Origin of the sequence: Streptococcus sobrinus DSM 20742 = ATCC 33478 (genome assembly GCF_000686605.1) — a bacterium.
Lineage (GTDB): Bacteria > Bacillota > Bacilli > Lactobacillales > Streptococcaceae > Streptococcus > Streptococcus sobrinus.
Window position 1 is genome coordinate 1 of sequence record NZ_JMLC01000009.1, and the last position, 57,671, is coordinate 57,671.

The window sequence follows — 57,671 nt, forward strand, 5'->3', positions numbered from 1 at the left end:
TTTGGTGTCAAACGAGACTTCCGACCTTTTTGCTTAGCCCTGTGGTCGTACTGTTCCTGTGCTAAAGCTGCGGAATAACCATTTTGGCATCGTCTTAACTCTCTTGAAATAGTAGACTTATGGACGCCAAGTTTATTTGCAATTTGGCAAGGTTTCAAACCTAATTCTAAGTAGGTTTCTATCTTTATTCGGTCGGTTATGGTAAGATGGGAGTAGCTCATAGTTTTTCCTCGGGTTCTGTTTGTGTGGTTACTTACAGTTTACACCAATGAAACGCTATGAGTTTTTTTGTTGCACTATATTTTACAATTTATCATATTAATAACAAGTCGGGGAGAGGTCTGGAGGTTAATTTTCTCTGAGCATGAGATAGAGAAAATAAGGGGCACCCAGCAGGGAGACAATGATGCCTGTCGGAATACCCGTTCCCACTAAGAGTAGGCGTCCGACGGTATCAGAGCTGGTGAGGAGAATCATGCCAATCAAGAGCGAGGCAGGCAGGCTGGCCTGGTGCTGGCTGCCTAAGAGGCGACGGCTAATATGGCCGGCAACCAGGCCCAGAAAGGTGATATTCCCAACCAGAACGACACTGAGGGAAGCTAGGGCTGTCGCAAAGCCCAGGGTGATGAGGCGTTCCCTCTGGAGACGAAGCCCAAGAGCCAGGGCTGTTTGCTCATTGAGAGCCATAATATTAAGGGACCTGCTGCGGCTAAGGGTGAGCAGCCAGAGTAGGATGAGGAAGGGAGAGAAAATGGCCAGACTAGTCCAATCATTGCCGGTAATTTTCCCGCTGAGCCAGGAAATAATGCTGGTCATTTTATTATCATCGGTCAGGCTGAGAATGGCGACCATTATCCCTGAAAGCATGCTGGAGATCCCGACACCTGTGATAATCAGGCGGTTGGGATTGATGCTGCGGTTTTTCTGCAGGGACATGAGATAGACTAGGAGGATAGCTCCGGCTCCTCCCAGCATGGCAAAGATGGGCAGGGAACTGGTTGTTTCGATACTACTGTCTGTTGCCAGACCAATCATGATGGTCATGACTAACCCTGCCCCAGCATTGATGCCCAAGATTCCCGAATCAGCCAAGGGATTTCGAGTCAATGTTTGCAGGAGAGAACCGGCTAGGGCTAAGGATCCTCCACCGATGAGGCAGGCCAGAACCCTTGGCAGGCGAATACTCGTGATAATAAAATTTTGAGCCTGGTCACCTTGACCAACTAGGAGCTGGGCTAGGTCCGTCAAGGATGAGCGACTGTAGCCAACTGAGAGCGAGAGATAGATAACCACGGCAAGTAGTAAGAGGAGCGAGAAGGCCTTGAAAGAAGATTTTTTTAGCATCAGAGGTCACCTCCTCTTCTAATCAACCATAGGAAACAAGGGAGTCCCAGAATGCTGATGATGGCACTGATGGGGACTTCGCTAGGTGGATTGACAATCCGACTGAGCAAATCGACATAGACCAAAAAAGTGGCTCCGGCAAAACCAGTTAAGGGAAGTAAATAGCGATAGTCACGAACAATAAAAAACCGGAGGAAATGGGGGATAATCAGCCCAATAAAGGCAATGCTACCGACTAGGGCGACAGAGCCAGCTGACAGGAAAAGGACAATTCCCAGTAGCAGGAAAGAGACTAGTTTGGTCCTTTGGCCCAGGGACTTAGCGACTGTTTCATTGAGGCTGAGAATGGTCAGTTGGTGGGAAAAAAGCTGGGCCAGGACGAGACCGCCAATAATCAGGGGACTAACGATGGCCAGCATTTTCCAGTTGAGTTGTGAGAAACCGCCAGCCTGCCAACCAATGACATTGGTTTCTAGATTGAAATAGAGGGTGACGGCCTGACCCAGAGCAGAGCAAAGGGTGGCAACCATGGCACCAGCTAAAATCAAACGAATAGGGTGGTAGCCCTGCCTTGGCCGATAAGACAAGCCCAGAACTAGGAGGGCAGCCAGGAGGGAACCCAGCAGGCAGAGGACCAGGATGAGGCTATAATGGAGACTGCCCAGGAAGGCATAGCTCAGAATCAGGGCCAGCCCAGCTCCTGCATTGATGCCCAGTAGGCCTGGGTCGGCAATGGGATTTCGGGTCACTCCTTGCATGATGGCCCCAGCCTGAGCCATGGCAGCCCCCACCAGAATGGCTGCTAGGAGTCGGGGTAAACGCAAGTCAATGATAATATCCTGCTTGGCAGAATTTTTAAAAGGATTGGAGAGGACCTGCCAGAGCTGGTCCTGACTATAGTTGACGGCACCGAAGCGTAGGGAAAGGTAGCAGGCCAGGATAAATAAAATAAGAATAATGAAAAAAACAAGCCAAGTAAGATTTGGCTTATTCTTTTGTCTGAGAAGAGTTGAGGGCTTCTTCATGCTTGTTTCCAATCTAATTGGCTGCTTTGACAGCCTTAACAAAGGCAGGAAGCTGTTTGTCTAAGGACATAGGGTCTGAGAAGTAGAAGAGTTCTTCATCAACTTCTAGGACATGCTTGTTTTGAACGGTTGAAATATTCTTCCAGACGTCGCTTTCCTTGAGAGAAGCTGCGGAGTTCTTGGTTGCCTTGCTGACATTGAGTAGGGCATAGTCTCCCATATAGTCGCCTAGGACTTCTTGAGAAACGCCGAAATATCCTGTCTTGAAGACATCATCTTGGACCTTTTTCGGTGCTGAATAGCCGAGGGCATCGTAGATGAGCTCACCACCACGGCCCCAGTTTTTACCGTAGAGGTAGATATCCTTGTCGTAGAAATCCATGACGGTAAATGTAGCATTTTCAGGGAGATAGTCCTTCAATTCTTGCTTGGCCTGGGCAGTTTTCTTCTTCCAGTTGGCCAACCAGGTCTTGGCCTTATCTTCCTTGTCGAAGACCTTACCAAGGTCGGTGAGCATTTGCAGGTAGTCACGCTTGCCATATTCAATGACCAGAACCGGAGCGATTTTCTTGAGCTGTTTGATATTTTTGTCAGTTGAAAAGGCGATAATCAAATCTGGCTTTTGAGCCGCGATAGCTTCGGTGTCTTCCGAAGTCAGTTTTTTAGCATTTTTCAGCTTGTCACCAAAGGCTGGGCTGTTCTTTTCGTTATCCAGAGAATAGCTAGAGACATCAACTCCCAACTCGAGCAGGTAGCCTGTGTAGGAATAGGCAAAGTTGACGACCTTTTTGGGATTCTTTGGAACCTTGCCATAGTAGGTGAAGCCAGAAATTTTTGGCATGGAGGAGACGGCTTCCTTCTTGGTATCCTTGGAATTGTTGCAGGCAACGAGGACGAGAGTAGCTAGCAGGGCCACGAGGGCTGTCATTAGTTTTTTCATAGAATTTCTCCTGTGAATGATCTATTTTATCAGCTGATAGGTCAGCAGTATGGGGCGTTTGCTAAGGGGATCTTGGCTGAGTTGAGCCTCAATCTTGAAAATCTCCTTGAGAATGTCAGCCGTCATAATCTCTTGGACAGAGCCTTGATGAAGGATTTGTCCATCCTTCATGGCAATCAAGACATCAGAGAAACGAGCGGCTAGGTTAAGGTCGTGCAGGACCATGATAATGGTCTTACCAGTTGTTTGATTGAGTTCTTGGAGCAATTCCAGAACCTCCAGCTGGTGATTCATGTCCAGATAGGTTGTTGGCTCATCCAAGAAAATGGTATCGGTATCCTGAGCTAGAGCCATGGCAATCCAAACCCGCTGGCGTTGGCCACCAGACAAGCTATCAACATCCAGCTTAGCAAAGTCAGTGACCTTAGTGACCTCCATGGCCCAGTGGATGGTCGAGCGGTCATCCTGAGTTAGACTGCCCAGATATTTCTGATGGGGAAAGCGACCATAGGAAATCAAGTCATAGACAGAAATGCCCTTGCTGGCTTGTGTTTGTTGAGGCAGGAGGGCCAATTTCTTGGCGACTTCCTTGGTCGGCAGGCTAGCGATAGCTTGACCGTCTAGGTATATCTGCCCTTTTTTTAGCGGTTGAATCCGGATCAGAGCCTTGAGTAGGGTTGATTTGCCACAACCATTGGCACCAATGATGGTCGTTATCTTTCCTTGAGGAATCTCTAGCGATAAGTTGTCAATAATAGTGCGATCATCATAGGCCACCTGAATCTGGTCTGCACGAATCTGTGTCATCAGAGCCTCCTTTCAATAAGATAAGTAAATGGGTCATTGAAATGACTCCATTTACTACGGCAACCACTATGGTGGTTTGCCTAACCTTCTCACTAAGTCAGCTAATCGGGCATTATCGGCCCTCTTAACTGACTGATGCTACAGAATATATGAACAAGCCTCAATCCTGCTAAGAGGAAGTCTGCCTTTCCCAGGTTGGATAGGCTTAAGGTCTTGCTGGTCTGGCTTTTGCTCCGATGAAGAAAATTTAGAGCTAAGCAAGTGGCAAGAATGGTGTGAAGACGGACTGCCTAGCCAAACTCTACCAAAGCCAATCTATAAAGTAAAAAATAGGACGACATTTGAATTTCATAACTTGTACCGACGGGAGGACCTTGCATGGCTCAAATTATCCGAAAACGAGTTTTGAAATTCCTTCACATTATAGCATAGGATTTTTGAATTTGGAATCGTTTTTAGCCATATTTTGAATAAAGTAAAAGCCAAGTCCCCCAAGGGATTTGGCTCTTTGTAATGGTTCTTATTTTGGCCTCTAAATTAAAATTGTTTCTAATCATTAAGATACTTTTGAGCGATAGCAATATCGCCCTCATAGGCTGCTCGTTTACCGTCCACGATTTGGAAGGCATCAGCTCCCTTACCAGCAATAATCACGGCATCTGTGGCCTGTTGGGTTTCCTGCAGGGCCTTTTTAATAGCTGTTTCCCGGTCCACAATAATCTCAACGGGACGATTGATGTGGCTGGCAATTTCCTGACAGATAGCTTGGGGATCTTCCTTATTAGGGTCGTCAGCAGTCAGGATGACTTGCAGGTCGGGGTGTTGATTGATAACAGTCCCAAAGTCTGCCCGGCGACTTTCCCCCTTGTTGCCTGGGGCTCCTAAGATGAGAATATTTTTCCCAGTCTGGTGCAGGGTGACTACGGACAGCAGCTTTTGCAGGCTGTCGCCGTTGTGGGCATAGTCAACAAAGACCTTGGCACCATTGGCTTGAGTCAGAACTTCCATACGGCCAGGCACCCTAGTTTCAGCGATACCTTTTTGGATATCGTCTAGACTAGCTCCTAGTCGCAGGCTGGCAAGTCCAGCAGCCAGGGCATTTTCCTGATTGAAATCACCGATAAGTTGGATATCATAGTGGCCAGCCAATTTACCAGTCAAGTCAAAATCGAAGGCTCGACCATTTTTTATCTGGTTGTCAGAATCTTGACCGTAAAAATCGTGGGGTCTTGTGGCAACTTGGTCACGGACGATGGCAAAATGGTCCATGCCACTATTAACCACAACAGCTCGGCTATTATCCATAAGCAGACGCTTGTGGTAGAAGTAGTCCTCAAAGGTCGGATGTTCAATTGGCCCGATGTGGTCGGGGCTGATGTTGAGAAAGACACCGACATCAAAGGTCAAACCATAGACCCGCTTAACCAGGAAGGCCTGACTAGATACTTCCATAATCAGGTGGCTACGGCCATTTTCAACCGCCTGAGCCATCATTTTAAAGAGATCCAAACTTTCGGGCGTGGTCAACTGAGATTTAAAAAAGATCACGCCATCCAGAGTGGTATTCATGGTCGAAAGCATGGCAGGCTTGTGGCTCAATTTGAGAATATTGTAGGCGAAGTAGGCCGCCGTTGTCTTACCCTTGGTACCGGTGAAGGCCAAAATCTTCAACTGGTCTTGGGGATTCCCGTAGAAGGCCATGGCAATCAGACTCATAGCCTGCTTGATATCATTGACTAGGATGGCTGGGATTCCAACTTGGTAATCCTTTTCCGCCACATAGAAGCCTAGACCTTGGTCGACAGCTCTTTGCAAAAATTCCTTTTTAAAGGCTGCCCCCTTAACAAAAAAGAGGGTAGAAGGAGTGACTTGACGGCTGTCATAGCTGAGCTGGTCAAAGGTGACTCCTTCCCAATCATAGGCGAAATCAGCTCGGTAGGAAATGTCGCGAAAATTTTTATCTTGCTTGAGGATGTCAAGCACTTGCTCAATCTTTATCATGACTACTATTTTAGACGGAATGTTGCCGTTTTACAAGTCACAGGCAAAAGTTTATAATAACAAAGATACAAAGTCGTTAAGCGACTCAAGGGAAAATAGGGAAGGAGACGTAGATGCACAGAGGCATCTAGGAGCCTTCATCTTTTTCCCCAGAGTCGTAGACGTGTTCAATTGAATAGTCGACACGCACAAAGTCACTCTAGCAGAGATTAGTAATTAGAGTGACTACGAAAACTACTATTGTAGTTTTCTATGCTCAAACCTCGCCCGGGCAATTGATAATGTTGCTTGGACTGTGTGTCGCTAATACAATCAAGAGAAGAAAGAGACCTATGGCAGAAAAACAATTAACACAGAATGAGAAGATGGCCCGTGGGACCTTCTGGGCAACAACCGGTAATACGCTGAGTCGCCTCATGGGTGCCCTCTACATTATCCCATGGTATGCCTGGATGGGGAAGTATGGCAACCAAGCCAATGCCCTCTACGGTATGGGCTACAATATCTATGCCTACTTCCTCTTGCTGTCAACCACAGGTATTAATGTTGCCGTGGCCAAGCAAATTGCCAAGTACAATGCCATGGATAAGGAAGACCATTCCATTCACCTGATTAAGAGCTTCCTCAAGCTCATGGGCGTGGTCGGTCTGGTCTTCGCCATTATCATGTATCTGGCCTCACCACTTTTTGCCATTGTGTCGGGGACTGGGCCAGAGCTGATTCCGGTTATCCATAGCCTGTCCCTAGCCGTGCTGGTCTTCCCCGCCATGAGTGTTATTCGGGGGATTTTCCAAGGGTACAGTGACTTTAAGCCCTATGCCATGAGTCAGATTTTCGAGCAGCTGATTCGGGTTATCTGGATGCTCTTGACCGCTTACTTCATCATGCAACTGGGCTCGGCTGATTATGTTAAGGCCGTCAGCCAGTCGACCCTGGCCGCCTTTATCGGTATGATTGCCAGCATGACGGTTTTGGTTTTCTACCTCAATAAGGCAGGTCTACTCAAGAAAATTTTTGCCAAGGAAGCCAAAAATATTAAGATTGATACCTTGGGTCTACTCAAGGAAACCTTCAAGGAAGCCATTCCCTTTATCATCACGGGTTCAGCCATCCAAACCCTGCAGCTGATTGACCAAGGAACCTTCAATAATGTCCTAGCCCTTTTCACCAACTATAGCCAGACTGAACGTAATATCCTCTTTAGCTATATGTCGGCTAATCCAAGCAAGATTAATATGATCTTGATTTCGGTGGCCACCTCCATCGGTGGTGTCGGCATTCCGGTCATTACTGAGTCCTTCACCAAGAAAAACTGGGAGGAGCTGCGCAAGGTCGTTGTCAACAACCTGCAGATGCTCTGGCTCTTTATCTTGCCTGCCGTTGTCGGATCGGTCATTTTGGCCAAGCCTATCTATGTAGTCTTCTACGGTCTGCCAACTAAAACAGCCCACTATCTCTTTGTCTTTGTTATGGCTGAGACGGTGCTTCTGGCCCTCTATTCCCTCATGGCACCTATGCTCCAAGCCCTCTTTGAAAATCGCAAGGCCATCCAGTACTTTCTCTGGGGAATTCTAGCCAAGGTGCTTTTTCAGGTTCCAATGATGTATGTCTTTGGCCCTTACGGTCCGCTGGTAGCAACGGCCCTGGCCCTTTGGATTCCAATTGTCCTCATGTATTTCAAGATTCAAGAAGTGACCGAGTTCGACCATGCTGAAATTAGAAAAGATGCAGGCACCATCCTTTGGATGACTCTGGTCATGGGTCTAGTTGTCGGCCTAGGCTACTTTGGCCTCAGTCAGGTTTATCCAGTTGTCGGTCGAGTTTCTAGCCTAGTTCACGTTGTCATTCTGGGATCTCTGGGCGTCTGTGTTTACGGCTACTTTGCTCTGCGCACCCGTCAAGTTGATGGCCTTTTAGGCCGTAAGGCAGAAAGCCTGAGACAGAGGTTCCATATTAAATAATGATTGTAAAAAAAGGAATACCATTTGTTTGGTACTCCTTTTCATTTTGGCTCTGGTTGTCTTTTTGAACTTACAATCCTCGTGTTAATCACCTGTTTGACGGGCGGTTATGATTTCATTTATTTGATTTTCCAAGGCTTATTAAGCTTAGCAGAACCACAACTAAGGTGATGAGCCATCCGACTCTGCTGGCCAGGATGATATTTCCCGACCAATGATTAAGGCAAGTGGAGCCAAGAGCAGAACCAGTTGAGATGGCGACGTTTTGCACCATTCGTTGAAGTGCTCCAGCATTCCCCTGCATTTCTAGGGAACTGGCCTTCATAATGCTGGCAATATTGGCTGGTTGGAAATAGCCGCCACCGATACCATAGATAAATAGACCTAATGTTAGCAGTAAGTAATTCCAATTCTGATTGAAAACGGCTAGAAAAGCTAAGGCTAACACAATAATAATGAGGCCCAGTAGGCTGTAGCGTTGATTCTTATGGCCATCGTTTAATTTTCCCGAGACCCTTGAAAAGATGACTAATCCGGCAGGCGCTCCTAATACCAGAAGTCCTGTTAAACCGGCGCTTAATCCATAGACCTGTTCAAATATAAAAGGTGGCAGTAGAAATACCATGGCAGAGGCAAATCCAAAGGCGATGGTTTGAAATAGATAAGAAATGAGCCTATGGTTTTCTTTCAAGCTCTTAACAGCTACTAAAGCATTATCTCTATGGAGTTCGTAGCGGTAAAAAACCAAGCCAATCAGCAAGCTCAAAAGTATAAGTCCTAGACTGATGGTCATATTATTTGACTTACTTAAGAGTGTCAAACCTAATAAAAGGCTAACCAAGGCAAAAGCATTGATAATACTTCCAGCCCAATCAATTTTTACCTTAACCTTATTCTCGCTGACTTTTTTGATGAGGTAGTGGTTGCAGACTAGGGCAATCAGAGCGAAAGGCAGGTTAATCCAAAAAATAAATTGCCAGAGATTCAGGGACAAGAGTAGTCCCCCAAGTGAAGGGCCAAGAACTGGCCCCAAGCCAATCATAACTCCTAAAATACTGATGGCGCTATTCTTTTGCTCTTCAGAAACTAATGTCGTAATCAGAGCTGCTGATGTTGCTTGTAAAGCAGCGGCACCGATTCCCTGAAAAATCCGCCAAAAGACAAGCCAAGGCATGCTTGCTGCTAGGCCACAAAATAATGAGCTCAACCCAAAAAGAGCAAAACCAAAATAGGAAATTTTTAACTTACCAATTCGGTCGCTTAAAACTCCGATGGGTAAAATACAGATAGACAAGGCTAGACTGTAACCAGTAATAGCAGTAGCTGCAATATTGGTCGTCGTCTGAAAATGGACTTTCAAATAAGATAGGGCAACGTTGATAATCCCGGTGTCTAGGGTTGATAGAAGCATTCCTAGGCCAGCGATAGTTGTCACATAATAATTCTTGCGATTGCTTTTCATATCTAGCAACCCCCCTTTACTAGCTTAGGCTTATGCTATAATAAAGGCGACAAACAATCAATCAATTCTAGAAAATTCGAATCGTTTGATAAGGGAGAACTCAATGGCTATCAGAATTAAATTTAGTGATTACGCTCTAAAAACAGATGAAACCTTAACCCAACGTATCCAATTCGTCTATTCTCCCTTGCATGAACTTTTTAGAAGCCTCCATGTTCTTCTCAATCCACGCCATCATGGAACTAATATTGACTGGGTCCTATCTATCGAAAAAGGGTTGACTAAAAAATTTTATCAAGACCTCCATTATTTCAGCCTTTTCTATGAATTAGGAGTTGCTCCTCTGCTCTTAGCTAATTTCAAATACCATAGCAATAATCTTGACGATGAACTTCAACAATTAAAAGCTTACTTGGCTACTTATCCGGTTGATAAATTATTAGCAAACTTGAAAAAAGTAAAGCAAAACCGTGAAAATAGTTTTATTCCTAATTTGGCTAAGGGACTGGAGTGGCAGGACTACCAACCCCAATCGAGTGAGGATTTGTTAGAAGATTTAGCTCAGAAACCGAGTTTAGTTTACCAAAGGCTTTATCATTTTATCGACTGGTATCGCCAGAACATCTTTGATAAAACCTGGGAAGAAAGGAAAATTGGACAAAAGATTCTTGGAGAAATTAAAAAGCAATCTCAATATTTACGACAAACTAGTATCAGAGAAATGTTCAATCATTTGGAGAGTGACAGAATTCATTGGCAAGGTCAAGATTTATTAGTCACTAAACCTTTTGAAGAGACTCTATTGCTTGATGATAAGGCGGTCATTGTGCTTTTACCAAGTTATTTTATATGGCCTCACCTCTTTGTTGATAGCTTCGAGCAGGGAATCTGTCTGGGCTACGCTCTGACCCAAGAAAATAATAGCTACGCCATAAATTCGAAAGGTCTAACTACTATTTTTAAAGCCCTTAGTGATCCTGTTCGTTTGCAAATTCTACACCAGTTAGCGGACAAGCCGTCCACCACTCAATCCCTAGCGCAAATCTTGCTTATGAGCAATTCTGCTATTTCGCGCCACCTACGAATCTTGAAGGAAGCTAAGTTATTGGAAAGTAGGAAATCTAAAAAATTCGTTCTCTATCAACCGACTGACCTGCTGACCCAAGTAATACCAGATTTTTATCAGTTCTTTGATGAGTAAGCTGAGGCCCAAAAATCTGGGCCTTTTTCATGCTTATAACTTTTTCTTATAGCTCACTATCAAATTTAAGTATGGAAGATTGGAGTTTTGCTTGCCTCAAACCGTGTTACAATTACAAGTAACGATTAAGGAGGCGATTTGATGACACAAGATTATAAACTAGCGACAATATTGGCGCATGCGGGAATCAATTCTGATAAGGAAACGGGAGCTTTGGCGGCTCCCCTGCATTTTTCAACGACCTATCAGCACCCTGAATTTGGTCAGTCGACGGGTTTTGACTACACCCGGACCAAAAATCCTACCAGGGCTACATTGGAAAAAACCTTGGCAGCCATTGAAAAGGCTGATTATGCTATTGCCACTAGTTCCGGCATGAGTGCCATTGTTCTGGCCTTGGAAATCTTCCCGGTTGGTTCCAAGGTCGTGGCAGCTCGGGACCTCTACGGTGGCTCCTTCCGCTGGTTTAATGACCAGGAAGAGCAGGGCCGTTTCTCCTTTACCTATGCCAATTCGCAGGCTGAGATGGTAGCAGCTATTTCTGACGATACCGACATTGTCTATATCGAAACGCCGACCAACCCCCTCATGATTGAGTTTGATATTAAGACGGTGGCAGAACTGGCCCACCAAAAGGGGGCAGTAGTCATTGTTGACAATACCTTCTACAGCCCCATTTACCAAAACCCAATTGAGCTGGGGGCAGATATCGTGGTCCACTCTGCGACCAAATACCTAGCGGGACACAATGATGTTCTAGCGGGAGTTGTCATCACAAGCAACCAAGACTACTATGATAAGCTTCTCTATAATCTAAATACTACGGGTCCTAATCTGTCGCCTTTTGATAGTTACATGCTCATGCGGGGGCTCAAGACCCTCAAGCTCAGGATGGAAGCTTCGACCAAGAATGCCCAATCTGTCGCCAACTTCTTGCAAGAATCGCCAGCTGTTAAGGAAGTCCTTTACACCGGCAAGGGAGGCATGGTCTCCTTCAAGGTCAAGGACCAGGCTAAAATTCCAGCTATCATCAATAGCTTGCAGGTCTTCACCTTTGCTGAAAGTCTGGGGGGCGTGGAAAGTCTCATTACCTACCCAACAACTCAAACCCACGCCGATATTCCAGCTGCAGTCAGAGCTTCTTATGGTTTGACCGATGACCTCTTGCGCCTCTCTATCGGTATTGAAGATAGTCAAGATTTGGTTAATGACCTTAAACAGGCTCTAGAAAGCTAATAAGTCAGTAGTTAAGTCTTGTTTGTAACTTTCCTAGTTTGATGAGTCCAGAGCTCCTTGTGAGCTCAAGCAAAATTAGTCAGGAGAAAAAGATGACACAATACGATTTCACCACCCTACCCAATCGCCTCAACAACCATTCCATGAAGTGGAAAGAAGTGGAGGCTAATCGTGACCTCCTGCCCCTCTGGGTGGCTGATATGGATTTTCTGGCCTTCCCTGAAATGAAGGCAGCTGTTCAAGTCTATGCCGACCGTGAGGTCTATGGCTATCCCTATTTTTCAGACCAGGTGCTGGAGTCTATTCAGACCTGGGAAAAAGAGCAGCACGGCTATAGTTTTGATAAGGAAACCTTGGTTCTGATTGAAGGAGTGGTGCCAGCTATTTCCGTGGCTATTCAGGCCTTCAGTAAGGAGGGTGAAGCTGTCCTCATCAACACGCCGGTCTATCCGCCCTTTGCCCGTTCGGTCAAGCTCAATAATCGCAAGTTGGTTGAAAATTCCTTGGTTGAAAGAAATGGCCACTTTGAGTTAGATTTTGACCAACTGGAAAAAGATTTGGTGGATAATCAGGTCAAGGTCTACGTTTTCTGCAGTCCCCATAATCCTGGCGGTCGGGTCTGGAGTCCAGAAGAGCTGGTCAAGGTGGCAGAGCTCTGCCACAAACACCATGTCATCTTGGTTTCTGATGAGATTCACCAAGACCTAGCCCTCTTTGGCAACAAGCACCATTCACTCAACACTCTGGGCGATTTCAAGGATTTCACTCTGATTCTCTCTAGCGCTACCAAGACTTTCAATGTCGCTGGGACCAAGAATAGCTTTGCCATTATTGAAAAACCTGAGTTGAGAGCTCTTTTCAAGAAGCGCCAGCTGGCCAATAATCAGCATGAGGTACCAACTATTGGTCTGGTAACAACCGAAACGGCCTTTCGCCATGGTCAAGCTTGGTTGGCTGAGCTCAAGCAGGTATTGGAAGATAATATCAATCTGGTTGTTGAGCGTTTGACTAAAGAAACGCAAATCAAGGTCATGAAGCCGGAAGGAACCTATCTGGTTTGGCTAGATTTTTCTGCTTACGACCTAGACGATGAGGAGCTCCACCGCAAAATCAAGGAAGAAGCTAAATTGATTCTTAATGTCGGCTCAACCTTTGGTAAAGAAGGAGTTAGCCACGCTCGACTCAATGTCGCTACACCTAAGGCTACTTTAGAGGATGCCTTGGATCGTTTGGTTAAGGTCTTCTAATACTCTTCGAAAATCAAAATTTTCCGTCGTTAACTCACTTTGCCGTACTTACTGAGGAAAGCAAAGCTTTCTCAATTTGTCCACCTCAAAAGGTCTCCCAGACCTTTTGAGCTACCTGCAGTTCGTTCCCTTGCGACACGAAGATAAAATAGTCGATAATACTATTTTATCTGAGTTAGTGAGGGAGCTAGGCAATCGCCATAGGGATTGCCGTTTGACCTCGCCTTTGAATGGCTGAGGTCTTTGCTCCATCCTGTTTTTGATTTCCATTGAGTATAAGCAGTAAGGATATTTGGGTCAGGCGATCTCTAATTCCTGAATTTTCCTGCTAAATATCGGATGTTTTGCTATAATAAAGAAAAATATCTAGAAAGGTGGCAAGCTTCAAGCAAGCTGACACATTATGGGAAAATTTCAAGTTATTTCACATCCACTGATTCAACACAAATTGTCAATTTTGCGCCGGGAGGACACTTCTACCAAGGTCTTTCGTGAATTGGTTAACGAGATTGCTATGCTGATGGGTTATGAAGTCTCACGTGACCTGCCTCTGGAAGATATTGAGATTCAAACGCCAATTACCAAGACCACGCAAAAACAATTGGCTGGTAAGAAATTGGCCATTGTCCCAATCCTGCGAGCTGGTATCGGTATGGTTGATGGCCTGGTCAGTCTGGTTCCAGCAGCCAAGGTCGGTCATATCGGTATGTACCGGGATGAAGAGACCCTGCAACCTGTTGAATATCTGGTTAAATTGCCAGAAGATATTGACCAAAGACAAATCTTCTTGGTCGACCCTATGTTGGCAACAGGTGGTTCAGCGATTTTAGGGGTTGATTCCTTGAAGAAGCGTGGTGCAGCCAATATTAAATTTGTCTGCTTGGTAGCGGCTCCTGAAGGGGTTAAGGCCCTGCAAGAAGCCCATCCTGACATCGATATCTACACCGCAGCTCTGGACGAAAAGCTCAATGAAAATGGCTATATTGTTCCAGGTCTGGGTGATGCTGGTGACCGACTCTTCGGCACCAAATAAATTAATAAAGCAAAAGCTGAGGCTGGGATGTCAAGTCCTGGCCTCGCTAGTTTTGTGGCATTAATCACTTGAATCGGCTGTGCTAGGTCGGTCAAGGAAATTGGCAGTTCTGGCGTAACAAGGCCAACTCACTCTCATTTTATACTAATCAAACTTCAAATTTTTCAGCTGACAGCTCTAGATTTGCAAAATCTTATTAAAAAGGAAAAAAGCTGTGGCTAGCGACCTAAGAATAGAGTGATACTTTCACCAAAGTGGTATTCTTAGCAACAACCACATTTGTTGCTAAGAACGGAATTTTCGAGACATTGGCTCGAAAATTAGCAATGAAACTCCGCAAGGAGGTTGCTTGCGTCCGCACTTTTTAAGAAAGTATCAAAAATGAAAGCTTTGATGCATATAAAGTATTTGCCTTATCTAAGTTTTTTATTTGACCTTTTTTGACCAAACAGCTATAATGGTGTCACGGTGATAAGGCGACCAATCTCTACTCAAGCAGGTCGGTTACCTGTCCAAATTTAAGTTAAGAAACGGAGAACCTTTATGATCCCAGTAGTTATTGAACAAACCAGCCGTGGGGAACGCTCCTACGATATTTATTCTCGCCTTTTAAAAGACCGCATTGTCATGTTGACAGGTCCAGTTGAGGACAATATGGCTAACTCCATCATTGCCCAACTGCTTTTCTTAGATGCCCAGGATAGTACTAAGGACATCTACCTCTATGTTAATAGCCCAGGTGGCTCTGTCTCAGCTGGTTTGGCTATTGTTGACACCATGAATTTCATCAAGTCAGATGTCCAAACCATTGTTATGGGGATGGCAGCTTCTATGGGGACCATCATCGCTTCCAGCGGTGCCAAAGGCAAACGCTTTATGCTCCCTCACGCTGAATACATGATTCACCAGCCAATGGGTGGTACTGGTGCCGGTACTCAACAATCTGATCTAACTATCGCTGCTGAACATCTCTTGCAAACTCGTGAAACACTTGAAAAAATCTTAGCTGACAATTCAGGTCAAAGTCTCAAGAAGATTCATGCCGATGCCGAACGTGATAACTGGATGACAGCCAAAGAAACCCTTGATTATGGCTTCATTGACGAAATCATGGAAAACAATGAATTGAAGTAAGCCCTCAATTAGAACTCACCTAAAAAGCCGGCCAGATTTAGTCGGTTTTTCAATATGCTATAATAGGAATATGTTAGAAATTAATGAGGACTTACTGGCCATTGATGATGCTATTGATAGCTTGGTTGAGGCGATTTTAGCCAGCCCACAGGCTCAAGCTTATCAGGTAAGTAAGGCAGACTTGGTAGCAGACTCAGAGCTCCAAATTCAGTTGGCCACTTTTCGAGAACTCCGGGCCAGCTATGAGGAACAAAAGGAATTTGCCAAGTACCGGCCAGAGATTGCCCAGCTTCGTCGTCGGGTCTTGCGCCTAAAGCGACAAATTGACCTGACCCAGACTATGCAGGATTTTCGGGCAGCAGAGGTTGCCCTCCAGCGCCTCCTGGCAGAAGTTACCCAGCAACTGGCTCAGACCATTTCGACTGATATTTTTGTTGATACGGGATTGCCCCTGGCGCCACATCATCAACAACACGGCCATGGTCGAGGTCAGAACATTCGTGAGAAAGGATAAGTTAAACAAGCATGTTTGAGAAAGAAAAACGAGTGGGGATTATCGTTTATCTCTATTATAATCGGGATGCCCGCAAGTTGAATCGCTATGGCGATATGATTTACCACTCACGGCGCTTCCGTTATGTTCAACTCTACCTGGATGCGCAGAAGCAGGAGGAAGTAGTCGATGCCCTGAAAAAGTTGAAATTTGTCAAAAGGGTTCGTCCTTCTCACTTGGACGATATCAATCAAGACTTCGTCGGTAGTCTGCTTCGAGAGGACCTACCAGCGGTGGAACAATAAGATAATCTAGCTAGTCCTTGAAAGGACCTAGCTTTTTTTAATTGACTTATACACTTTGAATCTCAAAACTTACAATTTCTAATTCTACTTCTAGTTCAGTCGTGTCTTTCTAGAAGGGGCTAGTTTTCTAGATGAGAAAAAGATGGGGTGATACTTTCGCCAAAGTGGTATGAAACTCCTTTGGATTCTAAGAAATCATCCACCGGATAATTTCTTCTTGCGTCCGCACTTTTAAACGACATTCCATTTTAAAAATCGATGCTATTTTTAAAATGGAATTAGTAAGGTAGCTAGGTAACTCGCTCTAGCGATTACCGTAGTTTATCAGCGATTTTTAATCATTGGTAAACTTACTACGTTAGAAAGTATCAAAATTGAAAACCCTGCTTTCAACAAAGTATAAATAGCAAAAGCGTTGTAAACCCTTACACGACAAGCTTTCCCAAGCTCAGGTAAATACCCTTGACAATTATCAGATAATTCTGTATTCTATTCAATAGCCTTAAAAAGCGGTAGAATTGGGAATAAATCCCGAACTGCTTTTAAATTTAGAATGAGGAGAATAATCTTATGCGCAAAAAGATTATCGCAACTGGTATGGCTCTACTGGCTGCTGTGACTTTGGCGGCTTGTGGTAAGTCGCCCGATGTTACCAGCAATGCCCAGGGAACCAAAATCGGAGATACCATTAAAATTGGGGTCGACATGGAGTTGACCGGTCCCGTATCTGCCTATGGTAGTGCAGAAAACAAGGGTATCAAGTTGGCTGTTGAGGAAATCAACAAGGCCGGCGGTGTTGATGGTAAGAAGTTGGAACTAGTAACCAAGGACAACAAGTCTGATAATGCCGAAAGTTCGACGGCTGCAACCAACTTGGCTGTCCAAAACCAGGTCAATGCCATCATTGGCCCAGCGACCTCTGGTGCGGTTTCAGCGGCTTCACTCAATGCCCAAAAGACAGGGGTACCCCTCTTGTCACCTTCAGGTACGCAGGATGACTTAACCGTTGATTCTACAAGTGGTAAGGAAAAGGCCAAACGCTTTGTCTTCCGGACGACCTTTAGGGATAGTTTCCAAGGTCAGGTTCTGGCTCAATATGCCCAGGAAAACATGCAGGCTAAGAAGGTTGTTCTCTTCTACGATAACTCTAGTGACTATGCTAAAGGGATTGCGGATCAGTTCAAGAAGAGCTACAAGGGTCAAATCGTTTCTACCCAAACCTTTGTGGCCAACGATACGGACTTCCAATCAGCCCTGACAGCTATTAAAGATAAGGATTATGACTTAATCGTTATGCCGGGTTACTATACTGAAACTGGTCTCATTACCAAACAGGCCCGTGATATCGGTATTGATAAACCAATCCTGGGTCCTGATGGTTTCAGTGATAAGACCTTCATTGACCTAGCTGGTGAGAAGGATGCAAGCAATGTCTACTATGTCTCTGGTTATTCAACCAAGGCAGACCTGTCTGCAAAAGCTCGCGACTTCATCAAGACTTATCAAAAGAAATATGGTGGTCAACCCAACCAATTCTCAGCTCTGTCTTATGACTCTGTTTATATGATTGCTGCGGCAGCTAAGGGAGCTCATAATTCTATCGAATTGGCCGATAATTTGGCTAAGCTCAAGAATTTCGTGGGTGTAACGGGTACTATGACCATTGACAACCTCCACAATCCAATTAAATCAGCGGTAATGGTTAAGTTGGATAACGGTGTCGAAACTTCTGCTGATACTGTTACGATTAAGAAGTAGCAGCGGTCTTTTAGACCTTGACATGAACACATAGAAAGTTTGGTATTTTATGTTAGCACAACTTCCCCAACAACTGGTGAATGGTATTATTCTAGGAAGTATCTATGCCCTTCTGGCCCTAGGTTATACCATGGTTTATGGGATTATTAAATTGATTAACTTTGCCCATGGGGACATCTTTATGATGGGAGCCTTTCTTGGTTACTATGCAATCAATGGCCTACATATGAACTTTTGGCTGTCTCTAATCTTCTCCATGGTTGTGACAGCCCTTCTGGGTATGCTGATTGAGTTTCTGGCCTATCGGCCTCTGCGAAATTCGACTCGGATTTCGGCCTTGATTACGGCCATCGGGGTTTCCTTCCTCTTGGAATACACCATGGTCTTCTTCTTTGGCTCCAATAAGCGGTCCTTCCCACAGGCTGTCAAGATGCATAGTTATGACTTGGGTCCAGTTACCATTACCAATATTCAACTCTTGATTTTGGTCGTGGCGATTGTCCTTATGGTCGGCTTGCAACTGATTGTTAAGCAAACCAAGATGGGTAAAGCTATGCGGGCCGTATCCGTTGATAGCGATGCCGCTCAGCTGATGGGGATCAATGTCGACTCTACCATCAGCTTCACCTTCGCTTTGGGTTCTGCCCTGGCTGGTGCAGCCGGTGTCCTCATTGCTCTTTACTACAACTCCATTGACCCTCTCATGGGTATGACGCCAGGTATCAAGGCCTTCGTCGCTGCCGTTCTCGGCGGTATCGGTCTGATTCCAGGTGCCGCTATTGGTGGTTTTGTTATCGGTATCTTGGAAACCCTGTCTAATGCGATTGGCCTGTCAACCTACCGTGATGCTATCGTTTACGCCGTCTTGATTGTTATCCTTCTGGTTCGTCCAGCTGGTATTCTTGGTAAGAACGTGAAAGAGAAGGTGTAGGACATGAAAAAGAATTTAAAATTAAATCTAACATGGCTTGCTATTGTCGCAGTCATCTACGCCATTCTCCAAATTTTAGCAAGCACAGGTCTTTTGAACCTTTACTATATTCAGATTTTGATGGGGATTGGAATTTCCATCCTCATGGGACTGGGAACCAATCTGGTTCTCGGTTTCTCCGGTCAGTTTACCTTGGGGCAAGCTGGTTTCATGGCTATCGGGGCCTATGCCTCAGCCATCGTTACCCAATACTACCCAACCTATGATGGTTTTTACTGGTCTATGCTTCTGGGAGCTATCATCGCAGCCCTAGTCGCTATCGTCTTTGGTGTGCCAACCCTGCGACTCAAAGGGGATTACCTAGCTATCGCAACCCTTGGTATGGCCGAAATTATTCGGATCATCATCATCAATGGTGGTACGCTTACCAACGGAGCTGCTGGTTTGACGGGGATTCTGCCCTACACTACTTGGCAAGTTATCTTCCTCTTCGTCGTTGTCATCACTATCTTGGTGCTCAACTTCCTGCGTTCATCAACCGGTCGGCAAATTATCGCTGTTCGGGAGGATGAAATTGCAGCCGAATCTATGGGGGTTAACTTGACCCGGCAAAAGGTTTTGGTCTTTGTCATGGGTGCTGTTATCTCAGCTATTGCTGGTTCCCTCTACGTCAGCTATATCGGTACGGTCGTACCAAAAGATTTCACCATCATGAAATCTATTGACTACTTGATTATTGCCGTAATGGGGGGACTGGGTTCGATTACCGGTACCATCATTGCTGGTGTTGTCTTGGGTATCCTCAATATGTTCCTGCAAAATTTCTCAGAATTGCGGATGATTATCTATTCATTAGCCCTGATTCTGGTTATGATTTTCCGTCCAGGTGGACTTTTGGGAACCAAGGAATTTACCCTAGCAAAATTCTTCAATAAGAATAAGGAGGGCAAGGACTAATGGCACTTCTTGAAGTTAAAAATTTAACCAAAAACTTCGGTGGTCTGACTGCCGTTGGTGATGTCTCCATGGAACTCAACAAGGGTGAATTGGTTGGTTTGATTGGTCCTAACGGGGCTGGTAAGACGACCCTCTTCAACCTCTTAACAGGTGTTTATGTTCCAACCGAAGGGACTATCACGCTGGATGGCACCCTCCTCAATGGCAAGGCTCCCCACAAGATTGCCTCTTTGGGGCTTTCTCGGACCTTTCAAAATATCCGTCTCTTTAAGGAAATGACAGTTTTGGACAATGTTTTGATTGGTTTTGCCAATCGTCACAGTGCCCATCTCTTAGCTTCTTTCCTGCGTTTACCCAAGTATTATCAAAGTGAAAAGGAACTCAAGGCTAAGGCCATGGACCTCCTGAAAATCTTTGACTTGGACCAAGATGCTGAAACCTTGGCCAAGAACCTGCCTTACGGTCAACAACGCCGTTTGGAAATTGTCCGGGCCCTGGCAACCGAGCCTAAAATTCTCTTCCTAGACGAGCCAGCTGCTGGAATGAACCCCCAAGAAACAGCTGAATTGACCGCCCTAATTCGTAAAATCAAGGAAGAATTCCAAATTACAGTCATCCTGATTGAACACGATATGAGTTTGGTCATGGATGTTACCGAGCGGATCTACGTGCTGGAATATGGCCGTCTCATCGCTCACGGGACTCCAGATGAAATCAAATCTAACAAACGGGTTGTCGAAGCCTATTTGGGAGGTGAAGTTTAATGTCTATGTTGAAAATTGAAAACCTCTCAATCAGCTATGGAGCGATTGAAGCCGTCAAGGATGTGAGCTTTGAGGTTAACGAAGGTGAAGTGGTTACCCTGATTGGGGCCAACGGAGCCGGTAAAACCTCTATCCTGCGGACGATTTCAGGTCTGGTCCGTCCAAGCAATGGGACTATCAGCTACTTGGATAATCAGATTCAAAAAACAGCTGCCCGAAAAATTGTGGCCGATGGCCTGGCTCAAGTGCCAGAAGGCCGTCATGTCTTCCCAGGTCTAACTGTTCTGGAAAATCTGGAAATGGGTGCCTTCCTCAATAATAGTAAGGACGAGATTCAGGCCAGCTTAAAGCGGGTTTTCGATCGCTTTCCTCGTTTGGAAGAACGCAAGAACCAGGATGCAGCCACCTTGTCCGGTGGTGAACAACAGATGCTGGCCATGGGGCGGGCTCTGATGAGTAAACCTAAATTGCTCCTTCTGGATGAGCCTTCCATGGGGCTAGCCCCAATCTTTATCCAAGAAATCTTTGACATCATTCAAGATATTCAAAAACAAGGGACAACCGTCCTCCTGATTGAGCAGAACGCTAACAAGGCCCTGTCCATCGCAGACCGAGGCTATGTTTTAGAAACAGGCAAGATTGTCCTGTCAGGTACAGGTCAAGAATTGCTAGCTTCCGATGAAGTCCGCAAGGCTTACCTAGGTGGTTGATCCTCATTGAGAATTGCCAAAGCTCCCCGCCTCTCTTAACAGGGCGTATCCAAGTATGGATTCCAATAACTAGCAAGTAAATAGAATAGAAACTGGTTGGAGTGTCTACTCCAGCCAGTTTCTCTTTTCTCTTGGAGCTGTTTGTGGGAGTAAAACAGGGATTACTACAGCAACCTCTTCATAAGCACCAGAGGCTTTCCGCACTTAATTTCCTACTAGCTTGAATAATTCTGGAAATAAGCTATAATAAATTTTGTATATGCTTTGAAATAGGGCCTGAAGGCCAGAATGAGCTATCCTGATGAATTTAATACTCTTCGAAAATCAAAAAGGGGACAAGGAACAAGCGAGCTCAAATAAGGACTGAGGACTTGTTACAAGAACTGTTATAACAGTTCTTTATGTCCCTCACTAAATCCCTAAAACCTGCAGTATTGACAGCTTTTATGGATAGTTGCCTCCTCGACTTGCTTTGCCGTACTTAATGAAGAAAGCAATGCTTTCCTCATTCTCCACCTCAAAAGCTCTCCCAGAACGTTTGAGGTGCCTGCAGTTTCCTGTAAGGCCTCATAAAGTTGGGCAATTATACCAACTTTGTGAGGTTAGTGAGGAAGTTAGACAATCACTAGAGAAAGTAAAGTTAGATTGTTTGCCTCTTTGGTGGCTGAAGTCTTTGCTCCGTCTTGTTTTTGATTTTCATAGAGTATTTTAAGTCGTTTAAGAGGGAGAGAAGAGCTGGGGTATGCTTACGAGATTTTATTGCCAGTCACTTTGGCAGTCTTCCAAAATTTTTAAAGAGAGGGAGTCTTATGAAGTTTAAAAAGAGTGAAAGTTTTTATTTATTGATGAGTGTTGTCCTGCTTGCTCTTATTTTGGGGCTATTTGTCTATGCCAAGCATGTCAACTCTAGCATTAAAAATGGAGATGTGGAAGTAGCGCCCACCCATATCAGTACGAGTTCATCATCTTCATCATCGCAAAATAATAAAAAAATAGAGTCTGATTTAGATAGCCTGGAAAATAATCCAAGTGCGGATAAGGTTGATACCATCCAAGATGAGATTGATCAAGTTTCTAACAAGAGCCAGAAAGAAGCCTATCAAGAGCGTCTTAATATTGTTTCAGCTAAATTAGCTCTGACAGATGCTCAGGCTAATCCAACTACAGATAACCTTCAAGCAGCCCAAACAGCTATCGATAAGATTGCAACAACCTCTAAGAAGGCCGATTTGCAAAGTCAGTTAGATAACTTGACTCAATCAGGGCAAGGCGGTCAGGAATAAAACCTCAACAGTCTCAGCCGAAAATATTTTTTGGTAAAATATTTTTCCAGTAAAGTCTGCAAGCAACTAACAGTAGAGCCGTTTCAGAGCTTTATTAAATATTTAAATTATGACAAACATGTTAAAAACGAATTAAAGTTCCTTGGACTTGTCGTAAAAATTAGGTATAATAAAGCATGAAATTAATAATACTGGAGAATAAATAATGGCAAGACACAATCGTTCAAAGTCAAAAAGTTTTAGTACACATTATTTTGTCAATATTCTACTATTTATATTATACACAGCGGTCTCAGCTATGACCCTATTTCTTATGTATAAATATAATTTTTTGGCATCTCGTTATCTAAATGTTATCTTTACAATTCTCTTAGTCGCTGTATTTACCTTGACTGCCTTTCTTATCATTAAGAAACGCTCGAAAATCTGGACGAGCATCCTGCTGGTTGTCTTCACTATTGTTTCTGCCCTTACCTTCCTGGGATTAAATCGGCTGGTTAATTTTGTTGGTACCCTCAATGATTCAACCAAATATTCTCAAGTTGAGATGAGCATCGTTGTTCCCAAGGACTCTTCTATCAAAGACCTCAGTGACGTTGATGAAGTAGAAGCTCCAACTCAAAGTGATGGGACCAACATTGATGAATTTGTCAAAGAGATTAAGGCCGACAAGTCTAAGACTATAACAGTTAACCACGTAGATTCCTACGCTCAGGCCTATAATGACTTGATGTCTGGTTCAACCAAGGCCATTATTCTCAATAGTGCTTATGCCAGCCTGATTGAAAATCAGGATAAGGATTTCAAGAGTAAGGTTAAAACCATCTACAGCCATAAGATTCAAACAGCTAACAAGGTTGAGTCTAATAAAAAAGTTGATACCAATGCTTTTAATATCTACATTTCTGGTATTGATACCTATGGTCCTATCAACTCCGTTTCTCGTTCAGATGTTAATATCATTGCGTCCATCAACCTCAAGACCCACAAGGTTCTCTTGACTACCACCCCTCGAGATGCCTATGTCACTATCCCAGACGGCGGTAACAATCAGAAAGATAAGTTGACCCATGCTGGTATCTACGGTGTTCAAACTTCCATGAAGACCTTGGAAAATCTTTATAATATTAACATCGACTATTATGCCCGCCTCAACTTCACGTCCTTCCTTAAACTGGTTGACCTGTTAGGTGGTATTGATGTTTATAATGACCAGGCTTTCACAGCCCACACCAATAAGGACTACACTTTTGAAGTGGGTAATGTTCACCTGGATTCGCAAGGTGCTCTTGCCTTCGTTCGTGAGCGTTACGGTTTAGAAAATGGTGATAATGACCGTGGTAAGAACCAGGAAAAAGTTATCACAGCCATCATCAATAAGTTGGCTTCAACTAAATCAATTTCGAAGATTTCTTCTATTGCCAATAATCTCCAAGATTCTATCCAAACTAATATGCCAATCAGTGATTTGATGACCATCGCTAATACCCAATTGGAATCTGGTTCCTCTTTCAAGGTTAGTTCGCAGGCCGTTACAGGTACAGGGTCAACAGGAGAATTGCAATCCTATGCAATGCCAGGTGCTTCCCTCTATATGATGCAATTAGATGACTCTAGTGTGAGTGATGCAGCAGATCAGATTAAAGATGTGTTAGGAGGTAAGTAAGGGTGATTGATATTCATTCGCACATTGTTTTTGATGTGGATGATGGGCCAAAGACGCTCAAGGAAAGCCTCAATCTAATCTCAGAAAGCTATCGTCAGGGAGTCCGGACAATCGTCTCGACTTCTCATCGGCGTAAGGACATGTTTGAGACCCCAGAAGAGACCATTCGTGCTAACTTTTTACAGGTAAAAAAAGCAGCAGAGGAAAAATTTCCAGACTTAACGATTCTCTATGGTGGGGAGCTCTATTACACAGAAGATCTCCGGCAGAAGTTGGAAAAGGGCTTGGTTCCTACCATGGATGGCAGTCGTTATGCCCTGATGGAATTTAGTATGGCAACTCCCTGGCGGGATATCCACCAAGCCTTAACCAAGGTTCTGATGCTGGGAGTCACACCGATTATTGCCCATATCGAGCGTTATAATGCCCTAGAAAATAAACCTGATCGTGTTCAGGAAATTATCAACATGGGTTGCTATACTCAGGTGAACAGCAACCATGTTCTCAAGCCCAAACTTTTTGGAGATAAGGAAAAAACCTTCAAAGTGCGGGGACGATACTTTTTAGAGCAGGATTTGGTTTACTGTATTGCTAGCGATATGCATAATCTTGATAAACGCCCTCCTTTTATGGAGGAAGCCTACCAGGTCATCACTAAAACCTATGGTGAGACAAAGGCTCAAGCCCTGTTCAAGGACAATCTTCAAGATTTACTCGATAAGAAAACTAATTAAGGAGAACATATGAATACAGCAGATAATGCATCATTTGAGATTGATGTATTCGCCTTACTCAAAAAATTATGGAACCGCAAATTCTTGATACTCTTCGTGGCTCTGCTCTTTGGCTTCGTAGCCTTGTTTGTCAGTGTCTTTATTATTCCAAAGACCTACACTTCTTCTACTCGGGTTTACGTGGTTAATAATAGCACCAACAATTCCATTAATTATCAAGATATCCAAGCAGGGACCGATTTGGTTAATGACTATAAGGAAATTATCCAGTCTCAAGATGTCCTTGATGATGTTGTCAGCAAAGAAAAATTAGACATTAGTTCCGCTGAACTTTCTAAGAAGATTAGTGTTCAAGTACCAACGGATACACGGCTGATTACGATTTCCGTGAAGGACAAAAGCGCTCAAGAAGCCAGTCGTCTCGCTAATGCTGTGCGTGAAGTTGCTATCCAAAAAATCAAGGATGTGACCAAGGTTGAAGATGTTACAACGGCAGAAACTGCTAAGGTTCCATCATCACCTACTTCGCCAAGTATTAAGAAAAATCTTGTCCTTGGTGTTGTTGCAGGTGGTTTTATCGCTGTGGTGACCTTGATTATTTTTGAAGCTCTTGATGATCGCATCAAGACTAGTGAGGATATCGAGAAGGTACTTGGTCGTACCTTGCTTGGGGTTGTTCCCGATACCAACAGCCTATAGGAGGAAGTATGGGATACTTAGAATTAGCTAGTAACAAAGAGAAAACAATTGATAAAGCTGAGGAATACTACAATTCCATTCGGGCAAATATCCAGTTTAGTGGAAGTGATATCAAGGTTATTGCCTTAACCTCAGTTCATCCCAAAGAAGGTAAGTCAACGACTACAATGAGTTTGGCCGTATCCTTTGCCCGTGCAGGTTACCGGACACTTCTGGTCGATGCTGATATGCGTAATTCTGTCATGATGGGAAGTTTTAAACCAGATGGTCCTGTTAAGGGCTTGACTGATTTTTTGTCTGGCCATGCTGATTTGCAAACAACTATCAGCCGGACCAGTGTTGCCAACTTGACTATGATTCCTTCTGGACAGGTTCCCCCCAATCCAACAGCCCTCTTCCAAAGTGATAACTTCAAACGGATGATTGAAGCCGTTCGTGAGCACTATGACTATGTTTTGATTGATACACCCCCTATTGGTAAGGTTGTTGATGCTGCTATCATTGCTCAAGACTGCGATGCCTCTATCTTGATTACTGAGGCAGGTGTCATTCGTCGTCGTTTTGTGAAGAAGGCCATCGAACAAATGGAAAAGAGCGGGGCTCAATTCTTAGGTATCATTCTTAATAAGGTTGACGAGAAATCAGAAAACTACGGGAACTATGGAAGTTACGGAAGTTATGGAGACTATGGGAAGCGGTCCTCAACTAATCACACCAACCATACTCGCCGCTCCAAATAATCCTAAAAAAGCTGCAAGGCTTTTTTTATAGCTCTAAATGAACTTAACCAAAATTTAGCGATACTGCTGCAGATTGGGTAAAAGAGCGAAAACTGTGTTCCAAAATATCCCCTAACGATTGTGAAACAGAAATCAGGGAGATTGCTGCAGTTTTGCATAGCCAAAACTACGTTTCTAAAATTCCTTACCCATGTCTGAAGAAAACAGATAGCCTTATCACTAAACTACTTGATTGCCAAGTAGTTTTTTTATTAGCTTCTCAATGACCTATCTTTCAGATAAGAATTATATGAACTATTAATCTTGGATAAGTTTCAAGTTTGAAATTCTCTGTAAAAGAATTGTTATCTTTAAAAAACCTCACTTGGATACAAGGAATAGGGGCGCACCTAGCTTTCTGACATAAAATCGCAACAGTCCCTAATTTTAAGCGCTGAGCGAATTTTACAGCTTTTTTGGAAGCTTGACAGAGACTGGACAGAGAAATTTTGTCTCGTTAGAATGGGAGCGAGGTCGGCCGAGGCTGCCTCTATGAATGATTTTTTGCTGTATCCGGAAGGTAGAGAATCATTCAAAAAAAGCTAGATAGCTCTTTGTAACCGATTTGGGTTACTAGTGCTAGTAGCATCAGATAAATAAGGAGAATTACCAATGACAAAATTAATCAAAACCAAAAAACTACCTTATGCTGTTTTGACAACGCTAGGCCTAGCTGTAGCAGGGCTGGGTGGTGTATCTGCTGTTTCAGCCAACTCACATTCTAGTTCTGATTGTATCAGCCAAGAGCAAGCTAAAACCGTTGCCCTTAAAGACTGCGGTGTTCAAGAGAGCCAAGCCCATTTTACCAAAGTCGAAAAGACTAGCTACCAAAACAAGACAGTTTATGTCGTTGATTTCCAAGAAGGTCAAAAGGAATATGACTATACCATTGACGCTCATAAGGGAACCGTAACGCAAAAGGATAATAAGTCTCAAGCTTCACAAACAAGTGCAACAACGACACCAACTGGTTCAGCACCAAGCAGCTCAGCTCCAACAACTGGTACTGGTGCTAGCTCACAAGCCGGTAGCTCAAGCTCTCAATCTAGCCAAGCTGGATCAAGCTCATCTTCTCAATCATCAAGTAACCAAAATCAAGCAACAGTTACTAATGAAGAAGCTAAGCAAATTGCTTTGAATAATGCTGGTTTGGCGGAAAACCAAGTCAGTGAATTGAAGGTCGATAAAGACCAACAAGATGATTCACCAATCTACAAGATTAACTTTAAGTGTGGCGAAACTGGCTACTCTTATCATATTAGTGCCGTAAATGGTAGCATCTTAGAAATTGATAATGACACTAATAGTTCATCTAACTCAGGTTCAAATTCTTCTAGCGACCAAAACAAGCAACAAGCGACATTCACTAATGAAGAAGCCAAGCAAATCGTTTTAAACAATGCTGGTTTGGCAGAAAACCAAGTCAGTGAATTGAAGGTTGATAAGGATCAACAAGATGATTCACCAATCTACAAGATTAACTTCAAGTATGGCGAATGTGGTTATTCTTACGTTGTTAGTGCCGTAAATGGTAGCATTTTAGAAATTGATAACGATACCGACAATTCATCAAATCAATCTAACTAAACAAATCAATCTAACCAAACAAGTCAATCATCTCAAACTAGCCAATCCACTGAAACCACTCAATCAAGTCAAGCCTCTCAAGGAAGCTCTACTTCATCAAGTAGCAGCTCTTCTAACCAAGGCGACGACCAACACGGTGATGATGACAGTGACCACGATGGCGACCATGGTCAAAAACATCACGATGGTGATGATGACGACGATGATGAAGATTTGAACGACGAATACGAATAAATTGAAAATTTGAGAGACTGGAACGATGATTGGCTGGCTTTACCTAGCAATCCTTGCCCTGCTCCCAAAATGAGTCAAGCTGGTTTTCCGGCTTGGCTTTTTTCTTGTGATATAATAGAAAAAATGCAAGGAGGTAGCTGCTATGAAGAGAGCAATTTTTGCAGGTGGCTGTTTTTGGTGTCTGGTCCAACCCTTTGAGACCTATCCTGGTGTCTGTTCGGTTCTGTCGGGCTATACGGGTGGTCATGTGGCCAATCCCAGCTATGAAGAGGTTTGCTCCGGCAAGACGGGTCATACCGAGGCCGTAGAGATTATCTATGATGAAAGCAAGGTCAGCTATCAGGAACTTCTGGAGATTTACTGGGCTCAGACTGACCCGACCGATGCCTTTGGCCAATTTCAGGACCGAGGCGATAATTACCGTCCAATCATCTTCTATGAGAATGCCAAGCAAAAAGAATTAGCAGAAGCTTCCAAGGCCAAGCTCCAGGCTTCCGGTCGCTTTGATGACCCGATTGTCACCCAGATTGAGCCGGCACAGCCTTTTTATCCAGCTGAAGATTACCACCAGCAGTTCTATAAGAAGGACCCGCTACGCTATACTATCTCTAGTGGTTTGCGGCATAAATTTATTGAAGAACATTGGAAAGATTGAGGCCCGTCTTATGAGAAAATCCTTTTACACCTGGTTGATGACCCAACGCAATCCCAAGTCGCAGGAGCCAGCAGCCCTGCTAGCCGACTTGGCCTTCAACGACAGTACCTTTCCCAAGCACACCGATGATTTTGAGGAAGTCAGTCGCTATTTGGAAGACCAAGCCAGCTTTAGCTTCAACCTCGGCCAATTCGACAAAATTTGGGAAGATTATCTGGCTCATTGAGGCTGGACAATCATTTAGCTGTTGGTATTTTCTCTTCAGACAGAGGCCTTGTGGCTAGGAAAACCGGCTGCGTGTCTGTCTTCTCCCTCTTTTTTCCAGCATGATTTTTCTGTCCAAATAGGTTATAATGGGACTACATTAAGCAAGGAAAGAGGTAGTCTATTTGCAGGACTATTCTGTTGATATTCAATTAAAACATCCTGATGACCTCATGGCCCTTTTTAGCAGCAATGAGCGGCATCTCAAATTGATTGAGGAAAATACGGGCGTGGTCATCCATGCCAGAACCGAAGTGGTGCAGATTTTAAGCGATGATGAGGCTAGTTTGAAGATAGCCCGCCTAACGATTGAAGCCCTCTTGGTTTTGGTTGGGCGGGGCATGTTGGTCAATACCTCTGATGTGGTCACGGCCTTGACCATGGCTCAAAATGGAACCATTGATAAGTTTGTCGCCCTTTATGAAGAAGAGATTATCAAGGATAATTACGGCAAGCCCATTCGGGTCAAGACTCTGGGCCAGAAGGTCTATGTTGATAGTGTCAGGAACCACGATGTCGTTTTTGGCATCGGGCCTGCGGGAACTGGGAAGACCTTCTTGGCGGTTACTTTAGCAGTTACCGCCCTCAAGCGAGGTCAGGTCAAGCGAATTATCCTGACGAGGCCAGCGGTAGAAGCCGGAGAAAGCCTGGGCTTCCTGCCTGGCGACCTCAAGGAAAAGGTAGACCCCTATCTGCGGCCGGTCTATGATGCCCTATATCAGATTTTGGGTAAGGACCAGACTACCAGGCTTATGGAGCGGGAAATTATTGAAATCGCTCCTCTGGCTTACATGCGGGGACGGACCCTAGACGACGCCTTTGTCATTCTTGATGAGGCCCAGAACACGACTATTATGCAGATGAAGATGTTTCTTACCCGCCTGGGCTTTAATTCCAAAATGATTGTCAATGGGGACACCAGTCAGATTGACCTGCCCAGAAATAGTCATTCAGGCCTTCTAGATGCCATTGATAAGCTGAAGACTATTCGCCAGATTGACTTTGTCTACCTGTCCGCCAAAGATGTGGTTCGCCACCCAGTCGTAGCTGAAATTATCCGGGCCTATGAAGATGAGGGCAAGGCCTCAACTATTAGGGAAAAAGACTGACCCAGGCGACAGCGGGAGTAGGGCCAAACTGACAGTCCCTAACTTTAAATCTTAGAAAAATAAAAATGGAGCTCTTGTGGGGCTCCATTTTTAAGTGTTCAGTTAATCCTTTTGCATGCTAGGCTGGGCAGGCTCCGGTAGCCTTACTAGTCCTCTTTTTTATTGAGGAAGGCATAGGCTGCTCCGATGAGGATGCCGCCACCAATCCAATTGCCAATGAAGGAAATGCCCCAATGTCGCAGGACATTGGCCAGATTGTAACCATCCAGATGAACCGAATTGAAGCCCATCAGGAGGAAGGAAGAAAAGTTGGCCACCAAGTGTTCTGCATTCATGAAGACGAACATGAAGATGGCCGAGATGACCAAAATGGTCTTGGCTGTCTGGTCCTTGACCAGGAGGTAGGAAAGAATGGCGATGTTGACAAAGATATTTGCGATGATCGAATCAAAGAAAATTTGGCTGGAGGTTTTGGCCAGCTTGGTTTGGACAACGCCGACAAGGAAGCTCTTAGAATTCACCAGCGTGTAAGCGAAACTCTGATTAAAGAGGGCCGCAATCAGGGCTGCTCCAACCAGATTGAAGAGGGTGCAGACGACCAAAATTTTCAGGACCTTCTTGGCAGAAATGTAGCGGTAGTAGGCCCCAGCGGTCAGGTACATCATGTTTGAAGTGACTAGCTCGGAGTTTAAAAAGAGAATATAGACCAGGCCGAAGCTAAAGATGAAAGGAAAGACGAAGCGACCGAGGCTGGGATGAATCTGATTGATAACATCAGTGGCAATGCCACCGACCCCTGTGGAGAGGGTCAGAAAGGCACCGGCAAAGATGGACTTGACCGCATAGCGGACAAAGTGTTGGTCAATCAGCTCTTCCTTGGCCTGACAGGCCGTCTGAATTTTTTGCGAAAAGGTCATAAAGATCTCCTTGTGAATTTGTGATAAGTTTATTTTAGCATAGGGAGGTTGGTTTTGAAAAGGTTTTCAGAAATTAGGCTGGTAAAGTCTGCCAGCCAGCTGACTATTCTTGGAGGCTTTTATGCTATAATAAGAATGATTATTAGATTGGATGACCTATGTATATTGAAATGCTGGACGAGACTCAGGAAGTCTCACAAGAAATGATGGATAAGATTAGGGACATGCTCAATTTTGCGGCTAAGAAATTGGGCAAAGAAAACAAGGAGATGGCTATCACCTTTGTTGACAATGAGAAAATTCATCAAATCAACCTAGAATATAGGGACATGGACCGGCCGACCGATGTGGTTAGTCTGGAGTACAAGCCTGAGACTGATATTGTATTTTCCCAGGAGGACTTGGAGGCTGATCCTGATTTGGCAGCCATGATAGCGGATTACGATGCCTATATCGGCGAGCTCTTCATTTCGGTTGACAAGGCTCATGAACAGGCCGAAAGCTATGGCCATAGTTTCCAACGGGAAATGGGGTTCTTGGCCGTACATGGCTTTTTGCACATCAATGGTTACGACCATTACACCCCTGAAGAAGAAAAAGAGATGTTCACCCTACAGGAAGAGATTTTGACAGCCTATGGACTTACGCGAGACTAATTCACCCAAGAAATGGAAAAACCGGACCCTGACCTCTAGTCTGGAGTTCGCCCTGACAGGGATTTTCACCGCCTTCAAGGAAGAGCGAAACATGCGAAAGCACGCTGTATCAGCGGTACTAGCGATCTTGGCTGGTCTGATTTTTCATATTTCAGCTGTTGAGTGGCTCTTTCTCTTGTTAGCGGTTTTCTTGGTCATCACCTTTGAAATCATTAATTCGGCCATCGAAAATGTGGTCGATCTGGCCAGTAATTATCACTTTTCCATATTGGCTAAAAATGCCAAGGATATGGCAGCCGGTGCGGTTCTGATGATTTCCGGCTATGCGGTGGTGACAGGGGTTATCATCTTTTTGCCAAAGATCTGGCAACTGATTTTCCACTAGCAGAAAGAGACAAGATAGAAAGGAAAGAAGCAAGTCTGGCTTGACTTGGGACTGCTGACATTTAGTCGGTGACCTTGGTCAAAGTTGACTTACCTTCTTAAAAAAATAATATGACATTCAAATCAGGTTTTGTGGCAATTCTAGGTCGTCCCAATGTTGGGAAATCGACCTTTTTAAATCAGGTCCTGGGCCAAAAAATTGCCATCATGAGCGACAAGGCTCAAACCACCCGTAATAAAATCATGGGAATTTACACGACCAATAGCGAGCAGATTGTCTTTATTGATACGCCTGGAATTCACAAGCCCAAGACAGCTCTGGGGGATTTCATGGTAGAGTCTGCCTATTCCACTCTGCGGGAGGTCGAAACGGTGCTCTTTATGGTGCCAGCTGACGAGGAACGTGGCAAGGGCGACAATATGATTATGGAGCGACTCAAGGCCGCCAAGCTTCCCGTTATTCTGGTCATCAATAAGATTGACAAGGTCCACCCCGACCAGCTGTTGGAGAAAATCGAGGATTTCCGCTCGCAGATGGATTTCAAGGAGATCGTGCCTATTTCGGCCTTGCAGGGCAATAATATTCCCACCCTCCTCAATCTCCTCAAGAAGAATCTGGAAGAGGGCTACCAATATTTCCCTGAGGATCAAATTACCGACCATCCCGAACGCTTCCTGGTGTCGGAAATGATTCGTGAGAAAGTTCTCCTATTGACCAAGCAAGAGGTGCCCCATTCAGTAGCCGTCGTCATTGACTCCATGAAGCGAAATGAGGAGACCGACAAGATTCACATCCGAGCTACCATCATGGTCGAACGTGATAGCCAAAAAGGCATCATCATCGGGAAAAAAGGCAGCATGCTCAAGAAAATTGGCCAGCTAGCCCGCCGTGATATTGAAATCATGCTGGGGGACAAGGTCTTCCTCGAAACCTGGGTCAAGGTCAAGAAAAACTGGCGGGACAAAAAACTAGACCTAGCCGACTTTGGCTATAATAAGAAAGAGTATTAAAAAGGAGCTGGGGCAACTCAGCTTTTCTTGTCAATCACTAATATAACGGAGGTCAGAACATGACATTATCGCATATCAGCCACACCTTGCCATACTCAATTGAACGAATTTGGGATACAGTAACCGACCTTGAGCGTTTTGCTTGGCGAAGCGATATTAAAGAAATAAAGATATTAGACGAGCACAATTTTATTGAAGTGACCAAGAGCGGGTTAGAAACTCATTTTCATACGACCAGGTTGGTAGCCTACAATATTTTGGAATTCGACCTCAATAATGAGAGCATTGAAGGTCACTGGATTGGCAGTTTTAGACAGCAAGGACACGAAACTCTGGTGGATTTTACAGAAAATGTAGTCGCTAAAAAATGGTTTTTAAAACCGCTGCTTGCTCCCTATTTAAAGAGACAGCAAAAGCAGTATCTAAAAGACCTTCAGCATGAGCTGGAAAGAAACTCATCAATTTGATTAGGAGGCTTTCTTTTGGTCAAAAAACGGTTGAAAATTAAGACAAGAAAGGAAGCTATGCCAGAATTACCAGAAGTTGAGACAGTTCGACGTGGATTAGAAGAGCAAATTGTCGGTAAAACCATCAAGGCAGTCAAGGTGACCTACCCCAAACTGGTTCGGACAGGGCTAGAAGATTTCCAATTGCTGCTGCCAGGTCAGAGTGTTCAGGCCATGAGGCGACGGGGCAAGTATCTGATTTTTGAGCTGACGGGTGGGCTAGTCATTTCCCATCTGCGGATGGAGGGAAAATATTTTCTCTTTTCCGACCAAGTTCCGACCAACAAACATTTCCATGCCTTCTTTAGCTTCACCGATGGTACGACCCTGGTTTATCAGGATGTCCGCAAGTTTGGCACCATGGAATACCTGCCCAAGTCCCAAGAAGCAGCTTATTTTCTCAGTAAGAAATTAGGCCCCGAGCCTACCAAGGAAACCTTTAAATTAGCTCCTTTTGAGAGAGCTTTGAGAAAATCCCATAAGCCGATTAAGTCCTATTTGCTGGACCAATCCTTGGTGGCTGGTCTGGGGAATATCTATGCGGATGAAGTGCTTTGGGCTGCCAAGGTTCATCCTGAAAGACGCTCAGATAGCTTGCGACCAGCCGAAATCAAGCGGTTGCATGACCAGACCATCAGGATTTTGCAAGAGGGTATCAAGCGTGGTGGTTCGACCATTCGCACCTATAAGAATACCCTAGGTGAGGATGGTACCATGCAGGACTTTCTGGAGGTCTATGGGCGTGAGGGAGAGCTTTGCTCCCGCTGTGGGTCAACTATTGAAAAAATCAAAGTAGGAGGGCGGGGTAGTCACTATTGTCCCAAGTGTCAGAAGAAATGAGTAAGATTATTGGATTAACCGGGGGCATCGCCTCAGGCAAATCAACGGTGACGGCCTACCTCAGGCAAAAGGGCTACCAAGTGGTTGATGCTGACCAACTGGTGCATAGCCTGCAAGCCAAGGGAGACCTGCTCTACCAAGCTTTGATTTTAGCCTTTGGAACAGGGATCTTGGGGCCTGATCAGGAGCTGGATCGGCCTAAATTTGCCCAATTGATTTTCAATGACCCGGCTGCCAGAAAGAAATCAGCCGACCTGCAGGACCGTATAATTCGCCAGGAACTCATCAAGGAGCGGGATCGTTTGGCTCAAGAAGAGGACATTTTCTTTATGGACCTGCCCCTGCTCTTTGAGCTGGACTATGAAGACTGGTTCGATGAAATCTGGTTGGTCGTCTTGGACGAGGACCAACAGTTGCAACGGTTGATGGCAAGAAATAGCTACTCCTTAGAAGAAGCTCAAAAGCGAGTTGCCTCGCAAATGCCCCTGTCGAAAAAAATCCGCTTAGCCGACCAGCTGATTGATAACAATGGCAGCCTAGAAGATACCTATAGGCAACTGGACCAACAGTTACAGCGGTTGGCAGCTGAACCTTAATCAATGATGCCCAATCAGGCGTCTTAAGTCCTATAAGAGAGCACTAGTTAGACTACCACTAATTAGTGCTTTTTGTTTAGCCGAGTTCAAGGACGATTTTCTAGAGGTAAGAAAATATCTTTAATTAGTGATTTCAGCCCAAGGTGATTTTATACTCTTTGAAGTTCAAAGCTTTCAACTGACAGCTCTAGCATGGTCATGTCTTGCTAAAACCTTAGAAATTCATAGCCGACGAGGTAAGGGCAGAGTGATACTTTTGATTGTATTCGGTTTTAAAAGCCGTCCAGAACAACTCTAGTTTTGGATTGCTTTGGAGTGCTATTTTGGAAGTAAACTTAATGATTATTAGTTAGTTTGTGATGGCACCTCCACATGCCACTTCTACCAAGTCAGCTAACACCACTAACTAGTGATTCCCTTCCGCCCAAATTCATAAAAAAATCAAGCGACTGATAAATTTTCCCCTCCTAACTTGTGCTATAATAGGGAGCAGATGAATTCCAGAAAGAAGATGATGACCTATTCAAAGTGCGAGTATTGCCACGGTCAATTGGCGACAAAATATGCAGGTGGCCTGGTTGGGGAATTTCCTGACGGGGGCTAGTTTTTCGTTAGTCATGCCCTTTATGTCCATCTTTGTCGAGCAGTTAGGGGCGAGGCCAGGTCAGGTGGAGCTCTATGCGGGCCTGTCGGTTTCTATTTCTGCTCTAGCCTCGGCCCTGGTCTCTCCCATCTGGGGGGGCCTAGCTGACCGCTATGGCCGCAAGCCCATGATGATTCGGGCCAGTCTGGTCATGGCCTTCACGATGGGAGGCTTAGCCTTTGTGCCCAATGTTTTTTGGCTCTTGACCCTCCGCTTGCTCAATGGGATGTTTTCAGGCTATGTACCCAATTCCACAGCCCTGATTGCCAGTCAGGCTCCCAAAAATAAGCTGGGCTTTGCCCTAGGGACCCTGGCAACAGGAGTAACAGCGGGGACCCTGATTGGTCCCCTCTTGGGTGGCTACTTTGCCGACCTGCTGGGCATTCGCAATATTTTCTTGGGTGTCGGTTTTCTCCTTTTGGCCCTCAATCTGATGACCATTTTCTTAATCAAGGAAGACTTCGTTCCTGTTAAGAAGGAGCATGAGTTGCCAACCAGGGAGCTGCTCAAGCAGGTCAAGAACCGTCAGGTTATGCTGGGGCTCTTTGTGACCAGTATGATTATTCAGGTCTCAGCTCAATCCATCGCCCCAATCTTGACCCTCTATATTCGTCATCTAGGTCAGACGACCAACCTCATGTTTGTTTCAGGCTTGATTGTCTCTAGTATGGGTTTTTCCAGCATGCTGTCTAGCTCATTCCTTGGTAAGATTGGTGACAGGATTGGCAATCACCGTCTCCTCTTAATTGCCCTTTTCTATAGCTTTTGTATGTACTTTTCCTTTGCCCATGCCAAGACGCCGCTGGAATTAGGCCTGCTTCGCTTTATGTATGGCTTTGGAACTGGTGCCCTCATGCCTAGTGTCAATTCCCTCCTGACTAAGATTACGCCCAAGGAAGGGATTTCTCGCATCTTTAGCTATAATCAGACCTTCACCTATATGGGTCAGGTCATCGGTCCCTTCATCGGCTCTAGTGTCGCGGCCCTCTTGGGCTATCACTGGGTCTTCTATGCTACCTCCCTCATCGTTTTTGTCAATTTCTCTTGGAGTTTTATCAATTTTAGACATTATTTGAAAGTTAAGGAAATCTAGTGCGGATTAAAATAAATTTGAAATGCAGCTCTTGCGGGAGTATCAATTATTTGACCTCAAAAAATAAGGCCAACCATCCTGAAAAAATTCAGGTGCCCAAGTACTGTCCCAAGGAGCGAAAAGTAACCCTCCATCTTGAATCTTAGGGGCATTTATGATAAACTACTTAGGACAATAGTGGAGGAAAAATATGTATAACATTCTACTGACTGCTCTCTTGGTCATGTCTGTGATTTTGATTATTGCGATTTTTATGCAGCCACAGAAGAACCCAAGCAGTAATGTATTTGATAGCAGCGGTTCGGAAGCCCTCTTCGAGCGAACAAAAGCCCGTGGATTTGAGGCCTTCATGGAACGCTTTACCGGTGTCCTAACCTTCCTTTGGTTGCTGGATGCCCTAGTGCTTGCGATTTTATCAAGTAAGTAATGACAAAGGTGAGCCGACGACTTGGTTGGCTCCTTTTTTATAGAAATTTCCCCACGAAAACATCATAAATGATAATCAAAAGTCGGCTGGAGCAAGGGCTTCAGCCAGTAAGGGAACAGAGGCCTAAGAGAGAGCTCTGTAGTAATTTCTGTCGGTCAGTCCTAAGGCGAAATTTGGGCTGGCCTCTCCCTTGGGGCTTTTGATGTTCAAAATCTATCAAGAAGTAAAAGGATGAAAGGGTGGCCTTAACTAAGTTTAGTCCACCCAAAAAGACTATGGAAGAACAAATTATTAACTATTTAAAGGAGCAGGGCAAGTCCAGCGTCAATGATTTGGCGGCTGCTCTAGATATGGCAGGGGCCCAGAAATTCCCTGAGCTCATCAAGGTTATCTCCAAGCTGGAGAGTAATAAGAAGCTTCGCTTTAATCAGGACGGCTATGTCTCCCTGCGTAAGGCAGTCACTAAGAAAAAGCATGACATTACCATTCAGGGAGTCTTTCGGGCCAATAAGAACGGCTTTGGTTTCCTACATGTCAGTGATGACGAAGAGGATATGTTCATCGGCCGCAATGATGTCGGCTATGCCATCGACGGCGATACCGTTGAGGTTGTGGTCAAGAAGCCAGCTGACCGCTTGAAGGGAACGGCTGCCGAAGTACGGGTCGTTGATGTAGTTGACCGAGCTCTCAAGACCGTGGTCGGTAAGTTCGTTCTCGATGATGAACGCCCGCCCTATGCTGGCTATATCAAGTCCAAGAACCAGAAGATTTCTCAAAAGATCTACATCAAAAAAGAACCGGTAGCCCTAGATGGAACCGAGGTTCTCAAGGTTGAGATTGATAAGTATCCGACCCGCCACCACGATTATTTTGTCGCCCATGTGTCTGATATTGTCGGCCACAAGGACGATGTCGGGATTGATGTGCTGGAAGTGCTGGAATCCATGGACATTGTTTCTGAATTTCCAGAAGCCGTCATGGCCGAGGCAGAAGCTATTCCTGATGCCCCTTCCGAGAGCGATTTTGAAGGTCGCCTGGACCTGCGGGATGAAGTCACCTTTACTATTGACGGTAAGGAAGCTAAAGACTTGGACGATGCGGTTCATATCAAGAATTTGCCCAATGGCAACTTTGAACTGGGTGTCCATATCGCTGATGTTTCCTACTATGTGACCGAAGGTTCAGCCCTGGACAAGGAAGCTGTCGCTCGTGGGACTTCTGTTTATGTCACCGACCGAGTGGTGCCAATGTTGCCGGAACGCCTGTCCAATGGTATCTGTTCCCTCAATCCCAATGTGGACCGTCTGACCCAGTCAGCTATCATGGAAATCAATCCCCAAGGGAAGGTTATCAAACACACCATCATCCAGACCATGATTAAGACGACTTTCCGCATGACCTATGATGATGTCAATCAGATGTTGACTGGCAATCAGGAAGTCATTGACCAGTTTAAGCCAATCATGGAGTCTGTCAGCTACATGGCTGAGCTCCACAAGATTCTGGTGGAGATGCGGATTAAGCGGGGTGCCCTTGATTTCGACCGTCCTGAAGCAAGGATTTTAGTGGATGACAAGGGGCTGCCAACCGATGTCGTCGTCCGCGACCGCGGAACGGCTGAGCGGATGATTGAGTCCTTTATGTTGGTGGCCAACGAGTGCGTGGCTGAGCATTTCGCTAAGCGAAAATTACCTTTCATCTACCGGATTCACGAAACCCCCAAGGCTGAGAAATTGCAGAAGTTCATGGACTATGCCTCCCTCTTTGGTGTGCCCATCTATGGAACGGCCAATAGCCTAGGCCAGAAGGCCCTACAGGAATTTATGGCTCGGATTGCCGGTCAGCCCGGTCATGAAGTCATGTCCATGATGTTACTACGTTCTATGCAGCAGGCCCGCTATTCGGAAGACAACCATGGCCACTATGGTCTGGCTGCGGACTACTACACCCACTTTACCAGTCCTATTCGCCGTTACCCCGACCTCTTGGTTCACCGCATGGTGCGGGAATACAGCGATTTGACCGAGGAGAAGAAGGAGCACTTCCAGGAAGTCATTCCAGAATTGGCAAGCTCTTCCTCAACCCTAGAACGCCGGGCCATTGATGCCGAGCGGACAGTTGAGGCCATGAAGAAGGCCGAATACATGGCTGAACAAGTCGGTCAAGAATTCGAAGCCGTGGTGGCCAGCGTGGTTAAATTTGGTATGTTTATCGAACTGCCCAACACCATTGAAGGGCTGATTCACATTACCACCCTGCCGGAATTTTACAATTACAACGAGCGGACCATGACCCTGCAAGGGGAAAAATCTGGCAAGGTCTTCCGGGTCGGTCAGAAGATTAAGGTCAAATTGACCCGAGCTGATAAGGAAACGGGTGATATTGACTTTGCTTACCTGCCAAGTGACCTTGATGTCATTGAAAAGGTTGACAGACAGGCCAGAAAGGCCCGTGAGGATAAGGCCAAGGAATTTCGCCGCAATCGTCAAGGTTCAGGCAAACGCCGTTTTGACAAGAAGCAAAATCGCTTTGGCGACAAGGACCAGTCCAGCAAGGGCAAGTGGGACAAGAAGCCTAAGGACCACAAGAAGAAAAAGCCTGACAAACGCAAGAACCAAAACCGCCCTCACAACGATAAAAAGGGTCGGGAGTCCGGTCGCCGGCGTAAAAAACGCTAATTTTCGCTGGCAGTATTGGGAAGCGTTCCCTGGCTGGCCGAGCCTGCAAGTTAAAAAGGCAAAGTTAATATCAAAACTTGAAACTGATTATAAATAAAAGGTTCTGTTGCCAATAATCTGCGAACGAAGTGAGCTAAATCTGATATTTTCGCCGTAGTGGAATTATAAGTGACACGTCCGCTGTCACTTATAACGGGATTTTTGAGACTTTAGGCTCAAAAATTAGGAATGAAACTCTGAAGGAGTTTGCTTCCGTCCGCTACCTTAGAAAATATCAAAAATAAGTTTTTGATATTTAGTGAATAAAGTCTGTAAGAAGGGAGAATTATGGCTAAAAAATCAAGTCAAAATGATAATGTCCTAGCCCAGAATAAAAAGGCTAGACACGATTATAACATCGTTGATACCATTGAGGCTGGCATGGTCCTGACTGGGACTGAGATTAAGTCGGTCCGGGCCTCTCGCATCCAGCTCAAGGATGGCTACGCCCAGATAAAAAATGGTCAGGCTTGGCTGATCAATGTCCATATTGCTCCCTTTGAGCAGGGCAACATCTGGAACAAAGACCCTGAGCGGACCCGCAAGCTCCTCCTTAAAAAGCGGGAAATTTCCCGCCTGGAGAATGAACTAAAAGGTAGCGGGATGACCCTGATACCCCTCAAGGTCTATATCAAGCGTGGCTTCGCCAAGATTTTGCTGGGCCTAGCCAAAGGGAAACACGACTATGACAAACGCGAGTCCATCAAACGCCGTGACCAAGAACGTGATATGAAGCGGGTCATGAAGAATTTTAATGGGCGGTAGAAATAAATCATTAAACAGGCAACCAGTTGATGGCTGCCTGTTTTTGCTTTCGAATTTATAAGGTGGCTTACTAATCTTTAACCTGAATATAGTCTGTCAAGTCACGGCGGACACCTGAATTTTCACCGTAAGTTTCAACCTGTCCTGCTCGTAAAATCATCTGAACAGGCTGATTAAGTTGCAAGTCTTTTTCAAGATTTTTGTTATAGCTGGGAACTTCCATCATAGCACTGATGGGTTGGATGGCGATATTTTTCTCGGTGCAGTCGTACCAAAAAGCTTGCACTTGTCGCCCAGCTGCAATCCAATTTTCTAGGGTCTGCTTTCCTGTCATGACAAAGAAGCCAGCACAGTTATTGACCTGTTTTTCCAAGGTAGACAGACTCTGTTTGGCGAAGCCTTGGCCAGTAGCAGTCTCATGGTTGGTGGTCATAAAGTATAAGGATTTTAAAAGAGGATTGAGTCCTAACATATCTCCAGAAATACCGTCCTTCTTTTCCTTAGATTCCTGGTTGGAAAATCTTAGCCAGTCACTTTGCTCCTTTAAAAAGTCTGGATTACTCGATTGTTTTTTGACCGCCCTGATACTGCCGTCTTTTAGATAGGTAAATTCTTGGCTTGACCTAGGATAGTAGTGGAGATTCTTATATCGCTTGGTTGCTTGAGCAATAAAGCCCCTATCAAGCTTCTTAGTCAAAAACTTTCTTTTATCGGTATGACGTTTCTTGATGAGCTCGATTTGCTTTTGGTTCATCTTTTTATGCTGATCTTTTTGAAAGTTAAAAATGATGGCTTGATAGTGGTTGTTCGCCGAAGGAGATGTTTGCTCTAAGTCGACCTTGTAACCATAGGCTTCAAAAGCCATCTTCAAGGATTGGCTATAGCAACCCAGAGAAATATAAAGTTCACGATTTTTAGGGTCAACAACGTCCAGAGAACGCTTCTTATCCAAGGAAATAGTCAGCTGACCCTGTTTAGGTTTCAAGGCAACTTTCCAGCTTTGGGTGTTATGGGAATTGGCTGCAAAAGAACCGTAGTAGAGAGCTTCTTCAATATCTGATGGGACACCCTTTAAGTGGATGTCGGTCTGAATAGTAGCCTTCTTTCCAATAGAAAGCATGGTTGCACCTCCTGTAATGATAACGGCCATAAACACTATCAGAAAAGTCAAACGGATTCTTTTTTTCATGATTAGCTATCCTTTCTTAAAAGTGAGCAAGAGATTCAGATACTCCTCATTGAAAAAATCCTGATTATCTAGGCCCAGCAATTGATAATAGGCCTTCTTATTTTCAGCCATGCGGATGATTCCTGAAAGAGCACTCCAGAAAAAGATAGTCACATGATTAATATTCAGGCCCTCTTGCAAATAATCAAGCTCGATACCGTATTGGACAAACCGACTAATGAGCTGGTTGGTCTCCAGCCCCAGCTGATAAATATCCTTGTAGACTTGAGGCGTTTCTTCCTTGTCAAGGTCAAGCTTAATAGGCCCAATCATCCCTTCGAAATATAGGGGGTAGTGCTGGCATAAGTCCTGAAGTACTCGACATATTTCCAGATAGCTGACCTGAAAATCAGTCTGATTCTTAGGTCTTTTATCAATAATTTCTTTGATAGTCTGGTGTAAAGTTTGATTGTGTTTATAGACCAAGGAAAAGAAAATTTCTTCCTTATTTTTAAAGTAGACATAGAGGGTTGCCTTGCTGTAGCCTGCAGCTTTGGCAATCATATCAACACTTGTCGCTGCCAGTCCCTTGCTACTAAAAAGCTGGTGGGCAGCTTGGGCAACAGTCCTGCGATGGTCTTCCACAGGTTCTTTTTTTCGTCTAGCCATATAGTTTTTCCTCTTTTTATATTTAATTAAACCATTAGTTTAATTAAATATAAAATTTCCAGCGGAATTTGTCAACCAGAAAAAGCTCCACAGTAACCCTTGTTCCTAAGGCAACTGCGGAGCTTATTTTCTTTCTATTGTTCAACAAATTGTTTCAACCGTATCACTTCAATCTTATAGCCGTCTGGGTCAGTGATGAAGTAGTACATCTTGGGTTTGCCAGGTAGGCCCTTTAGGTCGGTGACGGTGTAGCCAGCTGCTTGGTGAGCCTGGTGGCTGGCTTCCAGGTCGTCAACACCAACAGCGATATGGCCATAGCCATCACCTAGGTCATAGTCACCATGGCCGTAGTTGTAGGTTAATTCCAGTTCGTAGTCTGGGTCATCTTCAAAGGCCAGGTAAACTAGGGTAAATTCATATTCAGGGAAATCATTGCGTCGGACTTCCTTAAAATTGAGGGCATCCTGATAAAATTTGATGGAGACTTCTAGGTCCTTGACACGAACGCAGGTGTGTAAAAATTTCATAAGTGCTGACTCTCTTTCTAATAATGATGCTTAAGGGATTAGTCCAACCAAGTGATGACATCTTCCCTCGGCTTGCGACTTCTTGGGTGTTTGGGGTCTCGCAGACGATAACCAAAGGAAACCATGCTGGCAATACCTTCCTTATCAGGTTTGATAATCTGGTGCTTGGCCAAGATGGCATTGATCTGATCATAATCAAAACCTTCAATAGGGCAAGAGTCAATTCCCATCAGGGCAGCAGAGGTCATCATATTGGCTAGGGCAATGTAGGTCTGCTTGGCCGTCCAGTCAAAGAGGGCCCGAGGATTGTCAGCCAACTTTAGATTCTCTTCTTGAAAGATCTTATAGCGTGCCAAACGAGCCTCCAGGTCGGCCGGGACTGTGATACCTCGGCGAATCAGGCTTTCTCGAATGGGCTGACTGTCGTAACGGTCAGCCTTTTCTGCTAAGAGGAGGACAAAATGGCTGGCCGTATCCAGCTGGTACTGGGCACCCCAGGCAACTTCTTTAAGTTCAGGGGCAAGTCCCTTGATATGTTGGCGATCCAAGACGACGAACCGCCAACCTTCTAGGCCGATGGAAGAGGGGCTGAGCCAGGCTGTATCTAAGATGGCTTCCATATCCTCCCGAGGGATCTCCTCGTCCTTGTAAACACGAACAGCTACCCGACGGTCAAAGGCCTGCCGAATTTGCTTTTTGATGGCATCTTTAGTCATGTCTTACCTACCTTTCTGAGGCTAAATTAGCGGGCCAAATGGCCAGCCTCATTATTTTTTGAATAAGTCACCTTGGGGCAGTAATTGGTGGAATGTCCTCTCCCTCGCCAGATAAGTGATAATCAACTGGACGGAGACGAGAGCACCCAGTCCGCTGGACCAGATAGCCCCAGGCCTTAAAATTAGGGGGCAAGAGAAGGGTGCTGATCCTGCCAAATCAATTCCTACCCTCTGCCTTTCCTTATGTGCCTTCATCATAACATTTTCCGAAAATTCCTGCCAATCTTAGGAAAAATTGTGATAAGATTAATTTATAGTATCCATTCTCAATGAAAATCAATAGGCGGGACAAAGGGTGCCTTGGCCAAGGTGAGGAAGGTCCAAGGTCAACCAGTCTGGGTCTGCTTTGTCACTCGAAGCTTTTGCTTTTCCAAAACTATCGCTAAGAAAAGGGGGACTTATGAGCATTTTAGCTATCGACTTAGGAGGAACGCAAATCAAGTCAGGACTAGTTTCTGATGATTTCCAAATTCAGGCGACCTTTGCCCCTTTGTCCTCACCGGACAATTTGCCAGACTGTCTGGTCCTGCTTGATGGTCTCATTCAACCGGTCCGATTGCAGATTTCTGGGATTGCCATAAGTGCACCTGGAACCATTGACACCGATCAGTCCATTATTTATTATAGGGGCACCCTGCCCTTTCTTCATGAATTTATGGTCAGGGATTATTTTGCCAAGACCTATGGTCTGCCTGCTACCGCCCTCAATGATGGTAAGGCGGCTGTTCTAGCCGAGCTGGCGACTGGAAATTTGCAGGGCTGTCAAAATGCTGCCGCCCTGGTCTTGGGGACAGGTCTGGGGGGTGGCCTGGTGCTAAATGGTCAACTCTATCAGGGCTCCCATTTTCAAGCTGGTGAGCTGACCTTCTTGTTACCACCAAAATTGGCCGAGATTGAGATTGAGGAAATGCGTGGTGTCGAGGTTTCAGCTGTTGGTCTCATTCATCGTTTGGCCGAGGTTCTCGGTCTAGCCGACAAGACCGATGGTCGGGCTGTTTTTCAGGCCCTATCGCAGAAGGATCAGTCCATCTATCCGCTTTTTGAAGATTACTGTCGCTATGTCGCTCTTACCATTCTCAATTTACAGACGACCTTGGACCTAGAAACCTTCGCTATCGGCGGGGGCATTAGTGCCCAGCCCCTGCTCCTGAAGGAAATTAATCGTCAGTTTGACCGCCTCAAGGCAGAAGTCAATCCTGTCAAAACCATTATTGAGCGTCCCAATATCGTCGCCTGTCGGCACCATAATCATGCCAATCTCATTGGGGCTGCCTATCTCTTCAAAAATCAGTTGGATTAAGAAAACAGGAGCAGAATAGAAACCGGTGAGGGCGGGGTTCTCCTGAACATTTTTGGAGCAGATTTCTTATGATTGCATATTTTTGCAGTTGAAGGTGAAGTCCCCCATGGGTAGCCAACTCAAGCTCTGTCCAATTGTCTGCCTTACTTACTGTTTTTTTATCAAGTCAGGCTAGGGAAAAAGGCAGATTGTTGAGCCTAATCCTTTCCCGCTGGCAATCAACCTTTCAGGACTTTCACTTACTCTTTTAGCCGGCTCTATAAAAATCATCACTAACAAAAGGAGTTATCATGCAAAATCAACGGAAAGAATTTGGCTATTTATCCAGTTCAATTCTCACCTCCGTTTTTCGAGGCATTTTAGTTGGCCTCTTCTCAGGATTTACAGTCAGCCTTTTTCGTTATTTCATTACCCTGATTTTTGACCGCTTCCAAAAGGGATTTATATTGGCCCACAAGGCTCCTTGGATTTTAATGGCCATTCTTCTTATTTATCTATTTTTTAGCCTTATTATCGGTCGCTTGATTGTGTCGGAGCCAGACATCAAGGGTTCGGGAATTCCTCAGGTTGAGGCTGAACTCAAGGGTTTGATGAGCCAGAATTGGTGGTCCATCCTCTGGAAAAAATTCCTAGCGGGCGTGCTGGGAATTTCCAGCGGTCTCATGCTGGGGCGGGAAGGTCCCAGCATCCAGGTCGGTGCAGTTAGTGGCAAGGGCCTGGCTCGCTATCTCAAGCTCAGTAAGTTAGAGGAACGCACCCTGATTGCCAGCGGTGCAGCAGCAGGGGTTTCTGCCGCCTTTAATGCCCCCATTGCTGGTCTCCTCTTTGTGGTTGAAGAGGTCTACCACCATTTTTCCAGCCGGGTTTGGATTACAGCCCTGTCAGCCAGTCTGACCGCTAATCTGATTTCCTTGCGAGTTTTCGGACAGACACCGGTTCTGGCCATGCCAGATAACCTGCCGACACCACGTTTGTCCTCCTATATCATTTTTGTTATCATGGGCATTCTCCTTGGCTTCCTGGCCTATCATTATGAGTGGTTGGTCTTACGGGTGGGCCGCTATTACACCTATCTTGGAAAAATTTTCCACCTCAAGCCTCAGTACTATAGCCTGATTGCCTTCGTCTTGATTATGCCCCTAGGTTATTTTGCTCCCCAGCTTTTGGGTGGGGGAAATGCCTTTGTTCGCTCGCTCTCTTCTCTCCAGGCTCCAGTGCTTTACTTCCTAGCCTTCTTTTTGCTTCGCTATTTTTACAGTATGATGAGTTACGGCTCTGGCCTACCTGGCGGAATCTTCCTGCCTATCCTGACCCTGGGAGCCTGTCTGGGGGCCTTCTTTGGCAGCATCTTTCTCCATCTTGGCTGGATTTCTCAGAGCGAATTCCCCATTTTCATTATTCTGGGTATGAGTGCCTACTTTGGGGCCATTTCTAAGGCTCCCCTGACCGCCATGATTTTGGTCTGTGAAATGGTCGGTGACCTCCACCACCTCATGGCTCTGGGCACGACAACCCTGCTGGCCTATATTGTTATGGACCTGCTAGGCGGAGCTCCAGTCTATGAAGCCATGCTGGAAAGTCTTCTTGAAGGTGACCATCCTCACGATGATGATAGTCCGCTGACCTGGATTGAAGTCCCTGTTTCTGAAAAAATTGCCGGCAAGTCCGTCTATCAACTGGAATTGCCCAAGGATGTCCTCATTACCAGCCAGCGAGAAAATGGCAAGAGCCACATCGTCTCGGGCGGTACCAAGCTTATCCTTGGCAATGCTATCAATGTCGTTTTACCGGAAGATAAGATTGATCAAGTCAGACACATGCTCTTAGACTAAGACCTCAGGTTTTAAAGAATACAAAAAAGCGAAGCCCTGCTTGGACTTCGCTTTTTCTATAGCTAATTTAAAATCAGAGCTCAAAATATTGGAGCTTCTTAGGTGTTTGGGTCAGCGGGTTGAAGCCGTCCTTGGTGATGTAGCCACAGTCCTCAATCCGGACACCGACTCTGCCAGGAATATAGATGCCTGGCTCAACTGAGAAGCACATGCCTTCTTGGATGACCAGGTCGTTACCAGCCATTATGGATGGGTATTCGTGGACATCCATGCCCAAGCCGTGGCCCAGGCGGTGGTTGAAGTAGTCTCCATAACCTGCTTTTTCAATAACCTTGCGGGCGGCCGCATCGACTTCGCTGGCTGTAACACCAGGTTTGATAAAATCTTGGGCAGTTAATTGGGCTTCTAGACAGAGCTTGTAGATATCTTCCTGGAAGGGGTCAGGCCGACCGACGGCAACTGTCCGGGTCATGTCAGAAGTATAGCCTTCGCAAACCACGCCCAGGTCAAAGAGCAGGAGGGCATTATTTTCAATCGGATTCTTCCCAGGAATGCCATGAGGATTGGCCGCATTCTTCCCTGTCAAAACCAAGGTATCAAAGCTCATTTGGCTGATGCCTTTTTTCTTGAGGTCAAATTCAATCTGAGCTATCAGGTCCATTTCCGTCCGACCAGCTCGGATATTGTCAAAACCGACCTTAACGGCGTAGTCGGCATAGACCCCAGCCACCAGCATCTTGTTGATTTCATCGGTGGACTTAATCAGCCGCATTTCTTGAATGTAGGGGGTCAGATTTTCAAAACGTCCTAGAAAGACGGATTGCAGGCCATTGAACTTGGTCACATTGAGGTGGTCAAATTCGACAAATATTGATTTGGAATCAATTCTCGGTAGGTTGTAACGAATCTTTTGCCAAGGATTCTCAGCATCCTGATAACCGATGACCTCGAAATTAACCGTCTGGGAAGCCCGGGCTACCTCTAGTTCAGGAACGAAAAGAATAGGATTGTTGTCGCTGTAGACAAAGAGAAACATCTGACGTTCATGGGGGTCGCAGTCAAAACCAGTCAGGTAGTTGACGGTGACAGGGTCAGAAATAATCGCCAAGCGGGATTGATGCTGGGCGAGATAGTTACGGATTTGATTGATTTTTGACATGTCAAAACCTCTTTTTCTGAATTAATTCTTGCCTTTATTCTTTCAAAAAATCCCCTAAATTGCAAGGGCTTACCAAAATTTTCCAGACGGGGGCCGGTTTCTGCCAGTATTTTACTTGGAAATATGCTAAAATAAAGGCGAGAAAACGATTTCAAAAAAATCCTCAACCGCTTGGCAAGAGATGGTTGGGAAAAATCTCAAGAGTAGGAGGACTAGTCAATGGTCACACGTCGAGAATTTGCTGATGAGGAAATGCGGGCAAAGAGCCCTTATTTTTCTCCTTTAAAAACTGTGATTGAAACGGCTTTTTATGAAAATCATGTTAAACCCATTAAGAGTTTGGAGGAAGCTTATCAGCTAGCTTCATCAGCTGCAGGAACGGTCATTTTAGATATGCCGATTATCCACACCAAGGAGTTAGGCCTACCCTCCTATGCTCGCGTGCTTTTGACCAATTCAGGAGCAGTAGTAGGCCGAACTGCCAGAGCTAGACGGATTTACGGTCGAAATCCAGCTGAGGACCAAAAGCTCCTTTCCCTAGTGCGGGACGCGGTCCTGCAGGCCAAACAGAAGCCTTTCTACCGTTCATCAGCTGTGGTCGGTCTGGATGAAGATTTTATGGTACGTGCCCATCTCATGGTTCCTGAGGATGAAAGTCCTAATCTTTACTCTTGGCTCCTCAATTTTCAAATTTTGGACGAGACCTTCAAGAACCGCTTGGTTGCTTCCAAACAATACGATGAAAATGACATCTTCATTTTCTTTGATCCTGACTGGTCTCATCCCGATTATCCAGATGGCTTGGTTTACTTCGATGTCCGCCATAATTGTGCCATGATTTTGGGCCTGCGTTACTTTGGCGAGCTCAAGAAAGCTACCCTGACTCTGGCTTGGAGTACGGCTGCTAGGAATGACTATGTTGCCTGCCACGGAGGTTTGAAAATTTTCAGGAAAAAGCTTGCCAAGGAAGACCAGGACTATGTTGCCTCCTTCTTTGGCCTGTCTGGTTCGGGTAAGTCAACCCTGACCCATGCCAAACATAATGGTAAGTATGACATCCAAGTGCTCCACGATGATGCCTTTATCATCTCAACCAAGGATGGCTCCTCCATTGCCCTAGAACCCTCCTATTTTGATAAGACCAATGATTATCCAACTGGTCATCGGGAACAGGATTACTTTGTGACCGTGCAAAATTGTGGCGTGACGCTGGATGCTAATGGCCGCAAGAAGTTGGTCACTGAGGATATTCGCAATGGGAATGGGCGGACGGTCAAGTCCCGCTATGCGACCCCGAATCGGGTGGACCGGATTGACGAGCCCATCAAGGCCATCTTTTGGATTATGAAGGATGATAGCCTGCCTCCCCTGCTTAAAATTGATGACCCTGTTTTGGCGACCACCATGGGCTGCACCCTGATGACCAAGCGGTCCAATGCCGAAAATCTCTCAGGCCAGCAGAAGGACTTGATTATCGAGCCCTTCGCCAATCCATTCCGAGTTTATCCCTTGGTCGAAGATTTTCGAAAATTTTGCTCCCTCTTTGAATCGGGTGTTGATTGCTATATCATCAATACCGGTCTCTACATGGGCAAGCACATTCCCAAGGAAGTTTCCTTAGGCATTATTGAGTCTGTCGTTGATGGTCAAGGGACCTTCAAGCCTTTTGGTTCCCTCAAAGGCATTAATTACCTAGAGCTGGAAAAATATCCAGTACCTCCTTTTGATCATCGCTACAAGCAGCTAATTCGTGAGAGAATGCAAATTAGGCAGGATTTTCTTCTTTCCTTTAACCAGAAATATCCTCACACAGCCCTCCCTGTTGAGGCCATTTCTAAGATGGAGGCCGTCCTCAAACATTTGGATTAAGCTATGTGGGGCAGATATAGAAGAGTGGCTTGTCCACTTTTTCTTTTCCTAAGATTTTATATAGTACCCAAGAAATAGCAAAAATAGTTCTTTCTTTTCATTGACTATCAGAATCCTGTCGGACAAAAATTGAAAGGGCATACAAAAATTTCAAAAAAATGCTTCGTAATGATTGAAAGTGTTTACAAGATGTGATAATATAACGGTGAAAGCGTAATTTTCATATAAATCTGCAGCTGCTTTACAAAAGTTAAAGGCAGCCCAGAGTCATTAATCTGATAAAGAGGGAGAGCTCACATGAATACTGATGATACCATTACCATTTATGATGTAGCGCGTGAAGCTGGTGTTTCTATGGCGACTGTCAGCCGAGTTGTTAATGGAAATAAAAATGTCAAAGAAAATACCCGTAAGAAAGTTCTTGGGGTGATTGATCGGCTGGACTATCGTCCTAATGCAGTTGCCCGTGGTCTGGCCAGTAAGAAGACCACCACGGTGGGGGTTGTCATTCCTAATATTGCTAACAGCTATTTTTCAATTCTGGCTAAGGGGATTGACGATATTGCTTCCATGTACAAATATAATATTGTCCTTGCCTCTAGCGATGAGAATGATGATAATGAAATCAACGTTATCAACACCCTTTTTGCCAAGCAGGTAGATGGCATTATTTTTATGGGGCACCATCTGACCGATAAGGTTCGTCTGGAATTTTCCCGCTCCCGTACACCCGTTGTTTTAGCAGGGACTGTTGATCTTGATAAGCAATTTCCAAGTGTTAACATTGATGAGGAACAGGCTGCCAATGATGCGGTTGCGGATTTGGCTCAGCGCCACAAGAAAATTGCTTTTGTGTCAGGCCCCTTGATTGATGATATCAATGGTAAGCTTCGCCTGACGGGTTATAAGACTGGCCTAAAAAATGCAGGCATTAAATTCCAAGAGAGTCTGGTTTTTGAAGCCAATTATTCTTATGAGGAGGGCTTTGCTTTGGCTAAGCGAGTTCTCAATTCTGGAGCAAGAGCAGCCTATGTTGGTCAGGATGAACTGGCTGCCGGTTTGCTTAATGGTCTCTTTGCCGCCGGTAAATCAGTTCCAGATGATTTTGAAATTATCACTGGCAACGATTCCCCAGTCGTCAAATATACCCGTCCAAATCTGACTTCCATCAGCCAGCCTATCTATGACTTAGGAGCTGTCAGCATGCGGATGTTGACTAAAATCATGAACAAGGAAGAATTGGACGAGCACGACATCATCCTCAATCACGGCATTAACAAACGCCAGTCTAGTCTCTGAGGTGGCTGCTAAAAAGCTGTACCTGTCAGAATTGTCATAATTAGGGAAGTGGGAAAATCCACTATGGCTTAGCCATTGATTTTAGTCCCTCTCCTTTTTTATTTCAAAATCCAGCTGGGTGTGCTAAACTAATAGTCAATGAAAATCAAAAGTGGGACAAAGCAAAGGCCACAGCCTATAATGAATCCGATGTCTAAGGGCAATCACTTTGGCGTTTCTTGGCTTCCTCACTAACTTCTCAAATTGGCCTCACCTAAGACTCTGTGGAAAAAGATGAAGTCTCCTTGCTGCTTTCCTTTGGGAGTTCTTTGGAGATCTAAAGAACTGTTATGACAGTTCCTGTAGCAAGTCCAGATACAAAGATATAGACCTGCCTTGTTCATTAGCTAGTTTTGATTTTCGAAGGATAGAAAAACAGTAATTTGGCTGAACGATTTTATTTGCTCGCCCAACTCAGCTATGACTAAGGGGAGAAACTTATGACTAATAGCACTTTAATGCAATATTTTGAATGGTATCTACCAGCGGATGGCAAGCACTGGCAGCGTTTGACTGACGATGCCCAACATCTTAAAGACATAGGCATCAGTATGGTCTGGTTACCACCTGCCTTTAAGGGAACGGGTCCAGAAGATGTCGGCTACGGGATTTATGACCTCTATGACTTGGGAGAATTTAACCAAAAAGGAACCGTGGCAACCAAGTATGGGACCAAAGAAGATTATCTCAAGGCTATTAAAACCTTAGAAGATTTAGATATCCGAACCATGGCCGATATTGTCCTCAATCACAAGGCTAGTGGGGATAAGAAGGAGCGCTTCAAGGTAGTTCAGGTCAATCCTGAAAATCGCATGGAGATGGTTTCTAAAATTTTTGAAATCGAAGCTTGGACTGAATTTGATTTTCCCGGCCGTCAGGACACCTATAGCGATTTCAAGTGGCACTGGTACCATTTCACCGGCGTTGACTATGATGCCCTCAATAACCAAAGGGGGATCTATATGATTCAAGGTATCAATAAGGGCTGGGCGGATACCAGTCAGGTTGATAATGAGAATGGTAACTACGACTACCTCATGTTCGACGATATTGATTTTGAACACCCTGAGGTTGTGGACCATCTCAAGACCTGGGTCAAATGGTTTATTGAGACAACTGGTGTCTCAGGTTTCCGTCTGGATGCGGTCAAGCATATCAAGGCCAGCTTTATGACAGATTTTATTAACTATGTCAAAGAAGAAGTCAAGCCCGATCTTTATGCCTTTGCCGAATACTGGAAGCCAGATGCCCAGGCTAACTTGGATTATATTGAAGAGACTCAGGGAGTCTTTGATCTGGTCGATGTCGTTCTCCATATGAATCTCTTTGAAGCCAGCAAGCAGAAGGAAAATTATGACCTCAGTCAAATCTTAGAAGGCAGCCTGATGCAGAATTCGGATACCTTTGCCGTAACCTTTGTGGATAATCACGATTCACAGAGAGGTCAAGCTCTGGAGTCTTGTGTGGAAGAGTGGTTTAAACCCACAGCCTATGCCTTGATCCTTCTTCGCCAACAGGGATTACCTTGTGTCTTCTACGGTGACTACTATGGTATCTCTGGTGATTTTGCTCAGCAGGACTTCCAAGAGGAGTTGGACAAACTCCTCTATGTCCGTAAGAATCACGTCTATGGAGATCAAATGGACTACTTTGATGATCCCAACTGTATTGGCTGGGTTAATCAGGGTGATGAGGAACACCCAGAAGGTTGCGCAGTCGTCATCTCTAATAAAGATGCCAGCTCTAAACGGATTGAGATAGGGAACGCAAACGCCGGCAAAACCTTTGTCGACATTATGGGAAATTGCCCAGATGGTGTTGAAATTGATCAGGACGGCTGGGCTGACTTCCCAGTCCAAGGACAATCCGTCTCAGTCTGGATTAACCAAGATGCCCTCTAATAGTTGATAACAAGCGACATTCCTGTCAGACGACATCTATGTCGCTATTTTTTTATGACTTTCCGTTTTATAATGCTCCTGTAAAAACTTAGCGACAGTCAGATAAGCGAGCCGATCATGGTCGCTTATCTGGCTTAGTAAGAAGTTTAGGCAAACCACCCTAGTGGTCGCCGTAGAAAAAGAGAAATTTTAATTTCCCATTTTCTTAACTTATTGAAAGGAATATTTATGTTTAAAAATTGGAAAAATAGAGACCTATACAAAGTATCCAACAGAGGTTTGATAGTACTTGAAGGTCTCTCCCTTATTTTAACCTCATTTGTCTTAGTGGCGCATCTATTTTTAGGAAAATCCCTGTCCCAGGCAGATCCGCTGAGCCTCTTCAAACCTCACTCCAGTCTAGTTTTGATAGGCCTAGTCCTCAATCTTCTAGTGACAGGTCTAGTCCTATTTGGTCTCGTCAAAAATCTCCTCGCTCCTAAAAGTCGGAAGTTTGCCAGCTACCTCTCTTACCATCTGGCCATGGTTTGGACCCTCTTGACCATGCTTGTAGACTTGCTCATGGGGCTTGATTATCAAGCCAGTCTCTATCTGAGCCAGTTGCTTGTCCTGCTCATGGCTTTCTTAGCTGCTCAGGAGTACAACTATCAAGAGAGACGGATGCGACGCCATAATTATATTCGTTCGCTCATGATTAGATAGGAAGAAAAGGAAAGTAGGACCTAGCGCTGATTCATCGTAAGTCATGAATTTTGGCTCAAAATAAGCTATAATAGAGTTTATGAAAGTATTACTCTATTTGGAAGGTGAAAATCTGATTGGCAAATCAGGTATCGGTCGGGCCATAAAGCATCAGCAAAGGGCCTTGGAGATTGCTGGAATCCCCTATACGACCAACCAAAAGGATGATTACGATATTGTCCACATTAACACCTATGGGCCCAAAAGCCTAGCCCTGCTCAACTCTGCTAAAAAACAAGGCAAGAAGGTCATCGTCCATGGGCACTCTACCATGGAGGATTTTCGTAATTCTTTTATTGGCTCGAATCTAGTTGCTCCTGTCTTCAAGACCTATCTCAAGAAGATTTATCAGGCGGCCGACTATATTATCACACCTTCTGAGTATTCTAAATCTTTAATTGAAAATTACGGGGTGACAACACCAATCTCAGCTATTTCCAATGGGATTGATTTGGCTAAATACCAGCCCAGTCCAGAGAAAGAGAAGACCTTTCGGGAATACTTTGAAATTGCTCCCGAGCAAAAAGTAGTTATCTCAGCCGGCCTTTATTTCAAGCGCAAGGGCATCCTTGATTTTGTCAGAGTGGCTGAGCAAATGCCAGAAGTTCGCTTTATCTGGTTTGGGAAAATCAATGAATTGGTGATACCGGCCGATATTCGTAAGGTGGTTGAAAAAGACCATCCTGACAATGTTCTCTTTCCTGGCTATTTCAAGGGAGACATTTTCGAAGGAGCCATGAGCGGGGCAGACACCTTCTTCTTCCCTTCCTATGAAGAAACCGAAGGAATTGTGGTGCTGGAAGCTCTAGCTAGCCATCAGTCGGTTGTCTTGAGAGATATTCCTGTTTATGAGGGCTGGATTGATGGGGATTCCGCAGAGCTCTGTCATAATAATGAAGAATTTGTTGCCAGCCTCTATCGTACCATTAGTAAAGAGGTTGATAAGCGAGAGGCTGGCTATCAAGTGGCTACAACCCGTTCACTTGAAAATGTGTCTAAACAGTTAGCAGCTGTCTATCAGAGGGTTATGGAGTTGTAAGATGAGAATTGGATTATTTACAGATACTTATTTCCCCCAAGTGTCTGGTGTGGCGACCAGTATCAAAACCTTGAAAGATGAGTTGGAGAAAAAGGGGCATGAGGTCTATATTTTTACAGGGACAGACAAGGGGGTCAAGCGTTTTGAGGATCCTACTATTATTCGTCTGCCTAGCGTTCCCTTCGTTTCTTTTTCAGATCGCCGGGTTGTCTATCGTGGTGTCATTACAGCCTACAAGATTGCTAAAGACTATCAATTAGATATTATCCATACCCAGACCGAATTTAGTCTGGGTCTTTTGGGAAAATTGGTAGGATCTGCCCTCCATATTCCGGTTGTTCACACCTACCATACCCAGTATGAGGATTATGTGGATTACATTGCTAAGGGGCGGCTGATCCGACCCGGCATGGTCAAATACATCATGCGAGGCTACCTCAAGGAACTAGATGGAGTCATCTGTCCTAGTCGGATTGTTCTAAATCTGCTGGATGGCTATGGGGTTAAAATTCCTAAGCGGGTTATCCCAACAGGTATCCCGCTGGAAGATTTCACTTGTGACGAGGTGACAGAAGAAGCTGTAGTTGCCTTGCGTTCCAAGCTAGGAATCAAGCAGGGAGAAACTATGTTGCTCAGTCTGTCTCGAGTCTCATCCGAAAAAAATATTCAGGGCGTACTGGCCGCTCTGCCTCAAATACTTAAAGAGAATAACCGTGTCAAGTTAGTTATCGCTGGTGATGGCCCTTATCTGGGTGAACTTAAGAAACAGGCAGAAAAGCTCAACCTAGGTTCCGCGGTTGTTTTCACGGGAATGATTCCTCACGACCAAACGGAGCTTTACTACAAAGCCGCCGATTTCTTCATCTCGGCCTCAACCAGCGAAACTCAAGGCCTGACCTACATTGAAAGTTTGGCTATGGGGACCCCTATCATTGCTCACGGCAATCCATATTTGGATGATCTGATTACCAACCGCATGTTTGGCAGTCTTTTCTACAATGAAGTAGATATTGCAGATACCGTCCTAGATGCAATTGCCTTGACCCCTAATTTGACTCAGGAACAATTGGAGCGCAAGCGCTATGAGGTTTCGGCAGAGCATTTTGGCCAATCTGTTTACCAATTCTATCTGGATATCCTGATTTCTTATTCGACTCATCAAACTGAAAAATTCTCCTTAACAGTGGAAGGAAGTCCAACCGACCGTTCGGTTCGTTTGGTTAAGTCGGCCGTTCGTTTGCCTAAAAAAGCTGTGCAAACGACGGTCAAGACTTCTCGCAAGGTGGTTAAGGCTCCAGTTCGGCTGGTTAAATCTATTAGGGATTTCTTGGGCTAGGGACTATTTAGTTCAAGCCATTAAATTTTCAACTTGTATCGTAGGACTAATTATTAGAAGGTTGACAATAAAGAGATGGCATACATTATTTCATATGTGATCAGTTGGATTTTGGGATTGCTCTTATTTTTGATTTTTCCAGAAAAAGGTCTGGTTACTAGTCTTTTACAGGCCCATCTGGTCTTTGGTATTGGTTTCTTTGGGGGCTTCGGATTTCTTGGGCATTTTATCTTTAGCGAGAGGGTCGCTCAGTCTATTGGTTGGACTTCCAATGGCTTTCAGAAGGAACTTGGTCTGATAACCTTGGGAATAGGGGTTAGTGGAGTCTACTGTGGCTTGACCAATAATGGACAAAATTCCCTCCCTCTATTAATTGTACTATCCTTTTTTCTAATTGGGGCCGGCATCAATCATATCAGAGAACTAATTACCAGTCATAATACCAATGCTGGTAATGTTGTTATCATCCTTCCAGATTTCTTAATTCCAATAACTTTGCTGGTTTTATTATATTTACAATAGTCGCTGTTCATCTGTCAAAGAAAATCTGTGATAGAGCTTGAAAATTTCTTTCTTCCTGCTATAATAAAAACCGAAGATATGTTTTTTGTGTTTGACTTTGAAGAGAGTGCTTGGTCGGTGGAAAAGCACAGGTCTATCAAGAAATACTCCTTCCTTGTTTTTATGGAAACATAGAAGGGTGGCTCCCTTAAAGCCAAACACAAGGTCAATAGTCCTTACTATTGATAAACTAAGGTGGTACCACGTAGTCTTGCGTCCTTTTGGGATGCAGGGCTATTTTTTACCCCTGAGTGGACATTAATCGGTATTTATTTAATACTAAACTAAAATAAAAACTTTGACCTGTTTTATAATCAAAAACTTTGTTGTAGGCAATCTGCGAACGAAGTGAGATAAAACTGATATTTTCGCTGTGGTGGTATTATCAGTGACAAGGAAAGTGTCACTGATAACGGGATTTTTGAGAGAGATTTAGTCCGGTGGACAAAATCTGCCTGAGCCTAAAAATTCAAAAGCGAAGGGGCTCAAAACTTACCACGGGTCAAAGATATCAGCTACTAAAGTAGCAGATATCTAACGCCAATCTCTACGGAGATTGGCTAGCCCCCTGATTAACTCGG

Annotated in this window: 57 protein-coding genes; 43 read left to right on the forward strand and 14 right to left on the reverse strand. The window is 44.8% G+C overall.

Annotated elements, in window-relative coordinates:
• From BS63_RS01000000110895 to BS63_RS0104320, 6 genes are all read right to left on the reverse strand, one after another.
• On the reverse strand, window positions 1-221 hold a 221-nt coding region (locus BS63_RS01000000110895; protein ID WP_032798551.1), incomplete at its 3' end, for a helix-turn-helix domain-containing protein.
• 127 nt (window positions 222-348) lie between these two features.
• Window positions 349-1,344 (reverse strand): FecCD family ABC transporter permease, encoded by a 996-nt coding sequence (locus tag BS63_RS0104300; RefSeq protein ID WP_002960356.1) that lies wholly within the window; start codon window positions 1,342-1,344, stop codon window positions 349-351.
• Window positions 1,344-2,369, reverse strand: a complete 1,026-nt coding sequence (locus tag BS63_RS0104305) for a FecCD family ABC transporter permease (RefSeq protein ID WP_002960354.1) — start codon at window positions 2,367-2,369, stop codon at window positions 1,344-1,346. The genes BS63_RS0104300 and BS63_RS0104305 overlap by 1 nt, the downstream gene beginning before the upstream one ends.
• A 13-nt stretch (window positions 2,370-2,382) precedes the next feature.
• Window positions 2,383-3,309, reverse strand: a complete 927-nt coding sequence (locus BS63_RS0104310) for an ABC transporter substrate-binding protein (RefSeq protein WP_002960352.1) — start codon at window positions 3,307-3,309, stop codon at window positions 2,383-2,385.
• A 21-nt stretch (window positions 3,310-3,330) separates the two neighbouring features.
• Complete coding sequence (locus BS63_RS0104315) at window positions 3,331-4,116, reverse strand: ABC transporter ATP-binding protein (protein ID WP_019769587.1); 786 nt, start codon at window positions 4,114-4,116, stop codon at window positions 3,331-3,333.
• A gap of 549 nt (window positions 4,117-4,665) precedes the next feature.
• Entirely contained in the window at window positions 4,666-6,117 is a 1,452-nt protein-coding gene (locus BS63_RS0104320) for a UDP-N-acetylmuramoyl-L-alanyl-D-glutamate--L-lysine ligase (protein WP_002960346.1), read from the reverse strand.
• A 332-nt stretch (window positions 6,118-6,449) separates the two neighbouring features.
• Here BS63_RS0104320 and BS63_RS0104330 point away from each other — a divergent pair, with 332 nt between their 5' ends.
• Window positions 6,450-8,078 (forward strand): putative polysaccharide biosynthesis protein, encoded by a 1,629-nt coding sequence (locus tag BS63_RS0104330; protein WP_002960344.1) that lies wholly within the window; start codon window positions 6,450-6,452, stop codon window positions 8,076-8,078.
• 115 nt (window positions 8,079-8,193) lie between these two features.
• Here BS63_RS0104330 and BS63_RS0104335 read toward each other — a convergent pair whose 3' ends face one another.
• Window positions 8,194-9,540: an MFS transporter gene (locus BS63_RS0104335; protein ID WP_028798450.1), complete on the reverse strand. Its 1,347-nt coding sequence runs from the start codon at window positions 9,538-9,540 to the stop codon at window positions 8,194-8,196.
• Window positions 9,541-9,643: 103 nt separating this feature from the next.
• Here BS63_RS0104335 and BS63_RS0104340 point away from each other — a divergent pair, with 103 nt between their 5' ends.
• The 22 genes from BS63_RS0104340 to BS63_RS0104445 all read left to right on the forward strand — a co-directional run bounded on the left by BS63_RS0104340 (window position 9,644) and on the right by BS63_RS0104445 (window position 30,319).
• Window positions 9,644-10,741, forward strand: coding sequence for an ArsR/SmtB family transcription factor (locus tag BS63_RS0104340; protein ID WP_002960342.1), 1,098 nt, complete (start codon window positions 9,644-9,646; stop codon window positions 10,739-10,741).
• Window positions 10,742-10,882: 141 nt separating this feature from the next.
• Entirely contained in the window at window positions 10,883-11,977 is a 1,095-nt protein-coding gene (locus BS63_RS0104345) for a cystathionine gamma-synthase (RefSeq protein WP_002960340.1), read from the forward strand.
• A 92-nt stretch (window positions 11,978-12,069) separates the two neighbouring features.
• Window positions 12,070-13,224, forward strand: coding sequence for a MalY/PatB family protein (locus BS63_RS0104350; RefSeq protein WP_002960338.1), 1,155 nt, complete (start codon window positions 12,070-12,072; stop codon window positions 13,222-13,224).
• A gap of 403 nt (window positions 13,225-13,627) precedes the next feature.
• Complete coding sequence (upp, locus tag BS63_RS0104355) at window positions 13,628-14,257, forward strand: uracil phosphoribosyltransferase (protein WP_002963394.1); 630 nt, start codon at window positions 13,628-13,630, stop codon at window positions 14,255-14,257.
• A 543-nt stretch (window positions 14,258-14,800) separates the two neighbouring features.
• Complete coding sequence (locus tag BS63_RS0104360) at window positions 14,801-15,391, forward strand: ATP-dependent Clp protease proteolytic subunit (RefSeq protein WP_002963348.1); 591 nt, start codon at window positions 14,801-14,803, stop codon at window positions 15,389-15,391.
• 70 nt (window positions 15,392-15,461) lie between these two features.
• A complete protein-coding gene (locus BS63_RS0104365; RefSeq protein ID WP_002963347.1) occupies window positions 15,462-15,905 on the forward strand; it encodes a YlbF/YmcA family competence regulator in 444 nt (147 codons plus the stop codon).
• 11 nt (window positions 15,906-15,916) lie between these two features.
• On the forward strand, window positions 15,917-16,189 hold the full coding sequence (locus tag BS63_RS0104370; RefSeq protein ID WP_002963346.1) for a DUF2129 domain-containing protein: 273 nt from the start codon (window positions 15,917-15,919) through the stop codon (window positions 16,187-16,189).
• Window positions 16,190-16,759: 570 nt separating this feature from the next.
• Window positions 16,760-17,947 (forward strand): ABC transporter substrate-binding protein, encoded by a 1,188-nt coding sequence (locus BS63_RS0104375; protein ID WP_002962687.1) that lies wholly within the window; start codon window positions 16,760-16,762, stop codon window positions 17,945-17,947.
• 49 nt (window positions 17,948-17,996) lie between these two features.
• On the forward strand, window positions 17,997-18,878 hold the full coding sequence (locus tag BS63_RS0104380; RefSeq protein WP_002962685.1) for a branched-chain amino acid ABC transporter permease: 882 nt from the start codon (window positions 17,997-17,999) through the stop codon (window positions 18,876-18,878).
• Window positions 18,879-18,881: 3 nt separating this feature from the next.
• On the forward strand, window positions 18,882-19,835 hold the full coding sequence (locus BS63_RS0104385; protein ID WP_002962683.1) for a branched-chain amino acid ABC transporter permease: 954 nt from the start codon (window positions 18,882-18,884) through the stop codon (window positions 19,833-19,835).
• Window positions 19,835-20,599 carry an ABC transporter ATP-binding protein gene (locus BS63_RS0104390; protein WP_002962681.1) on the forward strand — a complete coding sequence of 255 codons (765 nt, stop codon included), beginning with the start codon at window positions 19,835-19,837 and terminating at the stop codon, window positions 20,597-20,599. The genes BS63_RS0104385 and BS63_RS0104390 overlap by 1 nt, the downstream gene beginning before the upstream one ends.
• Complete coding sequence (locus tag BS63_RS0104395) at window positions 20,599-21,309, forward strand: ABC transporter ATP-binding protein (protein WP_019775222.1); 711 nt, start codon at window positions 20,599-20,601, stop codon at window positions 21,307-21,309. Before BS63_RS0104390 ends, BS63_RS0104395 begins: the two co-directional genes overlap by 1 nt.
• 809 nt (window positions 21,310-22,118) lie before the next feature.
• Window positions 22,119-22,592: a hypothetical protein gene (locus tag BS63_RS0104400; RefSeq protein WP_002962678.1), complete on the forward strand. Its 474-nt coding sequence runs from the start codon at window positions 22,119-22,121 to the stop codon at window positions 22,590-22,592.
• 205 nt (window positions 22,593-22,797) lie between these two features.
• Window positions 22,798-24,258, forward strand: coding sequence for an LCP family glycopolymer transferase CpsA (gene cpsA, locus BS63_RS0104405; protein WP_019784807.1), 1,461 nt, complete (start codon window positions 22,798-22,800; stop codon window positions 24,256-24,258).
• Between the two features lie 2 nt (window positions 24,259-24,260).
• Window positions 24,261-24,992, forward strand: a complete 732-nt coding sequence (gene cps4B, locus BS63_RS0104410) for a capsular polysaccharide biosynthesis protein Cps4B (protein ID WP_002962674.1) — start codon at window positions 24,261-24,263, stop codon at window positions 24,990-24,992.
• Window positions 24,993-25,001: 9 nt separating this feature from the next.
• Window positions 25,002-25,691, forward strand: coding sequence for a Wzz/FepE/Etk N-terminal domain-containing protein (locus BS63_RS0104415; protein ID WP_002962672.1), 690 nt, complete (start codon window positions 25,002-25,004; stop codon window positions 25,689-25,691).
• An 8-nt stretch (window positions 25,692-25,699) separates the two neighbouring features.
• Window positions 25,700-26,431, forward strand: coding sequence for a tyrosine-protein kinase (locus tag BS63_RS0104420; RefSeq protein WP_002962669.1), 732 nt, complete (start codon window positions 25,700-25,702; stop codon window positions 26,429-26,431).
• 651 nt (window positions 26,432-27,082) lie between these two features.
• Window positions 27,083-28,057 (forward strand): PepSY domain-containing protein, encoded by a 975-nt coding sequence (locus tag BS63_RS0104425; RefSeq protein ID WP_019795344.1) that lies wholly within the window; start codon window positions 27,083-27,085, stop codon window positions 28,055-28,057.
• The gene (locus BS63_RS0104430) at window positions 28,017-28,274 is read left to right on the forward strand and encodes a hypothetical protein (RefSeq protein ID WP_002959965.1); all 258 of its coding nucleotides are present in this window, start codon (window positions 28,017-28,019) and stop codon (window positions 28,272-28,274) included. The genes BS63_RS0104425 and BS63_RS0104430 overlap by 41 nt, the downstream gene beginning before the upstream one ends.
• A 159-nt stretch (window positions 28,275-28,433) precedes the next feature.
• The gene (gene msrA, locus BS63_RS0104435; protein WP_002959967.1) at window positions 28,434-28,946 is read left to right on the forward strand and encodes a peptide-methionine (S)-S-oxide reductase MsrA; all 513 of its coding nucleotides are present in this window, start codon (window positions 28,434-28,436) and stop codon (window positions 28,944-28,946) included.
• A 10-nt stretch (window positions 28,947-28,956) separates the two neighbouring features.
• Complete coding sequence (locus tag BS63_RS0104440) at window positions 28,957-29,172, forward strand: YozE family protein (protein WP_002959969.1); 216 nt, start codon at window positions 28,957-28,959, stop codon at window positions 29,170-29,172.
• Window positions 29,173-29,335: 163 nt separating this feature from the next.
• Window positions 29,336-30,319, forward strand: coding sequence for a PhoH family protein (locus BS63_RS0104445; RefSeq protein ID WP_028798451.1), 984 nt, complete (start codon window positions 29,336-29,338; stop codon window positions 30,317-30,319).
• Between the two features lie 146 nt (window positions 30,320-30,465).
• Here the strand turns inward: BS63_RS0104445 and BS63_RS0104450 are convergent, their stop codons facing one another.
• Entirely contained in the window at window positions 30,466-31,236 is a 771-nt protein-coding gene (locus tag BS63_RS0104450; protein ID WP_002959976.1) for a formate/nitrite transporter family protein, read from the reverse strand.
• A gap of 158 nt (window positions 31,237-31,394) precedes the next feature.
• Here BS63_RS0104450 and ybeY point away from each other — a divergent pair, with 158 nt between their 5' ends.
• The 11 genes from ybeY (at window position 31,395) to smpB (ending at window position 40,874) form a co-directional block, all read left to right on the forward strand.
• The gene (gene ybeY / locus BS63_RS0104455; protein WP_002959977.1) at window positions 31,395-31,892 is read left to right on the forward strand and encodes an rRNA maturation RNase YbeY; all 498 of its coding nucleotides are present in this window, start codon (window positions 31,395-31,397) and stop codon (window positions 31,890-31,892) included.
• On the forward strand, window positions 31,873-32,277 hold the full coding sequence (gene dagK / locus BS63_RS0104460; RefSeq protein ID WP_002959979.1) for a diacylglycerol kinase: 405 nt from the start codon (window positions 31,873-31,875) through the stop codon (window positions 32,275-32,277). The genes ybeY and dagK overlap by 20 nt, the downstream gene beginning before the upstream one ends.
• 110 nt (window positions 32,278-32,387) lie before the next feature.
• Window positions 32,388-33,287, forward strand: a complete 900-nt coding sequence (era, locus tag BS63_RS0104465; protein WP_002959981.1) for a GTPase Era — start codon at window positions 32,388-32,390, stop codon at window positions 33,285-33,287.
• Window positions 33,288-33,346: 59 nt separating this feature from the next.
• Entirely contained in the window at window positions 33,347-33,754 is a 408-nt protein-coding gene (locus tag BS63_RS0104470) for an SRPBCC family protein (RefSeq protein ID WP_002959984.1), read from the forward strand.
• A gap of 57 nt (window positions 33,755-33,811) precedes the next feature.
• Window positions 33,812-34,633 (forward strand): DNA-formamidopyrimidine glycosylase, encoded by an 822-nt coding sequence (mutM, locus tag BS63_RS0104475; protein WP_002959986.1) that lies wholly within the window; start codon window positions 33,812-33,814, stop codon window positions 34,631-34,633.
• Window positions 34,630-35,229: a dephospho-CoA kinase gene (coaE, locus tag BS63_RS0104480; protein ID WP_002959988.1), complete on the forward strand. Its 600-nt coding sequence runs from the start codon at window positions 34,630-34,632 to the stop codon at window positions 35,227-35,229. The genes mutM and coaE overlap by 4 nt, the downstream gene beginning before the upstream one ends.
• Before the next feature lie 563 nt (window positions 35,230-35,792).
• Window positions 35,793-36,965, forward strand: a complete 1,173-nt coding sequence (locus tag BS63_RS0104485; RefSeq protein ID WP_002959990.1) for a multidrug efflux MFS transporter — start codon at window positions 35,793-35,795, stop codon at window positions 36,963-36,965.
• On the forward strand, window positions 36,965-37,111 hold the full coding sequence (gene rpmG, locus BS63_RS1000000111750; protein ID WP_002959992.1) for a 50S ribosomal protein L33: 147 nt from the start codon (window positions 36,965-36,967) through the stop codon (window positions 37,109-37,111). Before BS63_RS0104485 ends, rpmG begins: the two co-directional genes overlap by 1 nt.
• A gap of 44 nt (window positions 37,112-37,155) precedes the next feature.
• A complete protein-coding gene (gene secG / locus BS63_RS0104490) occupies window positions 37,156-37,392 on the forward strand; it encodes a preprotein translocase subunit SecG (RefSeq protein ID WP_002959995.1) in 237 nt (78 codons plus the stop codon).
• A gap of 275 nt (window positions 37,393-37,667) precedes the next feature.
• On the forward strand, window positions 37,668-40,070 hold the full coding sequence (gene rnr, locus BS63_RS0104495) for a ribonuclease R (RefSeq protein WP_002959997.1): 2,403 nt from the start codon (window positions 37,668-37,670) through the stop codon (window positions 40,068-40,070).
• A gap of 327 nt (window positions 40,071-40,397) precedes the next feature.
• On the forward strand, window positions 40,398-40,874 hold the full coding sequence (smpB, locus tag BS63_RS0104500) for an SsrA-binding protein SmpB (RefSeq protein WP_002962628.1): 477 nt from the start codon (window positions 40,398-40,400) through the stop codon (window positions 40,872-40,874).
• 70 nt (window positions 40,875-40,944) lie between these two features.
• Here smpB and BS63_RS0104505 read toward each other — a convergent pair whose 3' ends face one another.
• From BS63_RS0104505 to BS63_RS0104525, 5 genes are all read right to left on the reverse strand, one after another.
• Window positions 40,945-41,994: an Acg family FMN-binding oxidoreductase gene (locus BS63_RS0104505; RefSeq protein WP_002962630.1), complete on the reverse strand. Its 1,050-nt coding sequence runs from the start codon at window positions 41,992-41,994 to the stop codon at window positions 40,945-40,947.
• Between the two features lie 75 nt (window positions 41,995-42,069).
• Complete coding sequence (locus BS63_RS0104510) at window positions 42,070-42,711, reverse strand: TetR/AcrR family transcriptional regulator (protein WP_002962632.1); 642 nt, start codon at window positions 42,709-42,711, stop codon at window positions 42,070-42,072.
• Between the two features lie 134 nt (window positions 42,712-42,845).
• Window positions 42,846-43,238, reverse strand: a complete 393-nt coding sequence (gene gloA, locus BS63_RS0104515) for a lactoylglutathione lyase (protein WP_002962635.1) — start codon at window positions 43,236-43,238, stop codon at window positions 42,846-42,848.
• Between the two features lie 38 nt (window positions 43,239-43,276).
• Window positions 43,277-43,954, reverse strand: a complete 678-nt coding sequence (locus BS63_RS0104520) for an NAD(P)H-dependent oxidoreductase (RefSeq protein ID WP_002962637.1) — start codon at window positions 43,952-43,954, stop codon at window positions 43,277-43,279.
• A gap of 51 nt (window positions 43,955-44,005) precedes the next feature.
• Window positions 44,006-44,212, reverse strand: a complete 207-nt coding sequence (locus BS63_RS0104525) for a hypothetical protein (RefSeq protein ID WP_002962639.1) — start codon at window positions 44,210-44,212, stop codon at window positions 44,006-44,008.
• Between the two features lie 202 nt (window positions 44,213-44,414).
• On the opposite strand from BS63_RS0104525, the gene BS63_RS0104530 reads away from it, so the two are divergent.
• Window positions 44,415-45,314, forward strand: a complete 900-nt coding sequence (locus BS63_RS0104530; protein WP_002962642.1) for an ROK family protein — start codon at window positions 44,415-44,417, stop codon at window positions 45,312-45,314.
• A 290-nt stretch (window positions 45,315-45,604) separates the two neighbouring features.
• Window positions 45,605-47,146 carry a ClC family H(+)/Cl(-) exchange transporter gene (locus BS63_RS0104535; RefSeq protein WP_002962644.1) on the forward strand — a complete coding sequence of 514 codons (1,542 nt, stop codon included), beginning with the start codon at window positions 45,605-45,607 and terminating at the stop codon, window positions 47,144-47,146.
• Window positions 47,147-47,219: 73 nt separating this feature from the next.
• On the opposite strand, the gene BS63_RS0104540 is transcribed toward BS63_RS0104535, so the two are convergent.
• Window positions 47,220-48,305: a M24 family metallopeptidase gene (locus BS63_RS0104540; protein ID WP_002962646.1), complete on the reverse strand. Its 1,086-nt coding sequence runs from the start codon at window positions 48,303-48,305 to the stop codon at window positions 47,220-47,222.
• Window positions 48,306-48,524: 219 nt separating this feature from the next.
• Between BS63_RS0104540 and BS63_RS0104545 the strand changes: the two genes are divergently transcribed.
• From BS63_RS0104545 to BS63_RS0104575, 7 genes are all read left to right on the forward strand, one after another.
• On the forward strand, window positions 48,525-50,174 hold the full coding sequence (locus tag BS63_RS0104545) for a phosphoenolpyruvate carboxykinase (ATP) (RefSeq protein ID WP_002962647.1): 1,650 nt from the start codon (window positions 48,525-48,527) through the stop codon (window positions 50,172-50,174).
• Window positions 50,175-50,471: 297 nt separating this feature from the next.
• Window positions 50,472-51,473 (forward strand): catabolite control protein A, encoded by a 1,002-nt coding sequence (gene ccpA, locus BS63_RS0104550; RefSeq protein ID WP_002962649.1) that lies wholly within the window; start codon window positions 50,472-50,474, stop codon window positions 51,471-51,473.
• A 479-nt stretch (window positions 51,474-51,952) separates the two neighbouring features.
• A complete protein-coding gene (locus tag BS63_RS0104555; RefSeq protein WP_002962651.1) occupies window positions 51,953-53,413 on the forward strand; it encodes an alpha-amylase in 1,461 nt (486 codons plus the stop codon).
• 228 nt (window positions 53,414-53,641) lie between these two features.
• Window positions 53,642-54,115: a hypothetical protein gene (locus tag BS63_RS0104560; protein WP_002961202.1), complete on the forward strand. Its 474-nt coding sequence runs from the start codon at window positions 53,642-53,644 to the stop codon at window positions 54,113-54,115.
• 79 nt (window positions 54,116-54,194) lie between these two features.
• Window positions 54,195-55,193 carry an LTA glycolipid anchor biosynthesis glycosyltransferase, IagA/BgsA family gene (locus tag BS63_RS0104565; protein ID WP_002961203.1) on the forward strand — a complete coding sequence of 333 codons (999 nt, stop codon included), beginning with the start codon at window positions 54,195-54,197 and terminating at the stop codon, window positions 55,191-55,193.
• A gap of 1 nt (window position 55,194) precedes the next feature.
• Window positions 55,195-56,529, forward strand: a complete 1,335-nt coding sequence (locus BS63_RS0104570; RefSeq protein ID WP_028798454.1) for a glycosyltransferase family 4 protein — start codon at window positions 55,195-55,197, stop codon at window positions 56,527-56,529.
• Between the two features lie 75 nt (window positions 56,530-56,604).
• Window positions 56,605-57,051 (forward strand): DUF6790 family protein, encoded by a 447-nt coding sequence (locus BS63_RS0104575; protein WP_002961206.1) that lies wholly within the window; start codon window positions 56,605-56,607, stop codon window positions 57,049-57,051.
• Window positions 57,052-57,671: the final 620 nt, after the last annotated feature.

Excerpts from the sequence above, each read along its gene's own strand:
- BS63_RS0104330 (WP_002960344.1), top strand. The coding sequence starts at position 6,450 with ATGGCAGAAAAACAATTAACACAGAATGAGAAGATGGCCCGTGGGACC.
- BS63_RS0104565 (WP_002961203.1), top strand. The coding sequence starts at position 54,195 with ATGAAAGTATTACTCTATTTGGAAGGTGAAAATCTGATTGGCAAATCA.
- BS63_RS0104365 (WP_002963347.1), top strand. The coding sequence starts at position 15,462 with ATGTTAGAAATTAATGAGGACTTACTGGCCATTGATGATGCTATTGAT.
- coaE (WP_002959988.1), top strand. The coding sequence starts at position 34,630 with ATGAGTAAGATTATTGGATTAACCGGGGGCATCGCCTCAGGCAAATCA.
- BS63_RS0104395 (WP_019775222.1), top strand. The coding sequence starts at position 20,599 with ATGTCTATGTTGAAAATTGAAAACCTCTCAATCAGCTATGGAGCGATT.
- cpsA (WP_019784807.1), top strand. The coding sequence starts at position 22,798 with ATGGCAAGACACAATCGTTCAAAGTCAAAAAGTTTTAGTACACATTAT.
- BS63_RS0104320 (WP_002960346.1), bottom strand. The coding sequence starts at position 6,117 with ATGATAAAGATTGAGCAAGTGCTTGACATCCTCAAGCAAGATAAAAAT.
- BS63_RS0104340 (WP_002960342.1), top strand. The coding sequence starts at position 9,644 with ATGGCTATCAGAATTAAATTTAGTGATTACGCTCTAAAAACAGATGAA.
- BS63_RS0104360 (WP_002963348.1), top strand. The coding sequence starts at position 14,801 with ATGATCCCAGTAGTTATTGAACAAACCAGCCGTGGGGAACGCTCCTAC.
- BS63_RS0104485 (WP_002959990.1), top strand. The coding sequence starts at position 35,793 with ATGCAGGTGGCCTGGTTGGGGAATTTCCTGACGGGGGCTAGTTTTTCG.
- BS63_RS0104560 (WP_002961202.1), top strand. The coding sequence starts at position 53,642 with ATGTTTAAAAATTGGAAAAATAGAGACCTATACAAAGTATCCAACAGA.
- BS63_RS0104370 (WP_002963346.1), top strand. The coding sequence starts at position 15,917 with ATGTTTGAGAAAGAAAAACGAGTGGGGATTATCGTTTATCTCTATTAT.
- BS63_RS0104505 (WP_002962630.1), bottom strand. The coding sequence starts at position 41,994 with ATGCTTTCTATTGGAAAGAAGGCTACTATTCAGACCGACATCCACTTA.
- BS63_RS0104400 (WP_002962678.1), top strand. The coding sequence starts at position 22,119 with ATGAAGTTTAAAAAGAGTGAAAGTTTTTATTTATTGATGAGTGTTGTC.
- BS63_RS0104440 (WP_002959969.1), top strand. The coding sequence starts at position 28,957 with ATGAGAAAATCCTTTTACACCTGGTTGATGACCCAACGCAATCCCAAG.
- BS63_RS0104385 (WP_002962683.1), top strand. The coding sequence starts at position 18,882 with ATGAAAAAGAATTTAAAATTAAATCTAACATGGCTTGCTATTGTCGCA.
- BS63_RS0104555 (WP_002962651.1), top strand. The coding sequence starts at position 51,953 with ATGACTAATAGCACTTTAATGCAATATTTTGAATGGTATCTACCAGCG.
- smpB (WP_002962628.1), top strand. The coding sequence starts at position 40,398 with ATGGCTAAAAAATCAAGTCAAAATGATAATGTCCTAGCCCAGAATAAA.
- BS63_RS0104345 (WP_002960340.1), top strand. The coding sequence starts at position 10,883 with ATGACACAAGATTATAAACTAGCGACAATATTGGCGCATGCGGGAATC.
- gloA (WP_002962635.1), bottom strand. The coding sequence starts at position 43,238 with ATGAAATTTTTACACACCTGCGTTCGTGTCAAGGACCTAGAAGTCTCC.
- BS63_RS0104375 (WP_002962687.1), top strand. The coding sequence starts at position 16,760 with ATGCGCAAAAAGATTATCGCAACTGGTATGGCTCTACTGGCTGCTGTG.
- BS63_RS0104570 (WP_028798454.1), top strand. The coding sequence starts at position 55,195 with ATGAGAATTGGATTATTTACAGATACTTATTTCCCCCAAGTGTCTGGT.
- rnr (WP_002959997.1), top strand. The coding sequence starts at position 37,668 with ATGGAAGAACAAATTATTAACTATTTAAAGGAGCAGGGCAAGTCCAGC.
- BS63_RS0104575 (WP_002961206.1), top strand. The coding sequence starts at position 56,605 with ATGGCATACATTATTTCATATGTGATCAGTTGGATTTTGGGATTGCTC.
- BS63_RS0104315 (WP_019769587.1), bottom strand. The coding sequence starts at position 4,116 with ATGACACAGATTCGTGCAGACCAGATTCAGGTGGCCTATGATGATCGC.
- BS63_RS0104530 (WP_002962642.1), top strand. The coding sequence starts at position 44,415 with ATGAGCATTTTAGCTATCGACTTAGGAGGAACGCAAATCAAGTCAGGA.
- BS63_RS0104350 (WP_002960338.1), top strand. The coding sequence starts at position 12,070 with ATGACACAATACGATTTCACCACCCTACCCAATCGCCTCAACAACCAT.
- BS63_RS0104390 (WP_002962681.1), top strand. The coding sequence starts at position 19,835 with ATGGCACTTCTTGAAGTTAAAAATTTAACCAAAAACTTCGGTGGTCTG.
- ybeY (WP_002959977.1), top strand. The coding sequence starts at position 31,395 with ATGTATATTGAAATGCTGGACGAGACTCAGGAAGTCTCACAAGAAATG.
- BS63_RS0104380 (WP_002962685.1), top strand. The coding sequence starts at position 17,997 with ATGTTAGCACAACTTCCCCAACAACTGGTGAATGGTATTATTCTAGGA.
- BS63_RS0104300 (WP_002960356.1), bottom strand. The coding sequence starts at position 1,344 with ATGCTAAAAAAATCTTCTTTCAAGGCCTTCTCGCTCCTCTTACTACTT.
- BS63_RS0104310 (WP_002960352.1), bottom strand. The coding sequence starts at position 3,309 with ATGAAAAAACTAATGACAGCCCTCGTGGCCCTGCTAGCTACTCTCGTC.
- BS63_RS0104450 (WP_002959976.1), bottom strand. The coding sequence starts at position 31,236 with ATGACCTTTTCGCAAAAAATTCAGACGGCCTGTCAGGCCAAGGAAGAG.
- BS63_RS0104335 (WP_028798450.1), bottom strand. The coding sequence starts at position 9,540 with ATGAAAAGCAATCGCAAGAATTATTATGTGACAACTATCGCTGGCCTA.
- BS63_RS0104545 (WP_002962647.1), top strand. The coding sequence starts at position 48,525 with ATGGTCACACGTCGAGAATTTGCTGATGAGGAAATGCGGGCAAAGAGC.
- BS63_RS0104525 (WP_002962639.1), bottom strand. The coding sequence starts at position 44,212 with ATGATGAAGGCACATAAGGAAAGGCAGAGGGTAGGAATTGATTTGGCA.
- secG (WP_002959995.1), top strand. The coding sequence starts at position 37,156 with ATGTATAACATTCTACTGACTGCTCTCTTGGTCATGTCTGTGATTTTG.
- BS63_RS0104520 (WP_002962637.1), bottom strand. The coding sequence starts at position 43,954 with ATGACTAAAGATGCCATCAAAAAGCAAATTCGGCAGGCCTTTGACCGT.
- BS63_RS0104535 (WP_002962644.1), top strand. The coding sequence starts at position 45,605 with ATGCAAAATCAACGGAAAGAATTTGGCTATTTATCCAGTTCAATTCTC.
- BS63_RS0104415 (WP_002962672.1), top strand. The coding sequence starts at position 25,002 with ATGAATACAGCAGATAATGCATCATTTGAGATTGATGTATTCGCCTTA.
- mutM (WP_002959986.1), top strand. The coding sequence starts at position 33,812 with ATGCCAGAATTACCAGAAGTTGAGACAGTTCGACGTGGATTAGAAGAG.
- BS63_RS0104305 (WP_002960354.1), bottom strand. The coding sequence starts at position 2,369 with ATGAAGAAGCCCTCAACTCTTCTCAGACAAAAGAATAAGCCAAATCTT.
- era (WP_002959981.1), top strand. The coding sequence starts at position 32,388 with ATGACATTCAAATCAGGTTTTGTGGCAATTCTAGGTCGTCCCAATGTT.
- BS63_RS0104540 (WP_002962646.1), bottom strand. The coding sequence starts at position 48,305 with ATGTCAAAAATCAATCAAATCCGTAACTATCTCGCCCAGCATCAATCC.
- ccpA (WP_002962649.1), top strand. The coding sequence starts at position 50,472 with ATGAATACTGATGATACCATTACCATTTATGATGTAGCGCGTGAAGCT.
- msrA (WP_002959967.1), top strand. The coding sequence starts at position 28,434 with ATGAAGAGAGCAATTTTTGCAGGTGGCTGTTTTTGGTGTCTGGTCCAA.
- upp (WP_002963394.1), top strand. The coding sequence starts at position 13,628 with ATGGGAAAATTTCAAGTTATTTCACATCCACTGATTCAACACAAATTG.
- BS63_RS0104420 (WP_002962669.1), top strand. The coding sequence starts at position 25,700 with ATGGGATACTTAGAATTAGCTAGTAACAAAGAGAAAACAATTGATAAA.
- dagK (WP_002959979.1), top strand. The coding sequence starts at position 31,873 with ATGGACTTACGCGAGACTAATTCACCCAAGAAATGGAAAAACCGGACC.
- BS63_RS0104470 (WP_002959984.1), top strand. The coding sequence starts at position 33,347 with ATGACATTATCGCATATCAGCCACACCTTGCCATACTCAATTGAACGA.
- BS63_RS0104425 (WP_019795344.1), top strand. The coding sequence starts at position 27,083 with ATGACAAAATTAATCAAAACCAAAAAACTACCTTATGCTGTTTTGACA.
- BS63_RS0104510 (WP_002962632.1), bottom strand. The coding sequence starts at position 42,711 with ATGGCTAGACGAAAAAAAGAACCTGTGGAAGACCATCGCAGGACTGTT.